The 57,247-nt window shown below is 60.2% G+C and carries 50 protein-coding genes (1 of these 50 only partly in view); 27 read left to right on the forward strand and 23 right to left on the reverse strand.

The window, feature by feature from the left end; translation table 11 throughout:
- Positions 1-7 precede the first annotated feature (7 nt).
- Positions 8-442: an acyl-CoA thioesterase gene (locus tag DES53_RS22950; RefSeq protein ID WP_211325649.1), complete on the reverse strand. Its 435-nt coding sequence runs from the start codon at positions 440-442 to the stop codon at positions 8-10.
- A gap of 85 nt (positions 443-527) precedes the next feature.
- On the opposite strand from DES53_RS22950, the gene DES53_RS22955 reads away from it, so the two are divergent.
- The 3 genes from DES53_RS22955 to DES53_RS22965 all read left to right on the forward strand — a co-directional run bounded on the left by DES53_RS22955 (position 528) and on the right by DES53_RS22965 (position 4,273).
- Positions 528-2,429 carry a glycosyltransferase family 4 protein gene (locus DES53_RS22955; protein WP_113960660.1) on the forward strand — a complete coding sequence of 634 codons (1,902 nt, stop codon included), beginning with the start codon at positions 528-530 and terminating at the stop codon, positions 2,427-2,429.
- Positions 2,422-3,702, forward strand: coding sequence for a glycosyltransferase family 2 protein (locus DES53_RS22960; protein ID WP_113960661.1), 1,281 nt, complete (start codon positions 2,422-2,424; stop codon positions 3,700-3,702). Before DES53_RS22955 ends, DES53_RS22960 begins: the two co-directional genes overlap by 8 nt.
- Before the next feature lie 85 nt (positions 3,703-3,787).
- Positions 3,788-4,273, forward strand: a complete 486-nt coding sequence (locus DES53_RS22965) for a TM2 domain-containing protein (RefSeq protein WP_211325650.1) — start codon at positions 3,788-3,790, stop codon at positions 4,271-4,273.
- A gap of 21 nt (positions 4,274-4,294) precedes the next feature.
- Here DES53_RS22965 and DES53_RS22970 read toward each other — a convergent pair whose 3' ends face one another.
- On the reverse strand, positions 4,295-4,915 hold the full coding sequence (locus DES53_RS22970; protein ID WP_113960662.1) for a hypothetical protein: 621 nt from the start codon (positions 4,913-4,915) through the stop codon (positions 4,295-4,297).
- Positions 4,916-5,121: 206 nt separating this feature from the next.
- Positions 5,122-6,498 (reverse strand): hypothetical protein, encoded by a 1,377-nt coding sequence (locus DES53_RS22975; protein ID WP_113960663.1) that lies wholly within the window; start codon positions 6,496-6,498, stop codon positions 5,122-5,124.
- Between the two features lie 115 nt (positions 6,499-6,613).
- On the opposite strand from DES53_RS22975, the gene DES53_RS22980 reads away from it, so the two are divergent.
- The 5 genes from DES53_RS22980 (at position 6,614) to DES53_RS23000 (ending at position 11,753) form a co-directional block, all read left to right on the forward strand.
- Positions 6,614-7,393, forward strand: coding sequence for an RluA family pseudouridine synthase (locus DES53_RS22980; RefSeq protein WP_113960664.1), 780 nt, complete (start codon positions 6,614-6,616; stop codon positions 7,391-7,393).
- Positions 7,394-7,508: 115 nt separating this feature from the next.
- Positions 7,509-7,892: a response regulator transcription factor gene (locus tag DES53_RS22985; RefSeq protein WP_113960665.1), complete on the forward strand. Its 384-nt coding sequence runs from the start codon at positions 7,509-7,511 to the stop codon at positions 7,890-7,892.
- The gene (locus DES53_RS22990) at positions 7,889-9,217 is read left to right on the forward strand and encodes a tetratricopeptide repeat protein (protein WP_113960666.1); all 1,329 of its coding nucleotides are present in this window, start codon (positions 7,889-7,891) and stop codon (positions 9,215-9,217) included. Before DES53_RS22985 ends, DES53_RS22990 begins: the two co-directional genes overlap by 4 nt.
- A gap of 8 nt (positions 9,218-9,225) precedes the next feature.
- On the forward strand, positions 9,226-10,320 hold the full coding sequence (locus DES53_RS22995; RefSeq protein ID WP_113960667.1) for a HEAT repeat domain-containing protein: 1,095 nt from the start codon (positions 9,226-9,228) through the stop codon (positions 10,318-10,320).
- Positions 10,320-11,753: a glycosyltransferase family 2 protein gene (locus DES53_RS23000; protein ID WP_113960668.1), complete on the forward strand. Its 1,434-nt coding sequence runs from the start codon at positions 10,320-10,322 to the stop codon at positions 11,751-11,753. Before DES53_RS22995 ends, DES53_RS23000 begins: the two co-directional genes overlap by 1 nt.
- 35 nt (positions 11,754-11,788) lie before the next feature.
- Here DES53_RS23000 and DES53_RS23005 read toward each other — a convergent pair whose 3' ends face one another.
- The 5 genes from DES53_RS23005 to dinB all read right to left on the reverse strand — a co-directional run bounded on the left by DES53_RS23005 (position 11,789) and on the right by dinB (position 19,906).
- Positions 11,789-13,480 carry a hypothetical protein gene (locus DES53_RS23005; protein WP_170157324.1) on the reverse strand — a complete coding sequence of 564 codons (1,692 nt, stop codon included), beginning with the start codon at positions 13,478-13,480 and terminating at the stop codon, positions 11,789-11,791.
- A 111-nt stretch (positions 13,481-13,591) separates the two neighbouring features.
- A complete protein-coding gene (locus DES53_RS23010; RefSeq protein ID WP_113960670.1) occupies positions 13,592-13,966 on the reverse strand; it encodes an Hpt domain-containing protein in 375 nt (124 codons plus the stop codon).
- 40 nt (positions 13,967-14,006) lie between these two features.
- Positions 14,007-18,014, reverse strand: coding sequence for a response regulator (locus DES53_RS23015; RefSeq protein WP_113960671.1), 4,008 nt, complete (start codon positions 18,012-18,014; stop codon positions 14,007-14,009).
- A gap of 147 nt (positions 18,015-18,161) precedes the next feature.
- Positions 18,162-18,740: a peptidoglycan-binding protein gene (locus DES53_RS23020; RefSeq protein ID WP_113960672.1), complete on the reverse strand. Its 579-nt coding sequence runs from the start codon at positions 18,738-18,740 to the stop codon at positions 18,162-18,164.
- Between the two features lie 89 nt (positions 18,741-18,829).
- Entirely contained in the window at positions 18,830-19,906 is a 1,077-nt protein-coding gene (dinB, locus tag DES53_RS23025) for a DNA polymerase IV (protein ID WP_113960673.1), read from the reverse strand.
- Positions 19,907-20,190: 284 nt separating this feature from the next.
- Here dinB and DES53_RS23030 point away from each other — a divergent pair, with 284 nt between their 5' ends.
- Together DES53_RS23030 and DES53_RS23035 are read left to right on the forward strand one after the other, a co-directional pair.
- On the forward strand, positions 20,191-21,057 hold the full coding sequence (locus DES53_RS23030; RefSeq protein ID WP_113960674.1) for a sulfurtransferase: 867 nt from the start codon (positions 20,191-20,193) through the stop codon (positions 21,055-21,057).
- Between the two features lie 100 nt (positions 21,058-21,157).
- A complete protein-coding gene (locus tag DES53_RS23035) occupies positions 21,158-21,619 on the forward strand; it encodes a SufE family protein (protein ID WP_113960675.1) in 462 nt (153 codons plus the stop codon).
- Between the two features lie 345 nt (positions 21,620-21,964).
- Here DES53_RS23035 and DES53_RS23040 read toward each other — a convergent pair whose 3' ends face one another.
- The 3 genes from DES53_RS23040 to DES53_RS23050 all read right to left on the reverse strand — a co-directional run bounded on the left by DES53_RS23040 (position 21,965) and on the right by DES53_RS23050 (position 25,755).
- Positions 21,965-22,471 (reverse strand): class I SAM-dependent methyltransferase, encoded by a 507-nt coding sequence (locus DES53_RS23040; RefSeq protein WP_113960676.1) that lies wholly within the window; start codon positions 22,469-22,471, stop codon positions 21,965-21,967.
- A gap of 113 nt (positions 22,472-22,584) precedes the next feature.
- The gene (locus DES53_RS23045; protein WP_113960677.1) at positions 22,585-24,159 is read right to left on the reverse strand and encodes a S1C family serine protease; all 1,575 of its coding nucleotides are present in this window, start codon (positions 24,157-24,159) and stop codon (positions 22,585-22,587) included.
- Positions 24,160-24,216: 57 nt separating this feature from the next.
- The gene (locus DES53_RS23050) at positions 24,217-25,755 is read right to left on the reverse strand and encodes a S1C family serine protease (RefSeq protein ID WP_113960678.1); all 1,539 of its coding nucleotides are present in this window, start codon (positions 25,753-25,755) and stop codon (positions 24,217-24,219) included.
- A gap of 311 nt (positions 25,756-26,066) precedes the next feature.
- Between DES53_RS23050 and DES53_RS23055 the strand changes: the two genes are divergently transcribed.
- The 3 genes from DES53_RS23055 to DES53_RS23065 all read left to right on the forward strand — a co-directional run bounded on the left by DES53_RS23055 (position 26,067) and on the right by DES53_RS23065 (position 30,870).
- On the forward strand, positions 26,067-28,673 hold the full coding sequence (locus DES53_RS23055; protein ID WP_113960679.1) for a M1 family aminopeptidase: 2,607 nt from the start codon (positions 26,067-26,069) through the stop codon (positions 28,671-28,673).
- Positions 28,674-28,682: 9 nt separating this feature from the next.
- Positions 28,683-30,122 carry a two-component system sensor histidine kinase CreC gene (creC, locus tag DES53_RS23060; protein ID WP_113960680.1) on the forward strand — a complete coding sequence of 480 codons (1,440 nt, stop codon included), beginning with the start codon at positions 28,683-28,685 and terminating at the stop codon, positions 30,120-30,122.
- A gap of 139 nt (positions 30,123-30,261) precedes the next feature.
- Positions 30,262-30,870: a L,D-transpeptidase family protein gene (locus tag DES53_RS23065; RefSeq protein WP_170157325.1), complete on the forward strand. Its 609-nt coding sequence runs from the start codon at positions 30,262-30,264 to the stop codon at positions 30,868-30,870.
- Between the two features lie 226 nt (positions 30,871-31,096).
- Here the strand turns inward: DES53_RS23065 and DES53_RS23070 are convergent, their stop codons facing one another.
- Positions 31,097-31,423, reverse strand: a complete 327-nt coding sequence (locus DES53_RS23070) for a hypothetical protein (RefSeq protein ID WP_113960682.1) — start codon at positions 31,421-31,423, stop codon at positions 31,097-31,099.
- Positions 31,424-31,776: 353 nt separating this feature from the next.
- Positions 31,777-32,700, reverse strand: coding sequence for a transglutaminase domain-containing protein (locus DES53_RS23075; RefSeq protein ID WP_147263566.1), 924 nt, complete (start codon positions 32,698-32,700; stop codon positions 31,777-31,779).
- Between the two features lie 234 nt (positions 32,701-32,934).
- Between DES53_RS23075 and pdhA the strand changes: the two genes are divergently transcribed.
- Positions 32,935-34,011 carry a pyruvate dehydrogenase (acetyl-transferring) E1 component subunit alpha gene (pdhA, locus tag DES53_RS23080; RefSeq protein ID WP_113960684.1) on the forward strand — a complete coding sequence of 359 codons (1,077 nt, stop codon included), beginning with the start codon at positions 32,935-32,937 and terminating at the stop codon, positions 34,009-34,011.
- Positions 34,012-34,069: 58 nt separating this feature from the next.
- On the forward strand, positions 34,070-35,062 hold the full coding sequence (locus DES53_RS23085) for an alpha-ketoacid dehydrogenase subunit beta (protein ID WP_113960685.1): 993 nt from the start codon (positions 34,070-34,072) through the stop codon (positions 35,060-35,062).
- A 95-nt stretch (positions 35,063-35,157) separates the two neighbouring features.
- On the opposite strand, the gene DES53_RS23090 is transcribed toward DES53_RS23085, so the two are convergent.
- Both DES53_RS23090 and DES53_RS23095 read right to left on the reverse strand, forming a co-directional pair.
- Entirely contained in the window at positions 35,158-36,513 is a 1,356-nt protein-coding gene (locus tag DES53_RS23090; RefSeq protein WP_113960686.1) for a hypothetical protein, read from the reverse strand.
- A gap of 330 nt (positions 36,514-36,843) precedes the next feature.
- Positions 36,844-37,467: an acyl carrier protein phosphodiesterase gene (locus tag DES53_RS23095; RefSeq protein WP_113960687.1), complete on the reverse strand. Its 624-nt coding sequence runs from the start codon at positions 37,465-37,467 to the stop codon at positions 36,844-36,846.
- 67 nt (positions 37,468-37,534) lie between these two features.
- Here DES53_RS23095 and DES53_RS23100 point away from each other — a divergent pair, with 67 nt between their 5' ends.
- From DES53_RS23100 to creB, 8 genes are all read left to right on the forward strand, one after another.
- The gene (locus DES53_RS23100) at positions 37,535-38,725 is read left to right on the forward strand and encodes a hypothetical protein (protein ID WP_113960688.1); all 1,191 of its coding nucleotides are present in this window, start codon (positions 37,535-37,537) and stop codon (positions 38,723-38,725) included.
- 83 nt (positions 38,726-38,808) lie between these two features.
- Positions 38,809-40,398: a GmrSD restriction endonuclease domain-containing protein gene (locus DES53_RS23105; protein ID WP_113960689.1), complete on the forward strand. Its 1,590-nt coding sequence runs from the start codon at positions 38,809-38,811 to the stop codon at positions 40,396-40,398.
- Between the two features lie 126 nt (positions 40,399-40,524).
- Positions 40,525-42,231 carry a hypothetical protein gene (locus tag DES53_RS23110; protein ID WP_113960690.1) on the forward strand — a complete coding sequence of 569 codons (1,707 nt, stop codon included), beginning with the start codon at positions 40,525-40,527 and terminating at the stop codon, positions 42,229-42,231.
- 57 nt (positions 42,232-42,288) lie between these two features.
- The gene (locus tag DES53_RS23115; protein ID WP_113960691.1) at positions 42,289-43,521 is read left to right on the forward strand and encodes an inner membrane CreD family protein; all 1,233 of its coding nucleotides are present in this window, start codon (positions 42,289-42,291) and stop codon (positions 43,519-43,521) included.
- Positions 43,522-43,563: 42 nt separating this feature from the next.
- The gene (locus DES53_RS23120) at positions 43,564-44,802 is read left to right on the forward strand and encodes an inner membrane CreD family protein (protein WP_113960692.1); all 1,239 of its coding nucleotides are present in this window, start codon (positions 43,564-43,566) and stop codon (positions 44,800-44,802) included.
- Positions 44,803-44,839: 37 nt separating this feature from the next.
- Complete coding sequence (locus DES53_RS23125) at positions 44,840-45,247, forward strand: hypothetical protein (RefSeq protein WP_113960693.1); 408 nt, start codon at positions 44,840-44,842, stop codon at positions 45,245-45,247.
- A gap of 12 nt (positions 45,248-45,259) precedes the next feature.
- Positions 45,260-45,670 (forward strand): hypothetical protein, encoded by a 411-nt coding sequence (locus tag DES53_RS23130; protein ID WP_113960694.1) that lies wholly within the window; start codon positions 45,260-45,262, stop codon positions 45,668-45,670.
- A 56-nt stretch (positions 45,671-45,726) separates the two neighbouring features.
- Positions 45,727-46,488, forward strand: coding sequence for a two-component system response regulator CreB (creB, locus tag DES53_RS23135; RefSeq protein WP_113960752.1), 762 nt, complete (start codon positions 45,727-45,729; stop codon positions 46,486-46,488).
- Here creB and DES53_RS23140 read toward each other — a convergent pair whose 3' ends face one another.
- From DES53_RS23140 to rseP, 7 genes are all read right to left on the reverse strand, one after another.
- Positions 46,489-47,226, reverse strand: a complete 738-nt coding sequence (locus tag DES53_RS23140; protein ID WP_113960695.1) for a hypothetical protein — start codon at positions 47,224-47,226, stop codon at positions 46,489-46,491.
- Positions 47,223-47,804, reverse strand: coding sequence for a hypothetical protein (locus tag DES53_RS23145; protein ID WP_113960696.1), 582 nt, complete (start codon positions 47,802-47,804; stop codon positions 47,223-47,225). The genes DES53_RS23140 and DES53_RS23145 overlap by 4 nt, the downstream gene beginning before the upstream one ends.
- Before the next feature lie 158 nt (positions 47,805-47,962).
- Positions 47,963-48,781 (reverse strand): MBL fold metallo-hydrolase, encoded by an 819-nt coding sequence (locus DES53_RS23150; RefSeq protein ID WP_113960697.1) that lies wholly within the window; start codon positions 48,779-48,781, stop codon positions 47,963-47,965.
- 32 nt (positions 48,782-48,813) lie between these two features.
- On the reverse strand, positions 48,814-49,428 hold the full coding sequence (locus DES53_RS23155) for a hypothetical protein (RefSeq protein WP_113960698.1): 615 nt from the start codon (positions 49,426-49,428) through the stop codon (positions 48,814-48,816).
- A 128-nt stretch (positions 49,429-49,556) separates the two neighbouring features.
- A complete protein-coding gene (locus DES53_RS23160; RefSeq protein WP_113960699.1) occupies positions 49,557-50,135 on the reverse strand; it encodes a DUF6990 domain-containing protein in 579 nt (192 codons plus the stop codon).
- Between the two features lie 14 nt (positions 50,136-50,149).
- A complete protein-coding gene (ispG, locus tag DES53_RS23165) occupies positions 50,150-51,958 on the reverse strand; it encodes a (E)-4-hydroxy-3-methylbut-2-enyl-diphosphate synthase (protein ID WP_113960700.1) in 1,809 nt (602 codons plus the stop codon).
- Between the two features lie 58 nt (positions 51,959-52,016).
- The gene (rseP, locus tag DES53_RS23170; protein ID WP_170157326.1) at positions 52,017-53,516 is read right to left on the reverse strand and encodes an RIP metalloprotease RseP; all 1,500 of its coding nucleotides are present in this window, start codon (positions 53,514-53,516) and stop codon (positions 52,017-52,019) included.
- 125 nt (positions 53,517-53,641) lie between these two features.
- On the opposite strand from rseP, the gene DES53_RS23175 reads away from it, so the two are divergent.
- The 3 genes from DES53_RS23175 to DES53_RS23185 all read left to right on the forward strand — a co-directional run bounded on the left by DES53_RS23175 (position 53,642) and on the right by DES53_RS23185 (position 54,558).
- Positions 53,642-53,845, forward strand: coding sequence for a DUF4177 domain-containing protein (locus DES53_RS23175; protein ID WP_113960702.1), 204 nt, complete (start codon positions 53,642-53,644; stop codon positions 53,843-53,845).
- Between the two features lie 78 nt (positions 53,846-53,923).
- Entirely contained in the window at positions 53,924-54,244 is a 321-nt protein-coding gene (locus DES53_RS23180) for a hypothetical protein (RefSeq protein WP_147263567.1), read from the forward strand.
- Between the two features lie 89 nt (positions 54,245-54,333).
- Positions 54,334-54,558: a hypothetical protein gene (locus DES53_RS23185; RefSeq protein WP_170157327.1), complete on the forward strand. Its 225-nt coding sequence runs from the start codon at positions 54,334-54,336 to the stop codon at positions 54,556-54,558.
- A gap of 115 nt (positions 54,559-54,673) precedes the next feature.
- Here DES53_RS23185 and DES53_RS23190 read toward each other — a convergent pair whose 3' ends face one another.
- Positions 54,674-56,182, reverse strand: a complete 1,509-nt coding sequence (locus DES53_RS23190) for an SLC13 family permease (RefSeq protein ID WP_113960705.1) — start codon at positions 56,180-56,182, stop codon at positions 54,674-54,676.
- 131 nt (positions 56,183-56,313) lie between these two features.
- Between DES53_RS23190 and DES53_RS23195 the strand changes: the two genes are divergently transcribed.
- Positions 56,314-57,247, forward strand: the 5' portion of a protein-coding gene (locus DES53_RS23195; protein WP_113960706.1) for a right-handed parallel beta-helix repeat-containing protein. 251 nt of this gene lie beyond the right edge of the window; the window shows 934 of its 1,185 coding nt (coding positions 1-934); the start codon lies at positions 56,314-56,316; its stop codon lies beyond the right edge, outside the window.

The raw sequence follows: 57,247 nt of genomic DNA on the forward strand, positions 1-57,247 counted from the left end.
GAGGAGTTCACCCCTTCGCCTTCACCGCGGCGAGGTGCGCAAAGCGCTCTGCCCAGTCCTCCGGCAGGCGCATGGGTTTGCCCTGAGGCATTTGCACCAGAGCAAGGGCTTGGCGGCAGGTGATGAGCACAGTGCTGTCCACGACCCGCTTCATCACGAAGCTGCACCAGAAGCGCACACGCTCGACGCTCTCCAGCTTGCCTTCAATCACCAGTTCATCCCCGAGAACGGCGGGCTTCTTGTAGTCGATTTCCGTGCGGATCACCACGGGGAAGAGCTGGGTCTGCGCCATGTCCCGCAGCTTCATGCCCAGCAGGGCCGCCAGGCGGGTGCGGTTGGTCTCGATCATGCGCAGGTAGGCCAGGTTGTGCACGACACCGCCGCAGTCGGTGTCGAAGAACATGACCTCTTCGCGGGTTTCCAGGTAGGGGGTCTCGGGCATGGGTGGCTAGCAAAGAGCATGGAAGGAGGCCCTTGTGCAAATTCATTCGCCGCTGCCCCTCCCCTGTGCTCTATGCTTCCTGTCCATGCCCCGCCCTCGCCTGGCCTACCTTTACAGCCGCTACCCCGTGGTCTCGCAGACTTTTTGCGACTCGGAAATGCTCGCGCTCGAAGGCATGGGCTTTGATCTGGAGGTATTCTCTTTGAACCCTCCCCCGGACTCCTTCCGGCATGAGCGCCTCGATCGACTGCGTGCCGAGATCCACTATCCCGCCCCGGAAGAAGCGCGGAACGCACAGGTGAAGCAGCCAGAGTTCGAGACCCAGCTCGGGGCTCTCATCAAGGACCACGACCAGCGCTACGGGAAGTCCTTCAAATCCCGCACCCGCGCCCGCAATGCGTGGCACTTCGCTCCGAGGCTCCGTGCCTTGGGGGTGAAACACGTGCATGTGCACTTCGCCAACCGTGCCACGCACTCCGCGCTCTTCCTGAAGAAGCTCGGCTTCACCTTCAGCTTCACCGCACATGCCCAGGACTTCATGGTCGATCTGGGCAGCGATGATCTCCTGCGCGAAATGGTGCGTGAAGCGGAGTTCGTGGTGGCCGTGAGTGATTTCTCACGCAGCTTGCTCTGCCAGACCTGCCCGGGAAATGAGGCCAAGATCCTGCGCATCTACAATGGCATTGAGTTGGATGACTTCCCGGTGGCGCAGCCCGCAGCGAGCGGTTCGTCACTGCGTCTGGTGAGCGTGGGTCGCCTGATTGAGTTCAAGGGTTTCCAGCATCTCATTCCTTCCATGACGCTGCTGAAGCAAAGAGGTGTGAATGCAGAGCTGCACATCATCGGTGAAGGCCCCGCACGCACGGAGCTTGAAGGTCTGATCACAGATGCAGGCCTGCAGCAGGAGGTGAAGCTTCTGGGAGTACGCAGCCAGGAGCAGATCAAACGCGAACTGGCGGAAGCCCATGCCTTCGTGTTGCCCAGCATCGTCGACTCCAAGGGCGCGTCCGATATTCTTCCCACCGTGATCACCGAGGCCATGGCATGTCACCTGCCCGTGGTGAGCACCACGGTGGCAGGCATTCCGGAGATGGTGCGCCATGGTGAAACGGGCTTGCTCGTGGAGCCCAAGGATGAAGCGGGCATGGCCGAGGCGCTGATGCAGCTCGCTGCACAACCGGAACTTCGTGTCCGGATGGGTGCAGCGGGGCGCAAGCATGCAGACATGCTCTTCGCCCTTTCTGTTACTGCCGGCGCCTTGGGAGAGAACTTCAACAAGGTGGCGCAATCATCATCGCAACGCGTGGAAGCGCCGATCGTCTATGTGATGGATGACGCCGATGCCGAAGCGTCCGCACTGCACTCCATTGCGAACGAAGAGCGGCTGCGCATCATCGCCGGCGGCATTGCAGGAGCTGCCGCTGAGCTTTCCCCAGCGTTGCTCAACAAGCTCGAATGGATTCCTGATGCCGTGGTGCTGGAGAGCCTGTGGCTGCGTCGCACCGCCTGGCGTCATCAGATTGAAAAGCTGCGCACAGCACTGGGAGACGCCCTCGATGGAGAAGAGTTTTACCGCCAGGCCCGCCGTGCTGTGTGGTATGCTGAGTCGTTGCCCAAGCGCGGCGCCAAGGTTGTGCATGCCTACCGTTCAGATGCCGTGGTGTGTGTGTGGCTGGTGAAGAAACTCACCGGCCTGCGCACGACCGCCGCCATTGAGGATGCACCCAGCCTCAGCCGCGCAGCGCTTGCAAAGCTCATTCTAGATTTTGATCTCGTGAGCGTCTCAGATGAGAAGCTGTGCGCCGCTCTTCCCCGGGGTGTGGAAGACACCCTGAAACTGCAGAAGCCCCCGACCCATCGCAAGCTCAACCTGGGACCGCTGAAGTTGAAGGTGCGTAACACGGCTCCGGTGGAAGATCGGAGCGTCATGGAGCGCGCCTGGTTGGAGAAGTTGATCTCGCTATCGCAAAAACCATTGCATGCCTGAACGCGTTGCCATCGTCATTCCCTGCTACAACCACGCCCGCTATGTGGGCGAGGCTCTGGAGTCCGTCCTGGCGCAGACACGGAAGCCGGATCGCATTCTTGTGATTGATGATGGTTCGAAGGACAACTCCGTTGAAGTGCTGCGCTCCTTCGAGAAGCGTGGTGTGGAAGTGGGCGCTCGGGAGAATCGCGGCGCCCATAACACCATCAACGAGCTGGTGGCGAAGGCCGCGACGGATTGTGATTTCATCGGCATCCTCAACTCGGATGATCGCTACCTTCCGGATCGCGTGGCGAAGTGCCTGCTAAGCGCACAGGAGCATCCAGGCAAGGCAGTGTTCTCCACGAAGTTGCGTGTGATCGATGGTGACGGCGCCCTGATGCCAGAGGATGCGCCGCGCTCACGGTGGTTCCATGGTGCCTGGACACTTGGCGCGCAGGAGGGCGTCGACATTTCCGAATGGCTGGGTCAGGCGAACTTCATTGCGACCACGACCAATGTCTTCGCGCGCGCGTCCTACCTGCATGCAAATCCCATGCGGGATTATCGCTTCATCCATGATTACTTTTTCCTCTCCACCGCTGCGCTGGAGAACCAGATCCAGATCGTGCCGGAAGTGCTGCTGGAGTATCGCGTGCATGGCAGCAACACGATTGCGACCAAGCCCGAGCCCCTCATCAAGGAGATGATCCGGCTGCAGTTGGACTTCTACAAGCATCACGCCGCCAGGTTGCAGAGCAATGCGCAGTTCCGTGAGCGCTTCTACCGCTACGTGCGCAGCACGTGGGATAGCATCAGCAGCCTGCATGCAGGGCTGGTGCAGGTCGCGCTGGCCCAGTTGGCCGCAAAGACAAATGATGCAGAACTGGAAGAGATCGCGGCCCTCCTGACGGGACCGGAAATGGAGGTCTTCCCAAACAAGGAACTGACCACCTCCTTGGGAGCTTCTTCCGCTTCAGGTGGCATTGCCGCAGGCGCAGGTGCGCTGGCCCAGCGCGTGACGGAACTGAAGCAGACCGTGACCCGGGAGAAGGCAGAGCGTGAAACGCTCGCTGCGCTCGCGAGGCTGAGACAATCATTGCTCTCCAGCAAATGGATCCAACTCGGGCTTGCTCTAGGATTCGCAAAATCGCTGCGGACCAGCAAGGGCAAGACGCCTCAGGAAAAACTGAACTCACTGCGAAAGGCATGCCGTCAGAGTGGCTGGCTTGGCTTCGGTGCGAAGGTGGGTTCGAAGGTGTGCCGCGAATTGCGACAGCTGGATGAGAAATAGCGAACGTGCCATGGTGGGTGGTCACGCGATTGCGCGGAGATTCTTGAGGTTGCCATCGTGAAGCGCGTGCGCTAAAAGACGGTCCATGAAAGGCACCTTGCAGGACTTTTCCGTGGCAGAAAATCGTGGATGGATTGCAGCGGACGATGGCAATCGTTACTCATTCCAGGGACCGGAGTGGAAGGGCAGTGGACTTCCCATGGCGGGCAATCGCGTGAACTTCGAGCTTTTTGGCGATGCTGCGATCTCGGTGGTGCCTGAACTGGCACCGGCGTTGGCATCACCACAGCAAGTCGGAGTGCCCACAGCCACGGGCAACAAAGTGGACAAGACCACCGTGGGCATCTGTGGCATCCTGCTCGGCTCCTTGGGTATTCACAAGTTCCTGCTCGGCTTCCAGACGGAGGGCATCATCATGCTCGCCATCAGCCTCGGCGCCGGCGCAATCACTTGCGGCGGCGCCAGCGTGGTCATGGGTATCATCGGGATCATCGAAGGCATCATCTACCTCACGATGACCCAGGAGGAGTTCGACCGCGTCTACGTCCAGGGAAAGAAGAAGTGGTTCTAGCCTGACCGGCTGGCAGCCTGCTCAGGATGCCAGCACCGCCACATTGGAGATGCGGTTGCGAATCACGTCCGCGCACTTTTGCAGCGCGAGCGTGATGGCCTTGCGATCCGTCTTGCGGTTCTTGTTATCTCCTCCCCTGCCCGTAGACTGCAGCAGCGCGACTTTTTGATTCAGGATGAGTTCTTCCAGCAACTTGTAGCTCTCATACACGCGCGGCTCGAAGAACGGCTCGCCTTTTGCGAGGCATTCCGTGAGCTTGAGCTGCGCGCCGATGAAGCGCTTCTGTGTTTCGTCGGCCGGAGGCATCATGAAAGCCTCGTCAGGGAACACCTTCGCGTGCGCTGCCACCACTTCGTGGGCGATTCCATGGATCTCCTGGTAGATGCGGAACTCCGCCTCAAACTGAACGCGGGAAACAGAAGGCCCCTTGTCCGCTGCCGGCTGCTTCGGTTTTTCTGATTCCTTCGAGATTTGTTCCTGCTGGCCTTTCAAGGACTCCACCACTGCGAGGAGCTTGTCGATTTCCTGCTTTTGAGTGAGCAGGGCTTCGTCCATCTTTTTCCATGGACCGTAGTTTTCAATGAGCCACCAGATGAACGCCGATGTGACGATGCCGGTGACGAGCGAGCTGATCCAGAACATAGAGCGTGAGAGTCCTCTGGGTGTGTGTTGATGGAGGAGCTATAAATTTCATACATACAGGGAGAAAGTCTGACTAAATATTTACTCAAGTTCGCGGGCATCGTCAGTCCATGCTGACTATCAGGGACCTGGCTGGCCCGCCGTGACATGGGGATTTTGCCTCGGTTCCACGGCATATGCCGACGCAGCCCCAATGGACGTGCCACCTACTGCAGTCTTGGCAGAGGCTGCCCCGGAGCGTTTGCACTGACGTTTCCGCGTTCCACCACCAGCGTCCGGCTGGCCATGGCCACATCGGTGAACCAGACCTTCACGGCGGCCACGCCACGGCGCATGGGGCTCTCGGAAAAGTTCTGGATGCCGAGATGGTCGCCCACTTCGTCCACACAGTGGCGGTAGCGGGGTGACAGCAGGAAGGCGGCACGCGGACGGCCCTGCAGGTCACTGCGGGTAATCGTTGGGTGCAGCAGACCACGCGTGACTCCATCCAGTGGCTGGTCCAGAGCCACTTCGCGAGCGGGGAGAATCAACCAGGAGCGATGGTGGAAGACGTGCATGCCCAGCGCATTCACCTTGAGCTTGCCGTAGGTGCGCACCGGCAGGCCATGGCTCTTGCGGGCGGTGAAGCAGCGCACGCCTTCTTTGAGATCCCCCGACTCTGCCTTGCGGAAGAACAGGAGGTCCCAGCCGAAGATCGTGCCGAACACCGTGAAGCGGAATGCCCAGCCCGACAGGTACGCGGCGAGCCCGATGATGGGCAGGCAGACCACCAGGCCAAGCAGCGGATGAATGAGTGACGCGCCCGTGACCAGCAGCAGCAGACAGAGCTTGGAAAACTTCAGCGCCGCATCCACCAGCCTGAAGGGTGAAAGGGCGATGAGCACATTGATGGCGTGTGACGACAGCCACACCACCAGAAAGCTGACAATCATCACCGGCGTGTAGATGGCGACACGGACCCAGGGAATCTCCAGGAAAGCCAGCTGTGGCGTCGCGGTGGCAAGGCCCAGTTCCGCAGGAGTCACCATGCTGGTCGCGGGGTCTTGCACCGGGATGGCGTTTACCTGCGCCATGGCGAGCGCCACCAGCGGCACGAAGGCAGTGCTGGCCACGAGCGCACTCAGCTTGTCCTCGAAGAGTTCGGCGAAATCCAGCGGCTTCTTCACCAGGGTCGGTGTGGCAGCGCCGAACACATCCTTCAGCAGCACGAGCGCCACGAGGCCGAGACCCATTCCCCATGCCCAGGGGTTGCAGTACCATGGGAGCAGATGGCGCTGATGCGCCGGTGTCTGGATGTACTTCCACGCACCCACGGCGCTCACTCCGAGCAACGGGCTGATGGCGGTACCTGTCACCTGACTGATGCCTTCAGAAAGGGCGATTCCCGGCAGGCGTGGATCCGCTTTGATTTTCTGCATGTCCGCATCCGTGATCACGGCGGAGGCAGGCGGTGCCGGTGCTGGCGTGGCAGCTTTGGCCACCTCAGAAGGAGGAGTGGCCTTGGGATCTTTCGACGTCGCTTCCGCAGCGTGCGAGAGGCCGCATGCCAGTGACAGGAACAGGATGACCCGAAGCAGCATCATGGCAAAAACAGGGGTTGGTACAGGGAAAGCGTGACACACCCCGGCGGGATTTCGAGGAAAATCGGACTGCAGGCTCCGGATGCACCGCGCGCAGGCTCCGCTACAGTGGGCACAAATGCCTCAGCCGCTGGCCGCCGCCTACCATTTCACCGTTCTGGAGGAAACGGATGACTGGCTCGTGGTGAACAAGCCGGCACCGCTGCAGATCCACCCGAGCAAACCTGCGGACGCTGGCCTGACTTTGTGGGATGGACTGAGGGAGTTGCTGCGGTATGAGCTGGTGAATGGTGGGCAGGTATCCATCATCAATCGCCTTGATCGGGAGACCAGCGGCGTGGTGCTGGTGGCCAAGACGAGCCGCGCCGCACGGGAGATGGGCAAGGCGATGATGCGCCGCCAGATGCACAAGACGTACCTCGCGATTGTCCACGGCTGGCCGGAGTGGGAGCAGGTGGAAGTGGATGAGCCCATCCTACGCCAGGGTGAAGTGATGGAATCCCGTGTCTGGGTGAAACAGCGCGTGCATCCCCAGGGGGCACCCTGTCGCACGGGTTTTCAGGTGATGAGACGGTTCGAGAAACGATTGGCGGACCGGGGTGTGGAGAGATTTGCCCTCGTACAGGCAGAGCCCCACACCGGGCGCATGCACCAGATCCGTGTGCACCTTCAGTTTACAGGGCATCCCATTGTCGGGGACAAGCTCTACGGGGTGGACGAAGGCTGCTACCTCGAGTTCATGGAGACGAACTGGACGCCCTCACTGGAGAGCCGGCTGCTGCTCCCCCGGCAGGCACTGCATTCCCAGGTGTTGAGTGTCAGAACCCCCGAATTGGAACAGACGTGGACCGCCCCGCTGACGGAGGATTTGGAGCGCTTCATGGCGGAGGGACGCTGAAGACCCGCTCAGAGAGCCCGAATTCGCGTGCCAAAGGGCCTTGGACCCTCATTCTGAATACAATTTCAGTCCCCTTTTTGGTTCAGAATTATGAAAATTATGGTAAAGTGCGCACGTGAAACTCCCCCTCGTATTACTTGCTGACGATGATGTGCTTCTGCACCGCGTTCTGGCTTTTAAGGCGATCCAGCAAAACTGGAGGCTCGTGTCGGCGTTTGATGGCGCAGAGTGTTTGCGCCTGGCGCTTGTGGAGCGACCCTCCCTGATCATCCTCGATGGAATGATGCCTGTGCTGGATGGCTTTGCGACCTTGCGTGAATTGCGCCGTAATCCAGAGACCTCCGCCGTCCCTGTTCTCATGCTCTCCGCCCGCAATCGCGAGACGGATGTGGTGGGTGCCCTGGACGAAGGAGCCAATGACTATCTGACCAAGCCCTTCAGCCCTGCGGAACTGTTGGCGAGGGTGAGCCGCATCCTGGCGGGAGGAGTCGCTGCATGACGCGGCAGGGGCTGGCAGTTACCTCGCTGGCATCATGGCTGGCCGTGGCCTGCTGCGCGTCGGCCGTGGCCGGAGTGTATGAAAATGGTCTGGCGGCGAAGCAGGCCGGCAGGGTTGAAGAAGCCACTTCGCTTCTGGGGAAAGCCGTTGCCGCCCAGCCGCGCAACGCGGAGGCGTGGTTCAACTATGGCACCGTGCTTGGCTGGCAGGGGAAAAATGACGAAGCATTGGCGGCCATTCGCAAGGGTCTGGCAATCGCGCCGAAGGACTATGACCTTCGCGTGGCAGAGGCCCGTGTGATGGCATGGAAGTCAGACTATGCCGCTGCGGATCAGCGCCTCGACGAACTGGATGCTGAGTTCCCCAAGAATGAAGAAGTGCTGGTCATGCGTGGCCGCGTCGCGACCTGGCGTGGCGATCCCAAGGAAGCCCGCCGTTACTATGAAGAGGTGCTGTCCGTGAACCCGAGGCAGGTGGACGCGCTCACCGGCCTGGGCGATCTGGAGTATGATCGTTCCAAGTTCAAGCAGGCACGTGAACTCTACGCGCGTGCTCTGGAGGTGGATCCTTCGCCCGATATTCAGAAGCGCATTGATCGCATCGACAACCAGACAAAGTGGCGTGCGGATTTCGGAGTGACAGGCAGCACGTTCGAGCGTGGCGAGCGCGATAACTGGTGGAGCACGTTCTTTGCGATCTCCACCAAGATTGAGTCCTGGGGCATCTGGGCGCGCTGGGAATACGGCGAGCGCTTCGAGGTGCGGGACAATCTTTTCGAGTTTGGCGCCGCGGGGCCTCTGGTGTCCGGTGTGCAGGCTTCCGTCTTCGGCGGGTTCTCACCTGAAGGAAACTACAGCGCGAACGCCTATGTCGAAGGCGCACTGCGCTGGCGTCTCTACAAGCAGTTGGGTGCGGTTGGCAGCGGCACACTCCTGACGGAGTCACGTTGGGCCGACTATGAAGCGGCGCAGGTGGATACCTATCGCCTGGGCTGGGAGCAGGCGATCAAGAATGGATGGACCGTGAGCGCCTCATGGATCCGCCTGCACTATGACACGGGCGAAGACACGGATGGATGGCTCGCCTTCATCATGTGGGAACCGAAGGAACGCTGGATGATTCGCCTTGGCGGCGGGCAGTCGGTGGAGTCTCTTACCAATCAAACCATCCAGCAGGATCAGAGCCTGGAATCCTGGACGGTCTTTCTGGGCATGGTCATGCCGGTGTCTGAGAACTGGCACGTGCGCATCGATGCCGAGCGCGAAGACGTGAAGGACTCCGTCGTGCGCTATGGCATGGCGCTCAGCATGGGCTGTCTCTTTTGAAGAATGACATGATGCAACACTTGATGGAACCAGCACTGCTTATCCTCATCGTCATTTCCCTGGCGCTGGCCGCCGCGGCAGTGCTGCTGTGGCTGGGCCTGCTGCTCTATCGCGTGATGGACAATCGCCAGCGCCGCAAGCGGGAACAGACTGCGGATCGCTGGCTCTCCCTGCTGCTGCCGGCACTGGAGGGCGGGCAAAGTCTCAACGCTCTGCCACGTTTGCGTGGACGTCTGGAGACAGAGGCTGTGCTGGGCCTGCTGCGCGATCTGGCGGAGCGCTTCCGTGGCCAGTATCGCGACAACCTTCATGCCGTGCTCAAGCACATCGGCGCGGAAGAGTATGGATTCCGCCTGCTCAAGAAATCCTCGGAAAACTTCCGCATGCGGGGTTGTGCACTGCTGGCATGGATGGCCCCAAGCGCACGGGTGGATGAGAAGCTGGCGGTGCTCTTGCGTGATCCACGTCCCGGTGTGCGGCTGGAGGCGGCGCATGCCCTGGCTGCGCGGAGCACACCGGGCATCTCCCTGCAGACCATCATGACGTCCCTGCGCGGTACTGAGGCCATGCGTTCGGATCGTACGCGGGACATCATTCGCCTCATGGCGCCGGGTCAGAGCCCCGCGCTGGGCTGGCTGCTTCAGAGTGCGGTGGATGCCCGGGAAAAGGCCTTGCTGCTGGACGGCCTCGCGGTGGCTGGTGACTTCATGTATGCCACGCAGGCGGCGACTTATCTTTCAGACGCCTCCGCAAAGGTGCGTGCCGCTGCGGTGGATGCCCTCGAGCGACTTGCGGATCCCCTGCACATCGATGCGGTGGGCGTGCTGGCGAGGGATCCAGACCCCCGCGTGCGCCTGTCTGTGGCGCATTACGCGCGGACCATGCATGGCGACAATACCGCGACCACGGTGCTGGAGTTTCTTGCAATGGATCGGCATTTCGAAGTGCGCCGTACCGCGGTGCACGCCCTCGCTGTGTGGCGTGGTCGCTCGTGGGATCATCTCACGGCGCTCGCACGTCAGGATCCGCTGCTGGAATCCATCATGCGCGAGGCCACGCAATCCAACCCGCCGATGACCGCGGCAACCCTGGTGCCTGCCTGATGAATGCGGAATGGCTGGATGATGTCTGGTTTCACCGCGCCGTATGGATCACGGCGACGGTGATCCTGTGTCTCCAGCTCGCGCAGAACATCGTGTATCTTGTGCAGTTGGCGAAGGCTTTGCCGGAATTCCTCCGCGCCCGAAGCCGTGCCTCGCGCCTGCGCGAATGGTGGCTGCTCACTTCAGAGGCCACGCCGCCGATGACGCTGCTGGTGCCCGCGTACAATGAGGAGGCCACCATCGTGGAAAGCCTGCGCTCCACGCTCACGCTGCGGTATCCGGAGTATGAGATCATCGTGGTGAACGATGGATCCAAGGACAAGACGCTCGACCGTCTGATCGAAGCATTTGCCTTGCAGCCGGTGCATCGCGCACTGGCAGGCCGTACCGCGTATCAGCCGGTGCGTGGCATCTATGCCTGCGCCGCGCTGCCCAACCTGCTCGTGGTCGACAAACAAAACGGCGGCAAGGCCGATGCGCTCAATGCAGCTATCGATCTCGCCACCCATCCGTACGTGTGTGCCGTGGATGCCGATTCACTCCTGGACTCGGATGCGCTGCTGCGCGCGGTGCGGCCCTTCGTCGATGCGCCGGACACCACGCTGGCCGTTGGCGGCACCATCCGTGTGGTGAATGGCTGCCAGGTGCGCGCAGGCCAGGTGCTGGAAGTGCGGCCGCCGAAACACTGGCTCGAGCTCTTCCAGGCCGTGGAGTATCTTCGAGCCTTTCTGCTCGCGCGCATGGCATGGACGCGCAACCAATCCGTGACGATCATCTCCGGAGCGTTTGGCATTTTCCGCCGTGATGTCCTCCTGGAACTCGGCGGCTATGCCCATGGCACGGTCGGTGAAGACATGGAGCTCGTGGTCCGCCTGCATCGGTGGGCAGGCGATACAGACTCACCAGCCGAAGTATGGCATGTGCCGGATCCCGTGTGCTGGACGGAAGTGCCCGACTCGATCAAGGTCCTTTCCCGTCAACGCACGCGCTGGCAGCGCGGTCTTTGTGAGACACTCTGGAAGCATCGAGGCATGCTGGGGCGGAAACGCTACGGCTCAGCGGGCATGTATGCGCTGCCGTCCTTCCTGTTGTTTGATGTTGTCAGTCCTCTGCTCGAACTCCTGGGACTGGTGATGGTGCCGCTTTGTGCTTTGGCGGGCATCCTCAGTGTGGAGTTCTTCATCGCTTACTGCGCCGTGGTGTTTGGATTCGGGTTGTGTCTCAGTCTTGGTGCGATGATCCTGGCAGAGTTCTCGTTGCAGCATCATCGCAGGGTGCGGGATCTCCTTTGGATGGGTGTGGGCGCCATCATGGAAAACTTCGGTTACCGCCAGCTCAACAGTTGGTGGCGGGTGCAGGGCATCTGGCAGTTCCTCCGCAAGAAGCAGGGTTGGGGCGCAATGACGCGGAAGGGATTCACGAAGGCGGCGTAGAGCTGCCTGATCGTTGCGATCGCGGGACGGTAAACTCACTGCGCACGTTCGCCGAGATACCGGAGCAATTCCTCCTTCGGCTCATGCAGCAACAAACGTGGTATCAACTTTGCCGGCAGGTTGAGACGTTGGGAAATGTCGCGCATCGTTTGCAGCCACTCCGCGACGTGGGTCGGATCTTGTCCCTGCAAACTGGTGGCAGCGCCAGAGACGGTTCCCTGTCTTGCGAGGGCGAAGGTCGTGGCATCGGCGCCAGGATCCACCTCACCATCGAAGATCACGGCAACGGTGCCGTGGCCGGGCCATGATTTCAGCCAGAGCGGACCGCGCGGCGCTTTGCGGTAGGTGGCGCTCTCGAGATCCGGCACGGGTCCGCACTCGACGGCGAGCGCCACGGGGCACTGGTGTTGCACACTCCACTCGAGCCAGGAGGTGGCCCAGGCGGCAGCGTCACCAGCGTCACTGCGGTAGTTCATCACCACCACGCGAGTGGAACGAGGCGCGAGACCCTTGAGCAGCTTTTGTGCAGCGGGCTGAGCGATCAACCAGAAGGGCACCACAGGCTCCACCCTGAGAGGAGCCTTGCCCGGGGTGAGTGCTTCATACATCTGCAACCAGTGTTGATGCCACAGTTCCGGCTCCAGGCGGAAGCCCGGCAGCAGATATGGTTCCACGTCATACTGGATGCCATCGAGGTATTTCCCATGCAGCGCCGTGAGTTGTTGATGCCGTGCCACCACGCTCGACTTCTCCTGTGGCAGGATCATATGGGGATCTCCTTCCACCGCCACGATCTGGAAATCCTCTTTGCGCAAGTCAGAGAGTGCGGGCAGCGGCCCCTCTGCTCCATGCTGCAACTCCCTCGGCAGCGCGAGTTGCAGCACCTTCACCCCTGCCTGCTTCCATACTGGCTTCAGTCTCCGCCATTCCTCCGGCTTGGTGGACCAGTTCCACACGCCAAGCTCGGTGTTCACAGGTTTGGAGGCCCCACCACCGGGGCCTTGCTGAAACGAAATCGACGACACGTGCAGGTCCGCAGCGTGATCATCAGGCGCCAGCAGTACCACGCGCAATTGTTTCGCTTCCGCGAGGGTCTTGGGAAGCTTCAAGGAAAAGGCGGTGTCCGCGCCCTTGAGTTCCAGCGTCTCAAGAATGGTGGCATCGCCAAAGCCAGCGCCGTTGTCGAAGGCGAGTCCGGTCCTGATCTTCCCTTCGCCGCGGGCAACTACCTGAAGTATCCACGGCTCCTTGCCGGCCAGCACTGGAAGTCTCCACGAGCGTGCCGCATACAGGCCGGCCGGCCTGGTTCCCGGCTTCATGGTCCATGATGGTGTATCAGAACCGGTGGCTTTCTCCTGCACCCGTTCCTCCACGCCAAAGGTGGTGAACTCAAGATTGCGTACCAGATTGACTCCCGGCGGTGCTGGCAACAGAGGCGCTTGCTGGCGCAGCGGAGAGCATTCTTCCACAGCGGGAGGATCGGACTGCAGATTGCCGATGAGCTGTACACCGCCCTCTGCCTGCTCCGCCAGTCCGGGAGGAAGAATCGCAGCCCAGCGCACATGGCCCTTGGGGATCGCGAGCTTCGCTTTCGCCTCCTTGCTGATCGGATCGGCGCCTTCCAGTTTCAGCACACTCCAGGTGCCATCCGGATTCAGCATCTGTTGCCAGCGCGGCGTGTCCGCCGCGGGCGTTTCCCCCGGGGGAAGTCTGTGGATGGAAAGCATGGGGGCCTCCTCGCCCTGTGCAGCAGAAGTCAACATGCCCACGAATCCCGCCACGATGGGGAGGAGTGGCCGGGGAAGCGGAAGACAGGGACACCACGATTCCATGAGCGGTCAGCCGGCGGAAATTGGCGCATTTGGAATCTCGTAACCGCGCATGCGCAACTCCGCACGCACTTCTTCGACAGCCTGGCGGAGTGAGGCCACCGCGGCGGCGCGGGCCTCGGTCGTGGTGGCTTCAAATTCGGCCACATTCCAGAGGAACGCGGCTTTCGTGAAGCCCATGGTGCCGGCGGAGCCGCGCGCACGGTGCGAAATCTGGCGCCAGTCGGAATCGCTTCCCGTACGCAGAGCATGCTTCAATCCGGCAAGCGCCTCTTCACTCTGGGTCATGGCCAGCTGGACAAGCTCCAGATCAAGTTCCGGCTCGCCGGTCAGGCACGACTCAAACAATTCATCATCGATAGTGGCGTGGTCAGCAGTGGACATTGGTCTACCAGTCGGGGTTGAGGAAATGGGAGGACCTGCTTCAGGAAACTGGGGTGGCAGATCCGGTCATCTTCTTTCGTTCGTCGAACGCCTCCCGCAGGGCAGCCGCGAGATCGTTGCCGCGGATCGGCTTGCTGAGATAGGCATCCATGCCGGCGGCGAGGCAGTTCTCGCGGTCACCAGCGACAGCGTTGGCCGTCAGCGCCACCATGCGGGGCCGCTGATCGCGTTCGTAGAGGCGGCAGATTTCACGGGCTGCCTGCAGACCGTCCATCTCCGGCATCTGCACATCCATGAGGATCAAATCAAATTGCGTGCGCTCCAGCGCCGCGAGCACCTCTAGACCGTTGGCGGCGATCTCGATGCGATAGCCGAGCCTTTCAAGAAGCAGAGAAATCACGCGCTGGTTCACTGGGTTGTCCTCGGCCACGAGGATCTTCAGAGGATGATCGAGTGCGAACTGCGGATCGGCTGTGGTCGAGGGTGCTTTGCGCCGCACCGGGCCGCTGCTGCCCAGGAGCAGGCGGGAGAGGCTCTCATAGAGGGCGTGTGTCTTCACCGGCTTCGCGAGGATGGCGCTGACGCCGGGCTTCTCCGCGAGTGAGCTGGCATCACCCATGGAGGTGAGCATCAGCACTGGCATCTGCTGCAGCGAGACCTTGGCACTGATTTTCTCCGCGAGCTCAAATCCCGACATGCTGGGCATGTGACCATCCAGGATCGCCACATCGAAGGGATCTCCTTGTTCGATCCAGGACAGGGCTTCCGCAGGAAGGGCGGTTGTGCGCGGCACCATGCCCCACGCCTTGCTTTGGGACTCGAGGATCCAGCGGTTGGTTTCGTTGTCATCCACCACCAGCACTCGCATGCCTTCGAGTTCGTGGCCTTGTCCACGCTGATACACCTGGGGCGGTGATACCTCGGCGGGGCGCAGCGGGATCTCGAACTGGAAATCGGCGCCGTTGCCGGGCTGTGATTCCACCCACACATTGCCCTCCATGAGCGTAATGAGGCGATGACAAATCGCGAGGCCCAAACCGGTGCCCCCGTACTTGCGGCTCGTGGAGGAGTCGACCTGACTGAAGGATTGAAAGAGGCGATGCTGGTGCTCGGGAGAGATGCCGATGCCCGTGTCTCGCACGGAGATGTGAAGCTTCTCCGCAGAGTCCTGCCCGCCGGTGCGCTTGATGCGCACGAAGACCTCGCCGTGCTCGGTGAACTTCACCGCGTTCGAGATGAAGTTCACCAGGATCTGGCGGAGCCGCGAGGGATCGCCGAGCACATACCCTGGCACCGAGGGCTCGATCCAGTAGAGCAGATCCAGCTTCTTCCTCGAGGCCTGGCTCGATACGAGATCGAAGGAGGACTCCACGCACTCGCGGAGATTGAAGGGAATGCGTTCCATCCGGAGCTGGCCCGCCTCGATCTTCGAGAAGTCGAGGATGTCGTTGATGATGCCCAGCAGCGTGTCACCGCTCATGCGGATGGTATTCACGTAGTCGCGCTGGCGCTCATTCATGCTCGTGTCATGGAGCAGCTCTGACATGCCGATGACCGCATTCAATGGCGTGCGGATCTCATGGCTCATGTTTGCCAGGAATTCGGCCTTGGCCTTCGCATGCGCCTGCGCCTGCGCGGTGGCGACCTCGAGTTCCCAGTTTCGTCGCGTCAACAGATCCGCGGCCTGGTGGGGCTCATCCACATCCTGCACCACGCCTCGCAGGGAAATGATGTTCCCGAGCTGATCCCGCACGGGTTCGCCGCGCATGTGGATCCAGCGCTGGCGGCCTTGTCCAGTGGTGATGCGTGCTTCGAAGTCGAAGACCTCGCCTTCACACATCGCCCTCTGCACGGCCCGTTCTACAATGGGACGCTCGGCGGGTGCGAAGAAATTGAGGGCCTCCTCTGCCTTGATGGGAGTGCCCGGCTCCACCTCATAGATGGCATAGGCGGTGTCTGACCATTTCAAACCGCCGCCATCCAGCAGGAATTCCCAATGTCCGAGTTTTGCAATGCGACCCGCCGCATCCAGGAGAGCGCGCGCGTTTTGCTCGGCACGCACGGTCTTGCGCAGGCGTTCTTCCATGCGCTTGCGCTCGGTGATGTCCACCGCGGTCCCGAGGAATCCTGTCGGCTGGCGCGAGGCGTCGTAGGCTACCGTCACCGTGAGCTCCACCGTCTTGTGTGTGCCATCCTTGCAGACATAGGTCCATTCCCGGCGCTCCGTCCCGTCTTTCCTTGGAATGGCCACGAAGGTTTCGAATCCCTGCACCTCACGGCTGAGCTGCAGGCTGAGTTCCTTGCCTCGTGTCTTCACCTCGTCAGCCACGTGGAAGAGGGCCGGGGTTTGTCCCATCATCTCCTCGGCCTGGTAGCCGAGCAATTCCTCAGCACCCCGGCTGAAGAGCGTGATGGCACCTGTGGCATCCGCGCCGACGATGGACACACCCGTGGCGCAATCCAGCACTGCCTGCAGGCGCGCCTCGCTTTCGCGCAACTGCTTCTGTGCCGCCCGCCGTTCCTGCATTTCCGTGCGCAGGTTTTCATTCGCGAGGAAGGTGGCCCTGGCCTGGCTGCGCATGATGCGCAGCGCCAGGGCTGAGATGGCCAGCAGCGCGGTGAAACCGAGCCCGAAAACCAGAATCAGATTGGGCAGCTTGCTTTGAGTGCCGGCCATCTCAGCCTTTGGACTGAGGGCAAAGTCCCAGCGCCGCCCAAGCAGTTCAAAGGTGCCGCTCGCTTCTGGGCTCTCCACGACCGCCCCATTGGTATCCACGCTGTAGATGACTTTCCCATTCTCTGTAACGGATACCTGGTAGTTTTCGGCATGCGATTGCACCAGCACCTCCTTCAGCAGCCTTTCGATATCAACCGCGGCGAGGATGTAGCCATCGAATGCGCCGTTGGGAAACAGCGGCCTGCATACCAGCAGGCAGGGACGGCCGTCTGAAATCGGCACCACTGGAGAGAGTGCACGTACGGTGGATTCACGCGCTTGGGAGGTGACTTCTTCAATGACGCGCTGGGTTTGCTCGGGCACCCCCTGCGTGATGGAGTGCTCCCGGTCAGGCGTGATCCATCGCTGCTGACCATCGGCGCTCACGCGCTCGATGGAGTCAAAGATCTTCTCATCACGCAGGTAGGCCATGGCGTCCTGCTCCCATTCCGATTGCGGTGTTCCCTGGCGTGACTCCCAGCGAAGCGCCATGCGATCCACGGCGCGCAGGCGCGAGCCCAGTTGCTCCGTGACCGAGCTCACCAGGTTCTTGGCGGTCATGCCAGCATCGGCCTTCTGAGTGTTGGCCTGGTCCACAAGCAGCGCCTGCCAGAGCAAGAATGTCGCTGCTGCTCCCGCGATGCCGAAGGGCACCGGAAACCAAGGGTGATCCTGCGGTGTCTTGGTCTTGAAGTTACGCAGTGTGGCCGCCAGAACGCCCACGGAAAGGATGACGACCCCTGCAGCACTGTGCAGGGCCATGCCGGTGAATTGCCCCCAGGCATACGTACCGGTGAGCCCGATCGCGTAACCCACCAGAGCCACGGCGCTCAGGGACAGGGTGAACGCGCCGACCACCCAGCCCACGGGACTGTGGAGAGTGCGCAGCTTGGCCGTGGCCAGCACCGCGAGGGCCGTACCGCACAGCGCAAAGCAAAGCGAGGAGGGCGGCGACGGCTTTAGATTCGGCTGATCCTCAATCGATGGCAGGTGTTCCGTCAGCCGATCAAATCCAAACTGAAGCCCAAAGGCATACTCCAGGCACAGCAGCCACCCCACCAGCCCGGTGAGAAGGCTGAGCACCATTGTAATTTGCTTGCGCCGAAGACCATGCGCGGTGAGCGCGATCCCGATCAAAAGAAAACACACCGCCGTCAGGAACTGCATCACCGCGTAGTTCTCGCGAATCTGGATGATGAACGGCTGGTGCAGGTACCAACCTGCCATCACGGTCAGCCCCAGTAATGCCACCAGCGCGCCGCAGGCAACAACGAGCACGCGCGCCCGATTTTGTTGCTCCACGGACGTGAACAGGTGGTCGACCTCGGCCATGATTTGATAATTACCATAATCGTGTATGCCCCAGAAATCGAGCGCTCTTTCGCCTTTTTAAATATTTCGCACCCTTTCAATAAAAAGGGCCTCCCTCGAAAGGGAAGCCCCTCGGATTTCGCTGCTCTACCAGGCAGGAAGGTTCTTTCAGATGCCCAGGGAGCGCAGCAGGCTGGAGGTCACCGTACCAGTGACGGGCAGTCCGCGATCCCGTTGATAACGGGCAATCGCATTGCGGCTGCCAGGTCCAAGGCTGCCATCAATGGGGCCATTGTAGTAGCCGCGGCGGGCCAGGGCGCGCTGCACCTTGGCGTCCGTGGAGTCCATCTGCCATTCACGGGGGTAGTACTGGCGCGGCACGGATTCACGGTTGCGGTAGTATGAGACTCCGGGAGTCTGGTAATAGTAGGGCGCATTCGGCGGACCGTAGTAGTAGCCCTGGCCAGCATAGCCGGTGCCGAAGGTGATCACAAAGGTGGAGCGAGGAGACGCTACATAGCGACGGTAGCGGTCGTCCCGATCGCGGTTTCCATGATGGTGATGATCATGATTGTGGTCGTGGTCATCGTGACGGTCGCGGTCGAACTTCTCCTCGATCTTCTTTTGCTTCTTTTTCAGAAAGTCGAAGGGATCAGCCTTCGAAGTCGCCGGCAGTGCCAGGCAGGCAACGCCTACCATGGTGGCAGTGGTCAAAACGCGGCTGAGATTTGATGAGGTGATTTTCATGACGGGGATTTGATTTGATTTGCCTAACGAATCGCTTTGACGGGGCAAACCGGCTGCGCCTTCAACTCTCCCTCACATTTTTAGATCGATTAGATCGAAAGCAGCAGCTGCTCCCGAACGGGTGGTACCAATGTGGATACACCAATGCCAATCAGTCTCAGTGGCTGAGTCACCAACTGGTGCCGCGCCAGCAAGTGACAGGCCAGGCGGTAGACGTCCGCCGTATTCGAGACTGGATCCGTCAGACGCACCTGCCGGGTGAGTGTGGAGAAGTCGCTGTAGCGCACTTTCACCTGAACGGTGAGCGCGGCGAGTGCATGCTTTTCGAGCGTCTGTGCCACGTCTGCCGCGAGCTCTTTCAGTGCCGCCCGCAAGGTGGGACGGTCGTCCGTGTCATTGAGGAACGTGTTCTCCGCGCTGATGCTCTTGCGATCCTCGCTGAGATCCACGGGTCGCTCATCGATGCCCATGGCGCGGCGCTTCAATGTCTCCGCCCAGGATCCCACCATCGGGGTGAGATCCATCTCGGTGTCCTGGATATCGGCGATGGTATGAAGGCCGCGATCCGTGAGGCTTTGCGCCGTGACCGGGCCCACACCATGAATCGAACGCACGGACAATGGCCGCAGGAAAGCGACCTTGTCTTTCTCCAGAATCAGTGTGAGACCGTTAGGTTTGTTGAAATCGCTGCCGAGTTTGGCGAGAAATTTATTCGATGCAATGCCAACGCTGGCGGTGAGGTGGCGCTCCTCCCGGATGCGGCGCTTGATCTCGCGGGCCACGGGCAGCGCAGCCTGGAGAGCCGTATCGGTGTCAGCGGTGTCAGGGAGATCCGCGACTTCGAGGTAGGCCTCGTCCACGGAGACGCGTTCGACTTTCGGTGTCACTGCCCGCAGGATCTTCATGATCTCCTGCGACTCGGCGCGGTAGACTTCCATGCGGGGTCTCACGAAGATGCCATGGGGGCAGAGACGCCCTGCCGTACGGGAAGGCATGGCGGAGCGCACCTTGAACTCGCGCGCCTCGTAGCTCGCGGCGCACACCACTCCGCGGCGATCCGGTGGCGAACCCACGATCACCGGTTTGCCCAAGTATTCCGGATGATCCCGCTGCTCGATCGACGCGAAAAAGGCGTCCATATCGACATGGAAGATGACACGCGGCATGGGGTGCTAGGGTGGCGGTGGCACTTCGAGTGTTCTTTGGAACAGTAAAAAGAGCAGGCACCCACGCGCAAGCGGGAAACCACAGAAACAGAGGGCGGAAGAGTGGGTCACGGCTCCTGGATGGAATCGCGGCGCGTACCCTAGAGGCATGCGTTTCAGGTCCTTGAGCGCGTGTGTGCGCATGAGCTTCATAAAGATCTGTGCTGCTTCCTCGCCTTGCTTTCGCGAGTGCGTGGCGCATGTTGACCTCCCAACCTGGCTCTCCCAACCCAACTGAACACGCCATGAATCCGAAATTTTCCGCCTATGCCAATCCCGACGTGCTCGTGGATACGGAATGGCTTGCCGCCCATCTGAATGACCCGAACATCCGCATCGTGGAGAGCAATGAAGACGTGCTGCTCTATGATACCGGCCATATTCCGGGAGCCGTGCATATCGACTGGCGCCGCGACCTCAATGATCAGGTGGTGCGCGACTATGTGGGCACCGAAGAGTTCGCCCAGCTCTGCCGCCGCAACGGCATCACCCCGGACACCACGGTCATCTTCTACGGTGACAAGTCGAACTGGTGGTCCTGCTATGCGCTTTGGGTCTTCACCCTCTTCGGCCACAAGAACATGAAGCTCGTCGATGGTGGTCGTGCCAAGTGGGAGGCGGAAGGCCGTCCCCTCACGCGCGAAGTGCCGAAGTATCCGGAGACGCAATACCCCGTGCCGGCAGAGCGCAATGACGCGGCCCACAGAGCCTACTTCCAGCAGACGCTGGAGCACATGCAGGCGAAGAAGCCTCTCGTGGACGTGCGCAGCCCGAAGGAATTCAGCGGTGAAGTCACTCACATGCCTGAGTACCCGCAGGAAGGTGTGCTCCGTGGTGGCCACATCCCCACCGCCAAGAGCTGCCCCTGGGCTCGCGCCGCTGCTCCGGATGCGACCTTCAAGACCCGCGAGGAACTGGAAGGCATCTACGGCGGCGAGCTCGGCCTCAAGCACGGGGACGACATCATTGCCTACTGCCGCATCGGCGAGCGCAGCAGCCACACGTGGTTTGTGCTGAAGTACCTCCTCGGCTTCCCCAACGTGCGCAACTATGACGGCTCCTGGACCGAATGGGGCAACATGGTGCGCAGCCCGATTGAGAAGGGGGCGTAAAGAATGATGAGTTGGGGGTTATTGGTCGGGGGTTGGTTGCTTGCTTCAAGCTCCCGACGTATTCACTGATGACCCTCACGTTTAACGCCTGACTTTTTCCATGTATCCCGAGCCACTCAACGACCTCATCGATCTCTTCGAACACCTTCCCGAGCAGGAAAGGCGGGAGAATCTGATCGTGATGTCCGACGGCGCGGCCAAGTGCGGACCCAAGGAAGGCGAGCCATTTGATCTCGAGGACGTGCGCAAGGATGAGGAATGCACGGACACCGTGGGCATCTTCCTGCGTGTGGATGAAGGCGACCGTGCCCACTTCGCCGTGAGCCTCGGGCCGAAGGTACAGACTCTGACCAAAGCGATGACCAGCATCCTGTGTCGCGGCTTGAATGGCGCGAAGCTGCAGGAGGTGCTCGAAGTGCCGGCGGATTTTGTGCCCCGCATCATCGGCGCTGAGCTGGTGCGCTTGCGCAGCCAGACGGTGTATTATGTGCTGAGCCGTATGAAGACGGCGGTGAAGATGTTTATGGATCGCCGGCGCGCGGCTGCGGCTGCGGCGGCGTAGGAAACACGGCTCATCAAGAGAATGCAGTAGCTGGCCCCGCTTCTCTGCGCATGAACGTCAGGTGAAGGATCCCGAAGCGGTGCCGAAGGCCTTGGACTGCGCGCAGCCTGCTGCCGCTTTCCTAAGGTGCAGCCTGCTGCACGCTTCACTGCGACGAAGTCGCCTAACTTCAAGGGCGCATCATGTTGCAAGTGAGCGGCACTATCGCCACAGCAGGCTGCGTGCACTCCAAGGATGCTTCGCATCACAGCGTCTGGATCTGTCGCGTGTATCCCGTCTTCTTCCTCCATTGCACGGGACTCTTGAGCTAACGCATGATGGTCCTTGTAGGACGCGACATCTCCTTCAAGGAGGTAACTTCTCAATCGCTTCCATGGTAAAGGGGCCGCTGGCTCCCACGCGCAGTGGCACGGGAGAGTGCGGCATCTGCTTGCGATAGGGAGGGTAAATTTTTCGCAACAGGTGAGTGGGCATCGGATCCCACACGTACAGGAAGTGATATGGGTCGCTTTTGCCCCCTTCTACATAAGGCTCCTGCCAGTCGAAGGTTTGCTTCTCACCCCGCTTGAATGCTTTTCCATCCCATTGGTCACCGATGACGTAGTGATAGCCATCATAGCCGGCCGGATCCGGAGAATGTAAGCCCAAATAGGCGACACCAATCACTGGAAATGCCGAGGTGTTTTCCACCTCGTACGTAATGGAAATCTTGTCTTGGGTGAGGCGCTTGTATCCCACCACTCGTACGGTGAGCGGGTCTTTGAGGGTTAACTGGACACCGACATAGCTGCCTCCTCCCAGGAGAATCACGATGATGGTAATCAGAATGATGACCCTCGTCCGGCGTGGCATGGACCTATGCTACACAGCGTACAACGTCGTCCCAAATAAAAAAACGGGAGCATCACTGCTCCCGTTTTCATGAAGATGATATCTGATGTCTCTCAAAGCTGGCGTTCGAGCCACTACTCAATCCGCTTCAGCATCCCCACACGATATGGCACATCCATGAGCTTCAGGTTGTCTGACTCAGCAGTGATGGCATCGAGGTAGATAAGCTTGGGGAAGTCTTCGAGCTCGACGGTGTGCAGCAGGTTCTGGGGCTCTTGGAAGGCCTTGTCGAGATCGCTGAGATCGTTGATCACCTTGCCATTCACCTTGTTCACGATGCTGCCACCGATGCGGCCATATCCCTGGGTGCTCCGCGTGGGCAGGGCACCGGAGAGGAAGATGATCTTCTTCTTGCCCATCTTTTCATACTCATCCGCGTGGCTCGCGATATGCACGAGGCGAAGCGGGCCATTCGTCTCCCAGTTCTCACCGAAAGACTGCAGATAAGGAATGGACAGCTCCTGGAACACGAGGCCACCCATCACGAGGAAGTTCGCGCCGCGGTCAAAGAGATACGGCCAGACTACAAAGTCCTTCGGATCCTTGCGGGTGAGCTTGCCGGAGAGAGCCTGCTCCTTGCCCTCGCGAAGCACCTTCAAGCTGACCTTGTCTCCCACGTAGCTGTTGCCACGTACGATGTGACTCATGTTCAGCGGACCGAAGACAGGATCCTTGTAGTCGCCACGCGCATCGATTTTGAAGCCATTCAGCTCGGTGAGGATGTCACCCTTCTTCAGGCCGAGGCTTTCCGCGCTGCCGCCCTTGGCGACCTCGCTGATGTACACACCCTGTTGTTCCTTGCCCATGCCGAGGTATTCACGGAATTGCTCATCCAGCGTCTGCTGGAACTCGACGCCGAGGCTGGGGAAACCCTTGTAGTCTCCAGAGGCGATGTCCTTCAGGAAGTGGGCGATGATGGGTCCGGGGAGCACCGTGGCGGTTTGATCGCGCGAGTTGTAGCGCAGCAGCAGGCCCGCGAGCTTGCCATTCTTCACCACAGGCAGGGTGAAGCTGTTCGCTTCGCTGCGGATGATCCCGATGGTCTCGTACACGAGGAAATGGCTCGTATCGAGAACGTAGCGCGAGGTGAGCACCTTGTTGATCTCCAGATCCGTGGCGATGAGATCACCCACGCGGCCGAGCTGCCAGACCTGCAGCTTGTCTCCGATGCGCGCGCTCGGTTCGATGGAGATGGCCTTGAGCGCGGAGAAGAACTCCTTCGCCGCCGTCGCCGGCTCCAGCACCGCGAGGTTCGCGTCATAGTCCACGGCCTTCACCTTGGCGCTGAGTTTCTGGCCGGTGTCGGCCTGCTCGAGCTCAATGTAGGTCGCATCCGCCACGATTTGCGCCGTGACGAGGATCTGGTTCTTCTCCATCAGCACACCGAGACCACGGCGCGTGCCGGGAGAGGTCTTCTGCCACGGCACCCGGAAATTCCAGGCCTGGTACGTGACATTCACCCGCAGGAGCGAGGTGTTCTTGCCCGCCGCCTCGACGATGGGGACTGGCACCACGGCCACAGGTTCATCACTGACGGCGCTCTTCTCACCGCCACGTCCTTGTTGCGGGCGGTTCTGTGTTTGCGCGAACACCGGCGCAGCCAGCATCAGCAGCGCGGCGATGGATAGACGAAAGGGATTCATAAGCATGGAAAGCAAAGGAGAATCTTGGAAAATAGCGGACTCAGAAGAACAGGGCGGGACCGGTTAGTCCCCGAGGTAGCTGTCCTTATCCACGCCGTACTTCTGCATGATGAGCGGCTGGGCGGTCTCCGCGAGGTCACGGCGCAGCACGAGCGGGCGGTTCTTCTCCAGCAGCTTCACCACGGTGAATTTGCCGTCGCCTTCCTTGTGCTTCAGCGCTTCAGCCACGTCCTTGAGCGTCTTGATCTTCACCCCGTTGATCTCGTCCACAATGCTGTGCTGGTACCCCTGCAGGTAGCTGTTCACTTCATCGGGAAGGATGGCGGTGAGGACAATGACCTCGGGGCGTTCCTTGAAGAGTTCCTTCGTCACATAGTTGTCGAACCAGTAATTGACGAGCGGGTCACGGATGCCGTGGGCTTCCATCAGGTTGCGCGTCATGGGCTGGAAGAGCAGGCCTGCGTAGAGCACATACTTGGGACGTTGATCATATTGCTCGCCCAGCATGAGGTAGGGCAGGTAGCGCTTCAGGGCGATCTCTATCTGCTGGGGCTTGCCCTTGCGCAGGATGTCCATCTTGATCTTGTTGCCGGCGAACTTGCGCTCCACGACTTCGTTCATGTCCACCATCTCGCCATCCAGGCGGATGAGGCCGTTGTTGTAGACCGGGCTGCCATCGATGGCCATGATGACATCGCCCACTTCCAGGAGGCCGCCGGCGCAGCTTGCGCTGTCCACATTCGCCACCATCACGCCGATGCCGTTGTCTTCCAGACCCAGCGCCTTGAGCTGCGCAGCGTTTTCAATGGGGAAATCCGTGACTGCCAGATCCATGTAGTGATCGTAGCTGCCGTCTTCAATGTCCTTGAGGAAGCGGCTGATGACCGGCACCGGGATCATGTAACCCACGTTTTGTGCTACTGCGCCGCTGTAGCCCTGGAAGGCCACGCCTACCACCTTGCCGCCCTGTAGGACAGGACCGCCGCTGTTGCCGGGGTTGATGGCCGCATCCACCTGGATGGCCAGGTGCTGGTCGATGCCGCTGTGCGAATAGCTCTGGAAGTCGATGCGCGAGACCACACCACGAGTCACACTCACACGATCACCGCCGATGGGATAGCCCACGGCGATGACTTCGGTGTCGAGCTTCGGCACGCCATCCAGCACGAGCGGCTTCAGGTCGGCAAAGCGCTTGGGATCTTCCGGCTCCAGCATGGCCAGGTCGCAGTCATGGGCGATGTGGGTGATCTTCGCCTCGTAGGGCTTCGGGTCATCGGTGGTGCGGATGAAGATCTTGGTGCTGTTGCTCACCACGTGCGCGTTGGTGATGAACTTGTTCTTCCCCACCAGCCAGCCGGTGCCGTTGCCACTGGTGGGCCGGCCGGCCTGCCACGGCGTGCGGTAGTCGGGGAGCAGGAATTCCGCCTCAATGCGCACGATGCCCTCGAAGGGATCCTTGCCAATGGGGGCGTTCTTGGGAACGGCCTGGGCCTCTTCGGCTGCCGCAGCTGCAGGCGCCTCTTCTTGTTTGGTTCCTTCGCCCAGAGCGGGCAGGTGGAGCGCCGTCAACAGCAATGCCGGCAGGAGCAGGGACTTGGACATAGGCATTTATGAGGAAAGGAAAACGCAGAAAACGGTCGTCTTGGTCAGGGAAGACGCAAGATTTTCCCGGCTGGAGCATGAATAGCGACCATGAGACGCTCTTCCGTCCAGTTGGGCAATCTCAATCTTGGCTGGCATCCCCAGCCCGGCTGGGACCGAGTCTGATCTTGGTGTCTTCTGGCAGCGATCTGTTGCCGGGAATTTGATGTTTTTCATCGCTTTATGACGCCCGGAGCACGCTCGCCAAGGGGCGGAGGCCTGCCCCAGACTGTCTCTTGCTCCGTCCAGTTCCCGCCGCTAGCATCCGGTCCATGTCGCGCATCCTCGCCCTGGCCGTCTTGCTGAGTTGTGGTTTGGAACTCACCGCCGTGGGGAAGGAGGAGATGATCTGTCGGTGTGGGCGGGGCCATGCCCATCTCCTGCCCGCCCCTGTCAGCGAAAAGCCGGGGCGCAAATATGCCCGCGACCGTCATGTGGACGTGCAGCATCTGCAGCTCGATGTGACCCCGGATTTCGCAAAGCGCACCGTCCGGGGCACGGCCACCTTGATTTTCCACCCCATCGCCAAGCCGGTGTCGGAGCTTGAACTCGATGCCGTGGGCCTTGTGGTGGAAAAGGTCTCCGTGCAGGGCGCGACGCTCGCCAGCCATGAGGTCACGGATGAGAAGCTGGTGATCCATTTCAAGGATCCCGTGGCGCCGGATGTGCAGGCCTCTGTCAATGTGACGTATAGAGCGCAGCCCGAGCGCGGCCTGTACTTCCGCACGCCAGAGATGGGTTACAAACCCGGTGATACCCAACTGTGGACCCAGGGTGAGGCGGAGCTGCACCGCTTCTGGTTTCCCTGTTACGACTATCCGAATGAACGCTTCACCAGCGAGGTCATCTGCCACGTGCCGGAAGGCATGAGCGTGATCTCCAATGGCGTGCTGGTCTCGCAAACAAAGGACGCGGGTGGATTGCAGGCCTGGCACTGGAGGCAGGACAAGCCGCATGTGAACTACCTCGTGGCGCTCGCGGCGGGGTACTTCCACAAACTCGAGGACAAGGTGGGCGAGCTGCCGCTCACGCTCTATGTGCCTCCTTCGGAGAAGGAGCAGGCTGCAGGGGCTTTCCGGGACACCAAGAAGATCATCGAGTTCTACCAGGACGAAATCGGCGTGGCCTTTCCCTGGGACAAGTATGCGCAGGTGTACTGCCTGGATTTCGTGGCGGGCGGCATGGAGAACACGAGCTGCACCTTCAATACGGCGTCCATGCTCTTCCGTGATGAAACGGAGCAGCTCACCACCCTGCACCGTCTGGATGCGCATGAGACCGCGCACCAGTGGTTCGGAGATCTGGTGACCTGCCGTGACTGGTCACACCTCTGGCTGAATGAGGGATTCGCCTCCTACTATACCGTCCTTTATGAGGAAGCGAAGTCAGGTCGCGACGCCATGCTCTACTCCATGTGGCGCGAAGCCCAGCGCGTGCTGGAGAAGAATGACACGCGCCCCACGGTGTGGCGGGACTACAAGGACCCCATGGAGCAGTTTGACCAGCGTGTGTATCCGAAGGGCGCCTGGATTCTGCACATGATCCGGGCACGCCTGGGTCCGGACCTGTATCGCAAGGCCATCCGCAGGTATCTGGAAAAGCAGCGGGGCACGGTGGCGACCACGGATGATCTGATGGACATCCTGGAAGAGGCCTCGGGATTGTCCTTCGATCAGTTTGCTGATCAATGGCTCTATCACGGAGGCTTGCCGGAACTGAATGTGAGCTACTCCTGGGATGCCGGCACCAAGCAGGCGAAGCTGAATGTGAAGCAGACGCAGAAGGTTTCCCCGGAGGTGTTGCTCTTCAATCTGGATCTACCCGTGCGGTTCTGGGTGAAAGGCGAAGCGAAGCCCCGTGACTTCAGCGTGACCGTGAGCAAGGTGGAAGAGGACTTCCATTTCCCGCTGCCCTCCGCTCCAGAACTCGTGCGTGTGGATCCCGACTACACCCTGCTGGCGAAAATGAGTTTCACGCCACCGCCGGACATGCTGAAGCGGCAGCTCCAGGGAGATGTCATCGGCCGCATGCTGGCAGCGCAAGCGCTGGGAGGGAGGAAAGATGCCGAGAGCGCCGCACAGCTGGCCGACGTGCTGAACAAGGACGCCTTCCACGGAGTGCGCAGCGAAGCTGCGAAGGCACTGAAGAAGATGAATACACCGGAGGCGCGTGCGCATCTCGCGCGTAGTCTCTCCCAGCCGGATGCCCGGGTGCGCAGTGACGTGGTGGAGGCCCTCACAGCCTTCCCCCACCCTGAAGCGTGGGATGCCCTGATGAAACAGGCTGCGATGGAGAAGAATCCCGAAGTGCTCGCGGAGATCATCAAGACCTGGAGCCAGCGTCCAGGCGATGCCGCCATCACATCAGCGCTCATGAAGCATCTGGAATCCAACACGTACTGGAACACGGTGGCCGCGGCGGCGATTGCCACCTTCCGCGCGCAGGATGATGCGAGCGCGGTGCCAGCCATTCTCGCGCGCTTGCAGAAAACGCCCCAGGAGTTTGCCACCTGGGATCGGTCGGCGGCGTTGGAGGCACTCGGGTTCCTTGCGCGTGATGAGAAGAATCCCCAGCGTACTGCGGTGTTGCATTATCTGACGGAGCACCTCAATAATCCCCGTGAATCCCTGCGCGTGGCCGCGGCGAAGTCGCTTGGTCTGCTGCGGGATCCCCGCGCGCTTGCCTGGCTTGCGCCACTGGCGGCCACCAGCAAGCCCTTCAAGGATCCCGTGCGTGATGCCGCGGAGAAATCCATCACGGCACTCGAAGCGGCCCAGGCCGGTCCTCAGGAGCTGAAGGACGTGTGGAACAAGCTCCAGGAGCTGCAGAAGAAGTCCGAGGACATGCAGCGCCAGCTGGAGAAAATGCCGGCGAAGTGAGCCCGTATCATGTCCCTCACCTCACGGCTTCTTCTCGGCTTTGCCCTCATCGCGGGCATTGGATTCTGGCTGATGATGGATCAGGTGCTGGAACGTGTGGAGCGCCAGTACCTGGAGGCGGCGGAGGAACCGATGGTGGACATGGCCAATGTGATGGCCGAGGTGCTGGCACGCGACGTGAAACGTGACGGTCGGATCGACACGCAATCCATTCAGGTCGCCATGGAGGCGGCGAAGATTCGAATCTTCGAGGCGAAGATCTACTCGCACACGAAAACGCAGATCAACATGGACGTGTATGTCACCGATGTGCAAGGCAAGGTGCTGTACGATTCATTGCATCCGGAACTCATCGGAACCGTGCTCTCGAAAAGGGATGTGAACCTGGCAAAGGTAGGGCTCTATGGAGCGCGCTCCACCCGTGATGACGAGAGGGATCCGAACTCCTCCATCATGTACGTGGCGGCGCCGATCCGCTCCGACGGCGACATTGTCGGCGTGGTGGCCGTGGCGAAGCCGCAGAAGAGCACCTTCAAGTTCCGCGATGAAACCAAGGCATGGTTGATTCGCACCATCGGCTCATTGGTGCTCTGCATGGTGTTGGGGTCTTTCCTGCTGGCGCGGTGGACCACGCGGCCCATTCGACGTCTCACAGATTATGCCGAGGCCATCACGCGTGGTGAGCGGCCTCCTGTGCCAAAGCTGCACGGCAAGGAAATGAAAACGCTCGGAACCGCTTTCGAAAAAATGCGTGATACGCTGGAGAACCGTGAAAGCGTGGAACATTATGTGCAGACGCTCACGCACGAACTCAAGAGCCCGGTGGCGGCAATCCGTGGCGCGGCCGAGCTCATGCAGGAGGAAGCCATGCCGGAAGCGCAGCGCGCCCGCTTCCTGCGAAACATTCAGGTGGAGTCCCTCCGGCTGCAGGATCTGCTGGAGCGTCTCCTTTCACTCGCTGCCTTGGAGAACAAGAAGGCCCTTGATGAACCGGCCAAGGTCGATCTCAGCGCGATCGCCCGTGAAGTGTGCGACCACTTCACCGCGCCTCTCGCCCAGCGTGGACTCAAGCTCGACTGCTGGGTGCAGGACGGCGTGCACGTGCGGGGGGATGGTTTCCTGCTACAGCTGGCCTTCACCAACCTCGCGCAGAACGCGGTGGATTTTTCCCCCGATGGCGGCGCCGTTTCCATTGGATTGAAGACGGTGGATGATCGCGCCTGCCTGGTCGTGGAAGATGAAGGGCCCGGGCTGCCGGATTACGCGAAGGGACGCGTCTTTGAGCGATTCTACTCCCTTCCCCGTCCGCACAACGGAAAGAAAAGCAGCGGCCTTGGCTTGTGCTTTGTGAAGGAAGCCGCCGCGTTGCACTCGGGCACAGTGGAGTTGGAGAATCGCGATGGTGGCAAGGGCGCGCGAGCGGTGTTCAGTATTCCGGTGCGCAGTTGAGTGGGCTCGGGTGCGCAATATGGGATCACCCATCGAGTGCAGGCCTGCCTCTGAGGGTGTTTTTCAAGGCGTACCATTCACGCCACAAATCCGCGCTTGCAGTCTCCCTTCACGCACGCCACTGATTTTCACGCCTGACATGATCCGCAAATCTTCCCTACTCCTCGGTGCGCTTGGCGCATTCCTTCTGGCATCCTGCGCCTCCAGGCCCCAGGAAAACACTGGTGCGGACTACCTCGCAGGTCTCGGGAATGCTGCACCGCAGGCACCACAGTCGCTGGGTGTGGCAGAGCACACCTCGTATTGGGATGACGATGGCACCAGTGGCGCCGCCTACATCGTGGTGGACCTGCGTCGTCAGGTGGCGGAGTTCTATCGTGGCGGCCACATCATTGGGGTGGCGGCCATCTCATCTGGCGTGGAAAATCGCGCCACTCCTGCGGGCGACTACAAGATTCTGGAAAAGGACATCGACCACGAGTCCTCCTCGTATGGCATCATTGAGGACAGCTCAGGCAAGACTGTGAACGCAGACGCGACTCCCCGTACCCCGCGTCCTCCCGGCACCCGCTATGTGCCTGCACCCATGCACTACTTCATGCGCATCACCTGGGATGGCGTGGGCATGCACGAAGGTTTCCTTCCCGGATATCCCGCCAGCCACGGCTGCATCCGCATGGACCGCCGCGTGGTGCCCAAGTTCTATGAAAACGCCTACGTGGGCATGCCGGTGAAGGTGGTCCGGTAGCCGGTGCGACGGTGAGCGGTGGGACAGTACGACGGCAGGATCAGCCGATTGATCGTCAATGCGCCATGGCAGTGGCGCGTCTTTTCTTTTATTGCATAGCCTCGTGGTGTGACGAAACGGCGGGATTACCTCCCTGAACCGAAGCGTCGAGACTGCGGAAAAACCGGGACAAGCGGTACTCGACGGTGTGTTCACCCACCGTCCTACCGCTTACCGGTTCACCGGGCTACTCCCGTTCGCTTTCGTCAGCTTCTTCGGCTTCTTCTTCTTTCAGTTCTTCCAGGTTCCACTCTTCATCACAGAAGAGGAAGAACTTGTTGTGGAAGTCCTCGTTGATGCTTTCCCAGCCCATATCGGCGGACTGGTTGGGGTACTTTTTCCGCATCATCGCTTCATTGAAGTACTCCAGCCATCCGATGTTCGGTCGGATGATGTGTCCTTTGAACTTGATGTGGTCACTCTCCAAGCCTCCTTCGTCGCGAAAGCTGATGACTTCCGCCGCGTCAGGCAACTCAAGGGTGCCTTCAATCACAATCCTGATGGTCTTGGCCATGGCATTAGAGTTCTTAAAAACATCTCTCCAGGCGGGGGCGGCGGACGTGTTTTTATCAGTTGGATAATCTCCTCTGCCAGCACGGGCAAAGGCAAGTCACATCTTTTTTAAAAATCTGACAACGGCGACACTTTAGCGCAGATCCATAAGGGACGCCATCATTTTGAATAAGGATTTTGTGGGTGCATATGTGGATATCTAAAAACAGCGGTATCAGGGTTTTTGTCAAAGTTCGACTTCGACACGGGACAACGCACAATCCGTGCCCGGCAGTGCCGAAGTCTTTTCCGCGGGTTGAAACGGCAGAACCAGCGCGCTGCTATCGGGCGTGATGCAGGAATGGAAGGGCATCTTTAGCCCCGCTTTGCCACTGGCAGTGGGAGAGGGGCCTCCAGGGCTTGCTGCCGCACCCATTCGGGCATTTTAGGCTTCTCGCGGGGTTCGGGGGAAGGTGCTGCGGATTTCTGAGCAGCCGGCGTTTTCCTGGTGCCGCGCCACCGGACGAGCAGCAGCAGGCCTGCCCCACCGAGCCCGAGGCCGATCAGCCAGGCGTGCACATTCAGGAACCAGAACCGGATGGAAATCCCATGGGCGTGCAGCCAGGTGCGCGCCTCCGGGAACCAGCCGAGCACCATCGCGGCTCCGGGAATGCGATTCCAGTTCGTGTAGTAGTACCCGCTGTAATCGTACTCGGGGTAGTAGCCGGGCATGATTTGGGTGCGGTAGTAGAGCCAGTCCCCGTGTACGTCCGCCGCGCTGGCGAGCTTGCCATCGGGACGCCGGAAGGACTGGTCAAAGGCGGCGTCCAGCACCACCCAGCGACCGTTGACCTTCGCCTCCAGCACGTGGTGGTAGGCCATGATGCCATTCTTGACGAGCCCCACCTTCCGGACTGGAAAGTCCGCCGTCTGCATGGCCTTGGCCAGCACGGTCACATAGCTGGCACAGGCACCAGCAGGGCGGTTCATATGGTCTCCGGCCGACCAGAGAAGGTGGGGCGTGGTCCATTCCGTGTCTCCAAAGAAGACCGCCCGCTCCCGCACCTCGGCGTAGACGGCGTGCAGGATTTCCAGCGCCCGAGTCTCATCGGGGGCCACGCCCCCGGCGACCTTGGCCGCCTTGAGCTCCGCCACTTGCACGAGCTGGCGGAAGAGGGCGTCATCATCCCGCATGCGCTGCCAGGAAAGCAGCGCCAGCATCAGGAGGGCGCCGATGGTGGCATCCACCACAGATCGCGAGAAGACAGCGAGCTTGGGATGCCGGGAGAGCAAGCGCATGAGGCGCATTTTTACTGGCTCTAGCTATTTTACAATCGTTAAATGATTGTTCACCATGAATTGAAGGGCCATTCATGGAGTAACTTCGATGCTCCAATCTTGCCCGCGCAATTTCACTCCGCCCGGATGAGCTGGCAGACTTTGTGCGGCCTGGAAACTACCTGCCGCCCGAGGGCAAAGCACACCTTGCCAAGGCCTCCATAGTCGGTACACTCCGCCCTCTTATACTCGCCCATGTCCGCAAAGAATGCCGCCCCTGTAAAATACGCTGATGCGCCGGTAAACAAGGCGCTCTCCCCGGAGCAAAAGATCAAGCTCTACCGGGACATGTGCCGCATCCGCCGGTTCGAGCTGGTGGCGCTGAAGCACTATAATAGCGGCAAGATGGGTGGCTTCCTCCACCTCTACAATGGCCAGGAATCCGTGGCCGTGGGCTGCGTCTCCCTCATGGGGGAAAATGACCACATCATCACCGCCTACCGCGACCATGGTCACGCCCTCGCCGTGGGCATGGGCATGAATGAATGCATGGCCGAGCTCTTCGGGAAGAAGACCGGCTGCTCCAAGGGCAAGGGTGGCTCCATGCACTTCTTCGCTCCGGACAAGAATTACTGGGGTGGTCACGGCATTGTCGCCGGCCAGACCCCGCTGGGCGCCGGCCTGGCGTTTGGCGTGAAGTACAAGGGCCTCAAGGGCTGCAGTCTCTGCTTCCTCGGCGATGGTGCGGTGAACCAGGGCGCGTTCCACGAGAGCCTGAACCTCGCGGCCCTGTTCGATCTGCCGGTCGTCTACATCATTGAGAACAACGGCTACTCCATGGGCACCAGCCAGAAGCGCTCCAGCGCCTACCCCGGCTGCCTCGCTGAGCGTGCCGAGGGTTACGGCATGAAGTGGGAGCTCCTCAACGGTGAGGACATCTACGAAGTCCGCGCCCGGGTGAATGAAGCCATGGTCCGCGCCCGGGAAGAGAGCAAGCCGATGCTGCTCGAAGTGCTCACCTACCGCTACTACGGACACTCCGTCGCGGACGCGATGCACAAGAAGTACCGCACCAAGGAAGAAATCGAAAAGCGCGAGCGCGAGCACGATCCGGTCATCATTTTCCGCAATCACCTGATCAACGAGAAGGTGCTCACTGAGAAAGAGGCCACGGAAATCGACCAGGCCGCCTCCAAGGAAGCCGAGGACTCCGGTGAATTCGCCGAGCAGAGCCCGCTGCCGGATCCCTCCGAGATCTTCGATGACATCTACTGGGAGGTCGACAACGGAACCGAAGCCGGCCAGACCGGCCGCCATTTCTTCAACGACTGATCGCCCCGCCGTTTCCCCCTTCCCCCTTCCCATCCCCTTTCTGCCCGCCTGACGAGACATGCGTAAACTCTCCTACCGCCACGCCCTCCGCGAAGCCTTTGATGAAGAACTCGCCCGCGACCCCATGGTCGTGCTCATGGGTGAAGAGGTCGCGCAGTACAACGGTGCCTACAAGGTGACCGAAGGTCTGTGGAAAAAGTGGGGCGACAAGCGCGTGATCGACACCCCCATCAGCGAAGCCGGCTTCATCGGCATGGGCGTGGGTGCTTCCATGCTCGGCGTGCGCCCGGTGATGGAACTCATGTTCTGGAGCTTCTACACCGTAGCGTGGGACCAGATCATCAACAACGCCGGCATGGTGCGTTACATGAGCGGTGGCCAGATCAACTGCCCCATCGTCGTCCGCGGCCCGGCCAATGGCGGCACGAACGTGGGTGCCACCCACTCCCACACCCCGGAAAACATCATGGCCCAGTTCCCGGGCATGAAGTGCGTGTGCCCCTCCAACGCGTATGACGCGAAGGGCCTGATGAAAGCCGCCATCCGCGACAACGACCCGGTGATGTTCATGGAGAGCACCAAGCTCTACGGCGAAGAATGGGAAGTGCCGGAAAACTCCGAGCTGCCCGAGGGCGAACTCTTCATCCCGCTCGGCGTGGCCGATGTGAAGCGCGAAGGCACGGACGTCTCCCTCATTGCCCATGGCCGCGCGGTGCTCACCTGCTTGAAGGCAGCCAAGATTCTTGAAGAAGAACACGGCATTTCCGCGGAGGTCGTTGACCTGCGTACCATCCGTCCGCTGGATGAAGACACGATCTTCGAATCCGTGCGCAAGACCCACCGCGCCGTGTGTGTGGATGAGAACAAGCCCTTCTGCGCGGTGAGCTCCCAGATTGCCGCCAGCATTGGTCTGCATTGCTTTGATGACCTCGACGCTCCCGTGCAGCGCGTGAGCTCACTGGATGCCCCGGCATTCTACAGCCCGAAGCTTGAAGAACTGCAGCTCCCCTATCCCGACGTCATCGTCGCGAAGGTGCTGGGCATTTGCTAGGCACCTCTCTCCTTAGGGACACCAAGAAAAGGCTGGCAGCTCCTGGAGCATGCCGGCCTTTCTTTTGGCTAGGATGATGTGATACATCACAGTACTCACGGTATGCGGAAGACCTTTCCGTTTGAGGGATCCTTCGCGAGCGCGCCCGGCTTCATGCCGGTGACATCCAGTTTGTTGTGCGGTGGGAAGGGGCTGCGCACAAAGTCCGGTGAATCCGTCTTGGTGCCCGTGGGCACAGTGCCGGCGTCGGTCCCATGTTCGTTCGTAGGAGCGGACGCGCCTGACTCCTTCGCAGCACTCGTTCCAATCGTCACCGCATCGGCACCCGGAGGCGTCTTCGGTGGTGCCAGGCCGCCAGGGGGCTCGGACGGTTTCACCATAGTCTTGTCCGTGGGTGCTTCTGAACCCGCGACGGAAGCAGCCCGGCTGGGAGGTGTGGCCGCGGCGTCGGGAGGCTCGGGCGGCGTGATGGGCGCGGCTTCATTGGGCGCCGCGATGGTGACCTTGTCTATGTCCACAGTGGGCGAGGAGCGTTTGGTCGTCTTCAGCTCCTCCTTCACCGTCGCTACTTCGCCCTTTAGACGGGCGAGTTCCTTTTTGGTTTCAGCCAGCGCGCGCTGTTGCTCCACGGCCGCAGTGGTGCTGGTGGGTGGAGTCGTGTCCACGGTGGTGGTTTGCGTTTGCACCGGAGCCGATGGCTTCACGTTGGTACGTTCCTGCGTGACTTCGACTTTTGTCTCCTCCGGCGTGAGCGCCTTGTTCATCTCGGTCTTCGCGCGTGCCTGCTCGAGAACGGCTTGATCGGACGGCACTGTGGCTGTGGCAGTCACACTCGTGGTCGTCGCATTCCCCGCCGGCAGCTCGCGGATGGTCGGTGGCTTCTGCACTGTCGTGCTGCGATCGGTGACAGCGCTTCCGGGAGGCGGAAGTTCCACCCTGGTCCTGGGCGGATCTACAGGCGGCGTCTCGACAACGGTGGTGCTGCGTCGTGTCGTGCTGGACTTCTTGCGAGCCGGTTCCTTGCGGATCTCTGGCGTCACCGCTGGCTGGCCTTGGATCTCTTGCGGTTGTTGCGGGACGACAGGAACTGCCGTGGCACCAGGTGGCGCTTCCTCGACCACGACGGTGGTGCCGGGTGCTGGGGGCAGTCGTTTCGTATCACCATCGTCATCGTTGTCGGGCTTGTCCTTTTCCCGATCCTTCTTGTCTCCTCCGAAGAGGCGTCCGAAAAATCCCCGCTTCTTGGGTTCGGGAGCTGGCGGGGGCACTTCTTGCACCTGCACGGGTGGAGGTGCGCCCGGAGGCACGACGATCACGGTGTTTCCATTCGGTGGCGGCGCAGGAACGATCTCTTGCGCACCGGCTTGATGGATGAACACACCGGCGGAAAATGAAATCATCGCAGCAGCGCCGAGGGTGGCACCGTGCAGCGTGGGTGAGAGGGTTTTCATGGCAAAGGTGGTTCGGATGAAAACATATTCCTGCGTGCCCCGCGTTGCGTCCCATGATCGTATGGAGACAGGCTCGGGCGATTCGCACGAGAATGCTGCTGCGCCATCCCCATGGGCTTGTTAGTCGCAAAGCAGCGAAAGCGAGCAAAGGAAGTCAGGTCTCCTGACCGGACAGCGGCCGGCGGGTTTTCTTACCCGCCTTCATCGTTGATAATCTACAACCGCAAACGCAGCCAACTCACAGATCGCCCATGTCTCTCTGGCTGCACTGCTGCTTTCGCTGCTTTCGCTGCTTTGCGACCAACCTCACGCACGTCTCCTCGCCCATCGTCAATATGTGTCGTCCCGCGAACTCCGTGCACTCCACCATTCACCGGATGCGACGTGCGCCATCAGCTGTGGGAAGAACTCGAGAAAATCTTTCTCCATCTCTTCACCATGCTCGCGGATCGGTGCCACCGCATCCTGCAGCCGCACGGTCTTCTTCCAGCGCAGGGAGAGACGGAGGGACATGCGTTGAAGGGCTGCCTCGATGCCTTCCAGCCTGCGGTAGGAATACAATCGATCCTCACGCACAAGGTACTCGATCAACTCCGCACCATCCTCCGGAAGCTGGTGCCTGCGCGTGGTGGCCTCCGCTTGAAACTGCCGCGTGAAGTCGCGCAAGGTGGACTCGTGGAATTGTTCCCAGTTCTTCGCCAGGAAGTGATCATAAAGCATGTCCACCAGGATGCCCGCGTAGCGTCGATGACTGGCGATGATGCGCATCTTGCTGCGTTGCACGATTGGATGTGTGTCCGTGAACCGATCAATCGCGGCGTGGCAACACCGACCTGCCTCAAAGGAGGGACCCATCACCCCGCGTGGCTCACGACGCAGCACGTCCGCCAGCAGGTTGCCGAGCTGGAACTCGACATCCGGCGGGGAGAGGTGCACATGGGCCAGCCAGTTCATTTTGGTGGATAGGAATTGCGGTCTGAAAAATTCCTGCGACTGCGTTCAGCGTCCAGAGAATACCTTCATGAAAGTCTTACGGGCCTCCCTTGCCGCCAGCTTCTTTTTCCTCATGGCCAGCCTTCAGGCTGCCAAACCCGTGAAATGGGAACCATGGATGGAAACCGACAGGGATGTCTTCCCCAGTCTGCTCATTGCCACCGCCACGGTTGACTGGAATGCGGAAGCAGAAGTGGATGAGGATGGTGAAGAGTACGCTCCAACCTATGGAGATACCAATGGATGGTTCGGTGTGTGGGTGTCCCAGGTACCCGCTGGCGCGAAGCTGACCGTGGAGGTGGAATCGCCCGGCTGGCTCAAGCCATCCAAGGTGGAGGTGAACGTGAAGAAAGCGCAGGAGGACATCTACATCACTCCCAAGGCAGTGCTGGATTACGACGCCCTGCATCTGATCCGCGAGCAGAAGCCTGTGAACGTCTCCTTCAAGGTGAGCCTGAATGGAACCTTGCTGGGCGAGCGGCACGAGACCCTCACCATGCATGGCTTGAACGATTGTCCTTTCTTTGTCGACCACGGTGAAGAGGCTGAGTCGCTGGATCTCTCGTGGATGTTTGCCGCATATGTGAATGAGAACCACCCCTGGATCGACAGGATCCTGCAGGAAGCCCTGCAGACAGGATTGGTGGACTCCTTCACCGGATACCAGACAGAGGACCCGGAACAGGTGCTGACCCAGGTCTTTGCCATCTGGCATGTCCTCCAGCGCAAGGGCATCAAGTACTCGGACATTTCCACCACGCCCGGTGCGAAGATGGTCTACTGCCAGACTGTGCGTTTCCTGGATGAAAGCCTCGATGCCACCCAGGCGAATTGTGTGGACGGCTCCGTGCTGATGGCGTCCCTGCTGCGGAAGATCGGGATCACGGCTTACCTCGTCATGGTGCCCGGGCATTGCTACCTTGCTTTTGATACGGATGCCGAGGGTGAAGAGACAGTGGGTCTCGAGACCACGATGCTGGGAAACAACAAACTCAAACCCCTCAAGGAGTTGCCCAGCATGGAGGCGAAGCTGAAGAAGAAGGAATTCGCTGCCTCGCTGAAAACCTTCAAGAGCGCCATCTCCACTGCGAATGAGGACCTCGAAGAGAATGCCGAGAAATTCGGGGATGAAGAGGAGACAGAATATCAGCTGATCAGCATCCAGGAGGCGCGGGACTTCGGTATCCTGCCCATCGCTTCCGGCCGGAAGCGGAGCTAGGCAATTGGTGTTGGAAAACAGCGCCCTCCGCTCGGCGGGGTTTTTTCATTGACTAACAATCGGCTGGGAAGGAAAAAAGTCCCATGGCCAGAGGCACCCTAGTAAATCTTGATGCGATGCTCCCACGCGAGGACTTTGCGTTGGTCGATGACGACAACCCGCCGAGTTACGAAAAATTCGAGAGGATATCTGTCAAAGATCTAAAAGAGGATGGAATAATTCCACTCCTTCGCAAGCCAGATTTTCAAAGAGAGACCAATCACTGGACTCCAGAGCAAGTTGCCTCATTGCTCGAATGTTTTGTTAACGGCGACCTGATACCTTCAGTTATTGTCTGGAAGTCACCAACCTATCTCTTCGTGATTGATGGAGGTCATAGACTAAGTGCACTTCGAGCATGGCTTCTCGACGACTACGGGGACGCGCCAACCTCTCTCGCTTTTTTTGGTCGCTCAGTATCGAACGAGCAGGAAAGGGCTGCGCAGCGAACACGAGAACTAGTGTCTCAAAAGATTGGGAACTTTAAACACTTTCAGGCACGGCTGAGCGATCCAAATCTTGATGATCGCGAGAGACGACGTATCAACACGGTCCTGACACGAGGAATTCCTGTGCAATGGGTAGAAGGCAACGCCGAAAAGGCTGAGGCTTCCTTCTTTAAAATCAATACCAAAGGAACTCCGCTTGATGACATAGAGGAACTTTTGCTTTCGAATCGGCGCAAGCCAATCGCTGTTGCGTCACGGGCGGTGATCCGGGCGGGAATGGGACACCGGTACTGGAGTCGATTCCCTTCGCCGACATGTGACGAAGTTGAGCAGCTGGCCAAAACGATCCATAGCACTCTCTTTGAACCTGAATACAATACTCCAGTTAAGACATTGGATCTTCCGTTAGGAGGTTCTTCTGGAGTTCGTGCCGCCCTCCAAGTGCTTATCGAGTTCATGTTGTTTGCCATCCGCAACCAAGCAAATGAGCCGAAACATCTAAAAGACCAAGCGGACGATCCCGACGGCTCTTCAACCAAAGAGGCACTGCGGGAAGCACTCAATTTGGCATTGAGGATGACCGGAAACGACAAGGGCAGCTTGGGGTTGCACCCGGCGATTTATTTCTATGGACCCACTGGACGCCACCTGAGTCCAATGTTCTTGGGTATGGCCCTTCTGCTTAGTCGAAAGATGATCAACAACGACAAGGGGTTTTTTGAAAAATTTACAAAGGTACGCTCTAAACTCGAAGACGCGTTGATTGCTCACAAGGATCTCGTCGCCACAATCTTGCAGAAGACTATTAGCAGAAACAGAGTGCAAAAGTACGCTAGTTTGATCGATTCGCTTGTTGGCTACATCGTATCTGATCCGAATAGCAGTCTCGATGATGCTCAAATCGTATCGCTCTCTGGGCTATCTGGTAAAATCATTACAGGTAGCGCGGACAATGCTGGAAAGGACTTTTCAGATGAAACCAAGAGCGCTGTCTTTATTAACGCAGCCCTTAAAGGAGCTCTCCGTTGTCCTATCTGCAATGGATTTCTAGACTCTGCAAAATCGATCTCATACGATCACATAAGGGAGCGGGCTCGCGGTGGGTTGGGAAGTGAGGCGAACTGCCAACTAACCCATCCATACTGCAATCAGGCAGTGAAAAACAAGCTCCCGCTGACGCCGTGAGTAGCTGGTTTAAACCCAACAGTTGTCGTTCACGCGCTTCTGTTATTCACCGCATTTTCATGTGGTGTTCATCGAAGCTTCATGCGGCCCGGGCAGAGTGGGAGTGTCATTCACCCTGCCTCTGCCATGACTTCCACACGCCTCTCCCTCGTCTGCTACATCGCCATGCAGGCAGCAGTCTCAGGAACCTCTACAGCGCAGACCCCGGCATCACCCCTGCCCACCCTGGAGAATGCCGAAGTGCGCATCCCGTACGCGGAGTTGCGAAAGCTGTGGGAGATCGCTCATGGCATGGACCCACAAGAACTGCCCAAGGGCGCGCTCCTGTCGGCCGAGTACCGCGCGGACGTCTCCGGTGGCAAGCTGAAGCTGGAGGCCGACTTCAGGGTGGAGTCCTTTGGCAAGCGTTGGGAACGCATCCGCCTCATGGGTGCGGGTCCCGCCGTGGCCAGTGTCGAGCCTGCCGATGCGCGACTGTTGGTAGAGGGAGAGGATCTCTTCCTGCTGACCCACACGGAAGGCGCCACCTCGGTGAAGGTCCGTTTTGTGGAGACTGTATTGCCTGTGCTGGGAAGCGGTCCTTTCTTGGAGCTGCAATCCGCGCCGTGTGCGGTGGCCGCATTGAAGGTCAGCGGTGTGGCGGCGAAGCAACTTCTCAAGCTGGGTGAGCAGCGGGTGGACGCAGCGGCAGATGGCGCCCTGCAGATCCCACTCTCACCCAAAGGTGGGAAGAATCTCCTGAGCCTGGTCGATGCCGCTTCCGAGCCACAGCCGGATCCTCCACCGCCGCCGCTGCAGGCCAGCGAATGGACGGTGCAGAATGAAGTGCTCGCCATCGAGGGTGATGGTGAAATCAAACACCACGCGCGCGTCCGCCTGCTGGCGGTGAACGGTTCGGCGCTGGAGGCCACGCTGATGATGCCGGCCAATGCGCGTGGGGTTGCGCTTGCCAAGGCAGATGACATTCGCGACTGGAAACTCGTCCGCAATTCGGATGGGAGTGCGGAACTGCGCTTGCGCTGGCAGACACGCGACATCATGGAGCGCGAGTTCCGCCTTTCCTATGCCCTGCCCCAACTGCCGCTGGCGACGGCCTGGGAGCTTCGCGCTCCTGCCGTCGCGGGTGAGAACAAGACGAAGACACTGTACATGTTCGCGCTGCAGGCCGGCGTGGAGCTCAGTGTGCCCGACATGCAGTCTCCCGTGCCGCCCATCCGGCTTTCCAAGTGGATTGCCGAGGAGTCCAAGGCGACGGAGTTCGGCACGGTGTCGGGTGCGGCCTCAGTGACGGTGGCTGCGAAGCTGCTGCCGCGTGTGGACACCGCTTCTGCCGCCATCACCAAAAGCACCTGCACCACGAAGCTGGTGGCGGATGGTTCGGTGCTGACAGAGTCGAAGATGGAAATCGAACATCAGCAGCCGGAGCGCTGGGTGGTCGTTCTCCCTGAGAACAGCACCTTGCTGAAGTGCGCGGTAAACAACGCGCCGGTGAATCCCATCGTGCGCGCCGCTGGAGAACTGGAGGTGCCTCTCACCGGCAGCGGCAAGAGCGAAGTTCAGCTCTCGTACACCGAGGCAAAGGGCAAGCTCGATGCCGTGGAAGGTCAGACAGCCTTGGAACTCGCGCAGACACCTCTCTTCATTCATGAAGTGCTCTGGAATGTGGAAATCCCGGAGGGGTATGAAGCTGTCGGCGCCGAGGGGAATGTGGAATTCGCCACCCAGGGCACGAACACGAGTGGAAATGCCGCCGCTCTCAGTCTGATCAAAAAGCTCTGCCGCAATGAGCGCCCGCAGATTGCACTCTTCTACCGCAAGCGCGGTCTCGAATAGCACGAGCGCCACGCTCTCTCCTTCCGCATGTCCCGTCACCTCTGACCCCTCTTCGCCATGACCGTTCTCCGCATCTTTACCATCGCCCTCATCACGCTTTGCACCGCGGTGGCATGGGCCATTCTTGGCAGTACGCTGCAAATTCGCACCCACGAATCCAGCAGCCAGATGGGCAGCGAGGTGGCGGATGTGTGGGGCTTTCCCCTGAAGCAGCTTCATCCCTCCGCCTTCTATCACGCGCCCACGGGGAACAATCGCAAGGTGACGCTCCAGCCGGACTCGAGCCACGTCGAGGTGACGCTGCAGTCTGAACCAAAGAAGCGCGGGCTCCTCTGGCACCGCACCTACTCGGTACAATTCAGTGCGGCCTATCAGTTCACGAATCCCACGCCGATTCCACAGACCATCTATGTGCAGTACCAGCTCCCCTCGAAAGAGGCGAGCTACACCAATTTCGCTTTCACACTGGGAGATGAATCGCTGCGCCGCGCGGTCCCGAAGGCCGGAGTCATCACCGAGGCGCTCACGGTACCGGCGAAGGGAACGGCCCCCTTGAAGGTTTCCTACGAGTCCCGCGGCATGGATTCCTGGCAATACACCTTCCCCGACGCGAGCCGCGTGCAGGGATTCGAGCTGGTCATGCAGACGGACTTCGCTGAGATCAACTTCCCCAGCGGCACCGGCTCTCCAACGGCGCGTGATCGTCTGAAGGGCCGTTACTGGTGGACTTATCCGGATGTGCTTTCCGCGCCTGCCATTGGCATGGACATGCCCAAGGTGCTGAAGGCCGGCCCCGTGGCTGCGCGCATTTCTTTCTTCGCACCAGTATCGCTGGTGTTCTTCTTCACGGTGCTGATGCTCATGGGCGTGGTGATGGGCATCAATCTCCATCCCATGAACTACTTCTTCCTCGCGGCCGGATGTTTTGCTTTCCAGCTCCTGTTTGCCTACCTTGTGGATCTGGTGCCCTTGCATCTCAGCTTCGTGATCGCGGCCGTGGTCTCGCTGCTGCTCGTTTGTGGTTATATCCGTGCGGTGGGCGGGAAGAGGATGCTGAGGGTCGCCCTGCCGGCGCAGTTCGCGTACATGGTGCTCTTCAGCTACAGCTTCTTCTTTGATGGCATGACAGGGCTGATGATCACCATCGGTGCCATCGTCACCCTCGCCCTGCTCATGACCTTCACCGCGCGGGTGAACTGGGCCGAGCAACTGGCTGGCAAGAAGCGCGTCCTGCCTACGCCACCCACCATTCCGCCCGCGCCTCCAGGCAAGCTCCCTGCCGCAGTGTGAGTGATCTTGCTCCTCCCCGTTTCATTCAACCCACCCATCGCCATGACACCGTCACGCCTCGTCAGTATTGTCGTCATCACGGGCGCCGCCACCCTTGCCTGGTTTGTCCTGGGCGCCACGCTGCACCAGCGTTCGCGTGCTTCCGCTTCACGCATGGGGAATGAGGTGCGGCAGGTCTGGGGTCCCGGCCTTGCCCAGCCGCACCTGACGCTGCTGGCGGACAGCACCTCCGGGTCCGGAGATCCCGAAGTCATGCTGCCCACCTCTTCGAAGGTGGAGGCGCGCATTGCGTATTCGCCCAAGAAGCGCGGCCTGCTCTGGCATCGCACCTACGACGTGGAGTTCTCCGCGCGCTATGAAATCACCAACACGGCGGCCAGCGCGCGCAACGTGCGCGTGCAGATGTCCCTGCCCACCAGGAACACCAGCTATGACAACTTCGCCTTCCAGCTCGGTGAAGGCGCTGCCACCGATATCGCACCGCACAATGGCATGGTGGAGACCGTGAAGCTCATTCCTGCCGGCGCTACCTTGCCCCTGACGGTGCGCTACAATGCACGCGGTCTGGATCGCTGGTCCTATACCTTCCCGCAGGGCAGCCGGGTGAAAAACTTCACGCTCACCATGGGAACGAACTTCGATGACGTGAGTTTCCCCGTGGGAGCCACCTCACCCACCAAGCTGGAACCTGTGGCCAAAGGTGAAGGTGTGGATCTCGTGTGGAACTACACCGACACCATCGACGCGCGTGACATCGCGGTGGACATGCCCCGTTTGTTGAATGCAGGGCCGGTGATTGCGCGCATCACCTTCTTTGCACCGGTGTCACTTGTGCTTTTCTTCGGCGTGCTGGTGGTGGTGAGCATGCTGCGGGGGATCCATCTTCATCCCATGACGTATGCCTTTCTCGCGGCCGGGTTCTTCACCTTCCATCTGCTGCTGGCGTATCTGGGGGATCAGATGTCCCTGCATGCGGCATTCCTGATCGCCTCGGTGATTTCACTCGTGATGGTGAGCGGCTACCTGCATGCGGTGGCCGGCAAGTCGATCAGCATGGTCGCCGTGCCGGCGCAGCTCGCGTACATGGTGCTCTTCAGCTACAGCTTCTTCTTCGACGGCATGACAGGTCTCACGCTCACCATCACTGCCGTGGCCACGCTCGCGCTCCTGATGGTTGCGACCGCGAAGGTGAACTGGGAAGAAGTGTTCCGCAGGGGTCGTGAGGCATTGCTGGAAAGAAAGAGCAAGAGCGGCCCCCTGCCGTCTCCAGCAACCACCTGATCGCCCCTCGCGCGCATCCTGCACCCACCCTGCTCCCATGGAACCTGAACAGCTATATCTCATCTTTGGCGCAGTGGCTGCGCTCTGCGCCGCGGTCGTCATCGCAATGGCCGTCTGTGTGGCATTCGTCATGGTGATGATCGGTGTGGTGACCATTTCCATCATCGTGGGATTCTCCACAGGAAAGGTGTTGTCCGGACTGCGCGCCTTGTTGGTGCAGCTGGGTGTACTCGCAGGGGCGCCGGTGGGTGCCGTGGCGGCACTGGTGCTTGCCCAGACCTGGCCTGACCTCTCCCATCATGGTGTGATACTGGCCATGGGCGGCGCTACGGGTGCCTTCGGTGGACTCGTGATGGCGCTGCTGGCGAATCGTGTGGTGCAGATGGCGGCGGATCGCTTTCCGAAGCTGCGCCTGCCTCGCACGACCTTGATTCCTTCATCTTAAGCCCATGGGTATATGAAATGGATTGTAGTGTTGCTGGTCCTCACGGCGGGGATGTTTGGGATCGCCCACATGTACTTGAAACGCGACGTCGCCCATGTGTCGCAGGCACGAAGCTTCGAGTACCCGGTGCTGGGCCTGGTGCTACCGGAGGGCGGTTCCCCAATGTTCGAGCCTGTGGCCCAGAACCTCGAGGTGCTCCAGCAGGCGGCGCATCTCCAGATCCTTCGCAAGCATGGCTGCAAACGCGTCACCCACCTCGTGTTGCACCTGGACTGCCACTACTACTTCGCAGACAATGCCATGGTCTACGTGACCACCTGGGCCAGTCCCGGCAGACCACCCCGGCTTGTCGAGACCCGTTCGTGGGCCGGTCCCCCCGCCGAGTTTGACGGTTATCACACGGAACTCTTGCCCGAAGCGTGACTTCGATCATCAATGCAATGACACTGCTTCCCCTCATACCCACGCCTTCCGCCGCCATGCTGCCCCCGGTCCGCCCACGCATTTTGATCGTTGAGGACGAGCCGTCCATCGCGGACAACATCGTGTACTCATTGGAGTCAGAGGGTTTCGCTCCTTGCGCCTGCAGCACCGGAGCCGAGGCGATCGCACGTCTGGAGGCCGAGGACTTCGCCCTGGCTGTCCTGGATGTTGGCCTGCCGGATACGACGGGCTTCGAGCTCTGTCGTGAGCTTCGGCTCATCAAGGATGTGCCGGTGATCTTTCTCACGGCACGCTCTTCAGAGCTGGACCGCGTAGTGGGTTTGGAAATTGGAGGCGATGATTACATCTGCAAACCTTTCAGCCCTCGCGAACTCACCGCACGTGTGCGTGCCGTGCTGCGTCGGGCGGACCACCGGCCCAAAGGCGCGCCTGTTGCTGCCGCCGCTTCCTCTTCGACGGAATCTTCGCCCGCCGTCGCTGCAGCACCTCCTGAGGAAAGTGCCACCCCGGTATCGGTGGACGAAACCCGCTGCCAGATCCGCTACTTTGGCGAGGTGCTGCCTCTTTCCCGCTACGAGTACCGGCTGCTGCAAACCTTTGCCAAACATCCCGGCCGCGTCTTCAGCCGGGCTCAGCTCATGGAGCATGCCAGCGACGAACCCGAAGCCGCCATGGAACGCACCGTAGACGCCCACGTGAAATCCCTGCGCGCCAAGATGAAGACCGTGCGCAACGAGGTAGAGCCCATCGTCACGCACCGCGGACTGGGGTACTCCCTGGCGGAGAAGTGGGTGTAGTCAGGGAGAGGTGGATGCGCTTACGGGCGCGGGAGCAAAAGGGTCTGAGCCAGCTGGAGCCGGGGCCATACCGCCCACGGCCGGGTCGAAAGGATCTGCTGGTGCCGGAGCGAACGGATCTCCCACTGGCGGGCCTGCAGCAAGCAGGTCTTCTTCGAATAGATTTTCCAGGTCCATGACCACTCCATCGTCGAGGGCCTCCAATACCAACTGTTCGGCAGCAGTGTAAGGAACAGGGTCCAAAGGCGGGGTCCACGTGACCGTCTCTAGCCACCGCTTGTGCAGCCACTCTTTCTGCCGATCCTGAGCCCATTTCTCCAGTCGATCCGGCAGCCACTCCAGTTCATGAACCTTACCGTACGCGTAGCTTGAATCGCGCAAATTTACTCCAATACGGGAGGGTGTGCTCAAGGGACGGTTGGTCACGAAACGTATACTCGTGCCTGGAGCCAGCGTCTGTGGCCCGAGACCAAATCCACAGCGGTATCCTGAAAGCTCCTTCCATTCGCCGCCTTCCCAGTACAGATCCACAAAACGAGGGTCAGTGGGCTCATATCCCATGTAGTGCAGCTCGTGGGTGGTGTGATTGGTAAGCTCAAGTTCATACCAGTCCACGCCGTCCCTGATCACAGTTCCGACTACACGCAGCTCTGCTTTGGGAGACACATCCGGCATCACGAGGGACAAAGCCGTAGCCAGGCTGCAGAGCAGAACACCACCGACGATCCACTTCTTCACGGCATGCCTCCCATGCCTGATTTCTCCGTGACCTGCGTCGTGAGCATGGTCGTCACCGGCGGCAGCGGTTCCAGCTTCTCGCTCCACACCATGCGCTTTTTGGTCCGCTCATCCAGGCGTCCATTCTGCCATGCCACCACACTCTCACGAATGGAAAAGGGCAGCCAATCGAATTGAAACACGCGTCCGCGCTGGTAGCTCGGCGGCAGCAGCAGGAGGCCCACGCGCGAAGGCGCGTCCCTGACGCTGACCTCAAACCGCTGACTGCTGTGCGCGGCGAGCCGTTGCGGAGCCGCACCCATGCCGCACCAGCCCATCATGGCGTCCTTCCATTCGCCCGAGGCAGCCTCATAGCTCTCCATCTGGTACATGGGATTCTCCGCACCGTAGCCCCAGTACTCCAGATCCCGGGAGCCGGGGTTCACCACTTCCAGCAGGTAGTTCTGCTCGGCATCGTGGGAGACAATCTGCACCACACGGATTTCCGGACGAGGGCCGGTGTCGATGTCCGCCATGCCAATGGCGATCACTGCAGCGACCAAACCACAGGACATCAGGAGCCAGAGGAAGCGCTTCATGGCATTGGCGATGCATAATCCTCCCCAGAAACGCCTTCGACTGTCAAGCCTTGAATGCTCGCAGCGGTCTGCTATCTTCAGCTTGCCGCATTCACTCTGGTCACGAAACGATAGTTCGGTTGGCCGATTTTAACGAGATTGGGCCGGCGCGCTGTTATTCAACGCGCGCTAAACTGCTCTTCATCCTGCCAGCGCAGCTTCAGCCCATCATAGGCGATGCGCACACCGTCGGGCAGCTTGGCCTCTTCGCGCGCGTGCATGATTTCGCACTGGATGTGGGTAAACCATGTTTCACGGGGCTGGAGAATATCCCGCAGCGCCAGCGCCTCGGCGAAGTTCATGTGCGTGGGGTGGGGCGTGTGGCGCAGGGCGTCGCAGACGAGGGTCTCCACACCACGGATGAGCTCCATCGTGGCGGGGGGTACCACCTTGCAGTCGCTCATGTACGCGCACAGTTTCTTTCCACCGCGCACGAACATGAAGCCGATGGTCTCGTGCTTCCCATGCTCCACAGGCAGCGGAACGATCTCGGTCTCACCCAATGCAAAGTTTCCCTCGATGGGCTTTGCTTCCGCTTTCAGGTAGCCGCGCCAGCGGTTCTCGCGCAGGAAGCTGAAGTAGAAGATGCGGTTCAGTGCATCGAGGCATGAGGGCATGGCATACACCGGCATCACGGCATCTTCACCAATGGTGAAGCGCCGCAGATCATCGAAGCCCGTGAGGTGATCCATGTGCGGGTGTGAGATGAGCACGGCATCCACGCGCCGGATGTTCTCCCGCAGGCACTGCGTGCGGAAGTCCGGGCCGGTATCCACAATCCACGAGCACTCGGGCGTCTCCAGGTAGATGGAAGAACGCAGCCGCTTGTCCTTCGGGTCACCGCTGCGGCAGGTGTCGCAATCGCAGCCAATCATCGGCACGCCCACGGAGGTCGCCGTGCCGAGGAAGGTCAGTTGCAGTCCCGTGTGTCCGCTCATGAAAAGTGCTACGAGCGCAAGCTAGCGCGGGCTCACGTTTTGTCGCCTGCTTGTTGGCTGGATTGTTTCAGGGCTGCGCTGACAGGCGGGCCGTCCGGCACCGCCGGTGGTGTGGTGTTCTTGTCGGGATTGTGCACCACGATCTTAAAGCTGGTCACCATGAGAATCAGAAAGAGACCGGACCAGATCACCCACATGGGAAGCGTGCCCGCGATCATGAGACCAGCTTGGGAAAAGATGCCGACCAGCTCCCAAAGCCGAAGCAGCAAAAAGGAGCCACTGGAGAGCATCAGGAAAAGAGCCATGAATTTCACCGCATGGCGCAGGTACAACTGAGCTCCTGCGAGGAACATCGCCACGCCGACGACTGCAATGAAAGGAGACTCTGCTCCGAGACCGCTCAAGGTCACTGCGACCCCCGCGATCAAGGCCAGAACGCAGACGGTTTTCAACCTGCCTTCTTGATTGATGGCCTCCTGATCGTGAGCCGTGCGCATGCTGGCCACCTTTCGCGCGTCTCCAAGCCGGGCATTCATCTCCTCGGCCGCCATCAGCTCCCCGGTGACACGATGCTTCCGGCAGTGGGAGCAATAGTCCCCTGCGAACAGGACCCTGTTCTTGCAATGCGGACAGCGTTCGACCTTCATCGACTCTCTCTCATGCTCCGCTATGTGAGGCTGTCAACCAAGGGAAGATTGCAGCAGCGTGGCTGGTACGAGCTTCCGGAGTTCACGCCCACCCGAGCGCTCGTCAAGGTAGGCCGGGTGGGCGGGACTCAGCGCAGGGCGGCAATGTCCACGGCTCGTTCCATCACCTCCGATGAGATCATGGTGGCAAAATTGAGCCGCTTCCCCTTCGCGAAGGCGTCCTGATAATCCAGGAGCTTGCTGAGGTCTCCCTTGTAAGCCAGCGCTGCAAGATGTGCCAGTTGCCGGGTACCAGGCGAATCCGGCCGGTGATGGATGAAGTGCTCGAGCTTCGAGTTCCAATCAAAACTCTCCACGCGCTTTTCCGACTCAGACAGTTGTTTGCTTAGTATGTCCTCGAACTGAATCAACGCGCGATCCGCCAATGCCTCAAGGACCCAGACCTCCAACGGGAATTCATGCCCCTGCGGTTCATTCATCAAGGCGTTGATGAGGGCACTGAAATCCGGTCTGCTGAGGGTTGCATGGGCAGTAATGGCAATGCCTTCCGGCAAGTCGAGGAATTGCACGCGCATGCCGAGGCGCAAAGGCGGCATGTCTTTGATGAGCCTGTCCTCGTCATGAGGACCCGTCGCATACTCCAGCTGCCAGCCCTTGGAAAAACCCGCCAGACGCAAACGTTCGACGGATACACCAGCGAAAGACATGGCATCCCAGGGTGTTACACCGCTTCCGCCACCTGCGCGGGTGCATCCACCCAACGGCCGTGTTCCTTGATGAGATCCTTGAGTCGCTCCACGGCTTCGGCTTGTGGGATGTTGAACTTCACCGCGGTCTTGCCCACGTAGAGGTTGATCTTGCCCGGAGCACCGCCCACGTAGCCAAAGTCGGCATCGGCCATTTCACCGGGGCCATTCACAATGCAGCCCATCACGGCGATGCGCACACCTTTGAGATGGCCGGTGGCCGCGCGGATTTCTTGCGTGGTGGTCTGCAGGTTGAAGAGCGTGCGGCCGCAGCTCGGGCAGGCCACATAGTCTGTCTTGAAGATACGTGTGCCCGCCGCCTGGAGAATGTTGTAGCTCAGGCGCAGGGACTGGCCCGGAGCTTCTTCGCCCTGCACGATCACCGCATCGCCAATGCCATCGCACAGCAGCGAGCCAATGTTTGTCGCGGCCTTGAGCATCGTCGGGAGGAAATCCGCACCGGGTTGCGTCGCGGGTTCCAACGTGTCCTTCAGCAGGATCGGTGAAGTGCGACCGAGTTGCTTCAGACGTGCGGCAAGCAGACGGTAGGAAGGGATCACGGGAAGGTCGAGACCATCCTGCACCGTCACGATTTCAGAATCCTTGAGGCCGTCGAATTGGCTTTCATCACGGGGATCCACCGCCACCACGGCGCTGTCTTCCAGCACCACTTCGGGCTTGTAGTCGCCGAGCTTGTCCATCTTGTGTGCCACGGCATCCCATTTGGTGCGGCTGGTGAAAACGGCGACGGTTTCATGCCCGCCGATCTTCACTTCGTTCTCCTTCACCACGGTCGCTTCACGACGCTCATAGTCGAAGGGATCATAACTCACCGCCGGCGCTTTCTCCACGCGCGGGAAGCGTGCAGGCACGCCATCGTTGTACGGCTTCACCAAAGCTTGCGCCACGGGGATCTCATACACGGCATCTTCCGTGAGGCTCACGCGCACGGTATCGCCGATGCCATCTGCCAGCAGCGAGCCGATGCCGATGGCGCTCTTGATACGACCATCTTCACCATCACCAGCCTCGGTCACGCCGAGGTGGATGGGGTAGTTCCAATCACCACCCAGGGCATTGAGATGCGCCACCAGCAGACGGTAGGCCTCGATCATCACCTTGGGATTGCTTGCCTTCATCGAGAAGACGAAGTTGTGAAAACCCTCGCGGCGCGCGATGCGGGCAAACTCCAGCGCGCTCTCCACCATACCCAGCGGCGAGTCGCCGTAGCGGTTCATGATGCGGTCGCTCAGTGAGCCGTGGTTCGTGCCGATGCGCATGGCACGCTGCTTCTCAATGCAGAGGCGCACGAGCGGTACGAACTCCTCCTCGATGCTCGCGACCTCGGCGGCATACTCTTCATCCGTGTACTCGCGGACCGCGAACTTCTTCTTGTCCACGTAGTTACCGGGGTTCACGCGTACCTTTTCCACCCACTTCGCCGCTTCCATGGCGGCATCCGGCTTGAAGTGGATGTCCGCCACCAGGGGAATGTCGCAGCCTGCCGCGCGCACGCCGGCGGCAATGTGCTCCAGGTTCTCCGCGATCTGCCGTGTCTGCGCGGTGATGCGTGCGATCTCGCAACCAGCCGCCGCGAGATCCAGCACCTGCTTCACGCTTGCTTCCGTGTCGCGCGTGTCGCTGGTGATCATCGACTGCACGCGGATCGGGTTCTTGCCGCCAATGCCCACCTTGCCCACCATCACCTCACGCGTTTCACGGCGCTGGTAGTGATACAGGTCGGGGCAGTAGCTGAGCAGGGGCTGCGCGGAGCGGTCGGACATGAGCAGGGAAAGCGAACTTCGGGCGGGAGGGTGAAACGAAAGGGAGGGGCGGGCGGTGTTATTGAGCGGCGCGCTTCTCCGGAGCGAGGAACTTGGAAGGCACGCGCTGAACCTCAGCACCCTTGCGGCCCACGCCAATCACATCACCGGTATCCTTGAAGCTGATGAAGATCATGAAGCCGAAGAGCAGGATGACGCACGCGGTCTGCACCACTTCCAGGATGCGGAGATTGATCGACTTGCGACGGACCCATTCATAGATGGCCATCACGATGTGGCCACCGTCCAGCACGGGGAAGGGGAGCATGTTCAGCAGCGCGAGGTTCACATTCAGCACCACGCTGAACCACAGCACGCGCTCCCAGCCATTCGGGTCCTGGAGCAGGTTGTAGTACACATTGGCGATGCCGATGAAGCCGCTCAGGTGACTGGCGCCGATGTCGGAGTTGGAGGTGGGGGAGAGCTTGCGAAGGGTGTCGTAGATGGTGCGGCCGGCATCCTTGAGCTGGCCGATCGGGCCCGGGTAACGCTTCTTCTCCGAGCCGCCGATGTCCCAACCCGCGCCGAGAGTGGCGATGGCCTCGTCTTTGATATCAAACGCCTTGTCCCGCTGGTCGGGCAACCGTGTGGTGATGGTGAGGGGGACCGTCTTGCCGTCGCGCTCCACTTCCACGTTCATGGGCTTGCCCACGTTCTCTTCCAGAATGTCCGAGAGGACGCCTGTGCTCAGCACAGGCTGGCCGTTGATCTTGCGGAGGATGTCATCCTTCTGCATGCCGCCCTCTTGGGCCGGGGTATGAGCGCCATCCGCGGCGAAGTCCATCACCTTCAGGGTCATCACCGGACCAATGCCCACCTGACGGAAAGCAGGGCGGGTGAAGAGACCCGTCCACCAGGAGGTCTTGCCTTCCTGCTTCGGCTTCTCGGACTTCACGGGAACGACCACTTCACCCACGCCGGGGCGGTTCACCTTGAACTCAATCACATCCTTCTCGCTGGAGACCACATACCAGGTCACGCTCTCCACCAGGCCGCGGAAACCGCGCACCTTGTTGCCGTCCACGGTGATGATCTCATCGCCAACCTTCAGGCCATCGCGTTCCGCCGGGGAGCCTTTGGCCACGTAGCCGATGCGCTTCTCTGTGTCGATCTCGCGCTCGGTGAGGCCGACCTGCCAGACCACCACGGCGAAAAATACTGCCAGCAGGAAGCTGAAAAGGGGGCCGGCGAAGGCCACGATGATCTTGTCCAGCGGGGTGATGGGCGGCAGCGACTCGCGACCTTCCTCGTTCTTGCCCTCGATGGCATCCATGGGCGCCATCTGGGGGAGCGCTACGAAGCCTCCCATGGGGATGCTGCCGAGGCCGTACTCCACGCCATTGATCTTCTTCTTCCAGATGGCCTTGCCAAACCAGACGTAGAACTTCTCCACCTTCAGCCCGCGCCAGCGCGCGGCGAGGAAGTGACCCCACTCGTGCACGACGATCATGAGGTTGAAGACAAGCAGGACCAGGAAAATCAGACCGGCGACCCGGAGCACGTTGAGGAGGAGATCCATAAGGGGGTTAAATTCTAGCATTACGCGCCTTGCAGCGCAAACGGGCGGGGTTTGACCAGTCAGACCCCGATTTTGCTCAACACAAGACGCCTTGTCTTTCGTGCCATTTCCCTCACATTCTGGCCATGACACGCTGGGAGTACAAGACCATCAAGCTCGCCGCCACTGGGTTTCTGGGGGGCGTACTCGATACCGCCTCGTTTGAGAATGTGCTCAACGGCCTCGGACGCGATGGCTGGGAGCTGGTTTCCGCCTTCGACACCAACCAGTCTGGCGGCGTGACCCGGGATGTGGTGGCAGTGTTCAAACGACCGGTGGCGGAGCGCTGAAAGTGGATCGGTTGGTTCACTTGGGGGAGTGACCTCCGCATTCCAATGCTCGTCCGGTTCCTTCTCCTCCCATTGCCCGTGGCTCTCCTGCTGCTCTGGTTGCAGTGGGAGCGCTATTTTAACTTCGATCTTGTGGGACTGCTGGTGGCAGCGCCCGCCTATGTGATTGTTGAGGACGTGTTCCCGTTCACGCTTTTCCAGCAGGACGGTTTGGATGTCCTTGGCCTGGCTTTGCTGGGATGGTCGTCACTGGTGCTGGCACCGTGGTGGTATCCGGGGAACGGACAGAAAGCTCTGCGGAACAAGCTCATGCTCATCCTCCTGCCGTTGTCTTTTGTTCTCCAGATGGGGACGTTGGCCTGGAAAATTTGGAAGTGTCTGACCGACTTCTGCTGCTAAACGCGGCCCCTTTAGCGCTCCCTAGGTGATCGCCCCTAGATTTTGGCCCCCGCGTTGCGTGGTCGGCGCGCGAAATGCAAATTGCCATCTTGGAGCTCAACAATAAGAACTGGGACGACTTCGTTCATGTACGCTGGCGCGTGCAGTTCCTGCGCCATATGCTGCAGATGCACCAAACGTCTCCCAAACGGGGCACAGCGGCGTGGGCCCACGAGGAGGAGGACTATGTCCAGCGTCTGGAGGAGGCCGAGATGAAGCTCATTCTCTTCCCAGCAGAGTGGCATGCCCTGCCGGATTCAAACATACCCAGCTAGGTGCGGGAGGCGTGGCATGCCCGTCTAGGGCGGTTTAGACAAAGTCGTGGCCTTGGATCAGGGGTGACTTGCCGCACCCCAAGACGAAATTGGCTACACTGTAACTTAAACCGCTCTAGACTTTGAATACCCAGCGTCCCACCGTCCACATCATGATGGGGATGAGGAGCACGAAGAGCAGGTCCACCCAGATGCCCGCCTTCACCATGCGGGGCAGGCTCACGAGTCCGGAACCGTAGGCGATGGCATTCGGTGGCGTGCCCACGGGCAGGGCGAAGTCCGCGCTGGCAGCGATGGCTACAGGCACACAGAGGAGGATGGCAGGCTGATTCACCGCGGCTGCCAGGCCGCTGATGACGGGGAGGAACGCGGCGGTGGTTGCTGTGTTGCTGGTCAGTGCCGTGGCCACGACCATGACTGCGGTCACCAGGAAAACGATGGCCACCGGAGGCCAGTCAGACAGGCCCTGCATGGCGGTTGCCATGGCGTCCACCAGTTTGGTCTTCTTGAAGGCGGCGGCTAGGCTCAAGCCACCACCGAAGAGGATCAGCACGTCCCAGGGCAACTTTTTCATGGAAGCCCAGTCCATGACAAAGATACCCTTTTTCATGTCGAGTGGCACAAAGAACAACAGGGTAGCCGCACCCATGGCAATCACCTCGTCCGTGACGATCTTGCCGATGGCTGTTCCCTTCCACAGTTCTCGCGAAATCCAGAGCACAATCGCCAGAGAAAAGGCTCCGGCCACCGCCCATTCGCCCTTGCTCATCCTGCCGAGTTTTGTGCGCTCCTGATGGAGAGCGTTACGCAGGCCGGGGACCTCATCATTGGGCACCTTGAAGCTGAGTCGGGTGAGAATGAGATACACCAGGGGCAGGGATACCAGAATCAGAGGAACTCCCAGCAGCATCCACTGGCCAAATCCCACCGTGATTTTGTGCTGATCATGCATGTGCCCCGCCAGCAACGCATTGGGCGGTGTGCCGATGAGAGTGCCAAGGCCACCGATGTTTGCGCCATACGCAATCGAAAGCACGAGCGCGGCGCCGAATTCCTTTGCTCCCAAGGTGGCGCCGCCACCTTCTTTGAGGAGGCCGTACACCGAGATGCCGATGGGCAGGAGCATCATGGCCGTGGCGGAGTTGCTGGCCCACATGCTGATGAACGTTCCCGCACAGAGGAAACCCATGATCAGCGCACGGGGCTTGGTGCCCACCGCATCGATGATGGTGAGCGCGATGCGCCGGTGCAGGCTCCATCGTTCCATGGCGAGCGCGAGGATGAAGCCACCCATGAAGAGGAAGATGATGCGGTCCGCATAAGGTGCCGCGGACTCGTCCACCGGGGAAACGCCTAGAATGGGTAGCAGCACCAGAGGCAGCAACGCAGTGGCGGGAATAGGCACGGCCTCCGTCACCCACAGCACCGCCATGGTGATGGCCAGCAACGCGACTTTGGACGCGGGAGCTGGAAGCCCGAACATCGGCGGAGCGACCAGCGTGAAGAGCAACAGTGCCAGCCCGAGGAACAGGCCAATCTTCTGCCGCAAACCATAGCCACCCTCGAGGAGGTTGCCCTCTTCATCCACCAGCTGATCTGGACGCGCATCGTCGTTCATGCTCATGGGGCACGACGCTATGGGGAAAATGCAAACGGACACAAGTGACAAATGCACAGAGAGGGAAAGTCGTGTGCCCGGAATCCAGCGTGAGATTTATCCTGAATTCCTGCTTTCCGCGCCGTTGTCTAAAGCTCATGCCCTGTCCTCTTTCCTTTCCCCTGCGTTCATTTTTCATCCTCGGAGCTTTGCTTCTGGTGGGAGCAGCACTTCCGGCACAGGAATCCAAGACGCCTGCACTCGACATTCAGAAGTTCGTGAATGAGGCCATCGCTGCTGGGAAAGGCGAAGTGATCATCCCCCCGGGTACGTGGGTGCTGGAGAAGGGACTCTTCCTCAAGGACGCGAAGAACGTCACCATCGCCGGACTGGACCGGGAAGCGTGCATCTTGAAGCTGCCTCCGGTGGCGTATGCGGAGTGCACACAGGACACGGCGGCAGGCGGCACGGAGATCCCAGTCACGCGATTGCAGAACATGAAGCCGGGTGTGCGACTCCGCATCGAAGCGCCCGGGGCAGTGGATTCCTTCACGAAGAAGCCCACGAACTATCACCTCGCGAAGGTGAAGGCCGTGGCGAAGGACACACTGCTGCTCGAAGAACCGCTGAAGTATGCCGTGCCGGCGAAGACCACCATTCGTGATGCGGATGCGGCGAATGTGTTCGAGATCCGCGGTGCGACTGAGAATGTCACCATTCGCAATCTCACCATCGATGGTGGACGTGCGGCGAATGATCCTGTCATCCACGGCCACGCGGAACTCACCGGGGTGCATGTGGCGGGACCGTACACCTATGAGAAGGGCCCCACCGGCCCGCGCATCAAGGGAGTCACCATCGACAATTGCATCATTCAAAACTGCTTCGGCCGTGGTGTATCATTCTATAGTGTGGAGAACAGCAGTATCACCCGCTGCACTTTCATGGACATCAGTGATGAGGCGATCAACTTCGATCACTTCTCTGAGAACTGCGTGGCGAAGCACAACCACATCGCCCGTGCGCGCATTGGCTTCGAGTTGAATGACGCCATCGCCTGCATCGTGGAAGCGAATGAAGTGCGTGATTGCG

Source organism: Roseimicrobium gellanilyticum, from assembly GCF_003315205.1.
GTDB lineage: Bacteria > Verrucomicrobiota > Verrucomicrobiia > Verrucomicrobiales > Verrucomicrobiaceae > Roseimicrobium > Roseimicrobium gellanilyticum.

Bases quoted from the DNA above. Each gene is read 5' to 3' on its own strand.
- DES53_RS23175 (WP_113960702.1), top strand. From the start codon at position 53,642: ATGACACGCTGGGAGTACAAGACCATCAAGCTCGCCGCCACTGGGTTT.
- DES53_RS23150 (WP_113960697.1), bottom strand. From the start codon at position 48,781: ATGAGCGGACACACGGGACTGCAACTGACCTTCCTCGGCACGGCGACC.
- DES53_RS23075 (WP_147263566.1), bottom strand. From the start codon at position 32,700: ATGCGCTTGCTCTCCCGGCATCCCAAGCTCGCTGTCTTCTCGCGATCT.
- DES53_RS23110 (WP_113960690.1), top strand. From the start codon at position 40,525: ATGACTTCCACACGCCTCTCCCTCGTCTGCTACATCGCCATGCAGGCA.
- ispG (WP_113960700.1), bottom strand. From the start codon at position 51,958: ATGTCCGACCGCTCCGCGCAGCCCCTGCTCAGCTACTGCCCCGACCTG.
- DES53_RS22975 (WP_113960663.1), bottom strand. From the start codon at position 6,498: ATGATGCTGCTTCGGGTCATCCTGTTCCTGTCACTGGCATGCGGCCTC.
- DES53_RS23120 (WP_113960692.1), top strand. From the start codon at position 43,564: ATGACACCGTCACGCCTCGTCAGTATTGTCGTCATCACGGGCGCCGCC.
- rseP (WP_170157326.1), bottom strand. From the start codon at position 53,516: ATGGATCTCCTCCTCAACGTGCTCCGGGTCGCCGGTCTGATTTTCCTG.
- DES53_RS23095 (WP_113960687.1), bottom strand. From the start codon at position 37,467: ATGAACTGGCTGGCCCATGTGCACCTCTCCCCGCCGGATGTCGAGTTC.
- dinB (WP_113960673.1), bottom strand. From the start codon at position 19,906: ATGCCGCGTGTCATCTTCCATGTCGATATGGACGCCTTTTTCGCGTCG.
- DES53_RS23000 (WP_113960668.1), top strand. From the start codon at position 10,320: ATGAATGCGGAATGGCTGGATGATGTCTGGTTTCACCGCGCCGTATGG.
- DES53_RS23035 (WP_113960675.1), top strand. From the start codon at position 21,158: ATGTATCCCGAGCCACTCAACGACCTCATCGATCTCTTCGAACACCTT.
- DES53_RS22995 (WP_113960667.1), top strand. From the start codon at position 9,226: ATGATGCAACACTTGATGGAACCAGCACTGCTTATCCTCATCGTCATT.
- creB (WP_113960752.1), top strand. From the start codon at position 45,727: ATGCTGCCCCCGGTCCGCCCACGCATTTTGATCGTTGAGGACGAGCCG.
- DES53_RS23070 (WP_113960682.1), bottom strand. From the start codon at position 31,423: ATGGCCAAGACCATCAGGATTGTGATTGAAGGCACCCTTGAGTTGCCT.
- DES53_RS23065 (WP_170157325.1), top strand. From the start codon at position 30,262: ATGATCCGCAAATCTTCCCTACTCCTCGGTGCGCTTGGCGCATTCCTT.
- DES53_RS23090 (WP_113960686.1), bottom strand. From the start codon at position 36,513: ATGAAAACCCTCTCACCCACGCTGCACGGTGCCACCCTCGGCGCTGCT.
- DES53_RS23030 (WP_113960674.1), top strand. From the start codon at position 20,191: ATGAATCCGAAATTTTCCGCCTATGCCAATCCCGACGTGCTCGTGGAT.
- DES53_RS23145 (WP_113960696.1), bottom strand. From the start codon at position 47,804: ATGAAGCGCTTCCTCTGGCTCCTGATGTCCTGTGGTTTGGTCGCTGCA.
- DES53_RS22950 (WP_211325649.1), bottom strand. From the start codon at position 442: ATGCCCGAGACCCCCTACCTGGAAACCCGCGAAGAGGTCATGTTCTTC.
- DES53_RS23050 (WP_113960678.1), bottom strand. From the start codon at position 25,755: ATGTCCAAGTCCCTGCTCCTGCCGGCATTGCTGTTGACGGCGCTCCAC.
- DES53_RS23115 (WP_113960691.1), top strand. From the start codon at position 42,289: ATGACCGTTCTCCGCATCTTTACCATCGCCCTCATCACGCTTTGCACC.
- pdhA (WP_113960684.1), top strand. From the start codon at position 32,935: ATGTCCGCAAAGAATGCCGCCCCTGTAAAATACGCTGATGCGCCGGTA.
- DES53_RS22965 (WP_211325650.1), top strand. From the start codon at position 3,788: ATGAAAGGCACCTTGCAGGACTTTTCCGTGGCAGAAAATCGTGGATGG.
- DES53_RS23005 (WP_170157324.1), bottom strand. From the start codon at position 13,480: ATGCTTTCCATCCACAGACTTCCCCCGGGGGAAACGCCCGCGGCGGAC.
- DES53_RS23015 (WP_113960671.1), bottom strand. From the start codon at position 18,014: ATGGCCGAGGTCGACCACCTGTTCACGTCCGTGGAGCAACAAAATCGG.
- DES53_RS23055 (WP_113960679.1), top strand. From the start codon at position 26,067: ATGTCGCGCATCCTCGCCCTGGCCGTCTTGCTGAGTTGTGGTTTGGAA.
- DES53_RS23085 (WP_113960685.1), top strand. From the start codon at position 34,070: ATGCGTAAACTCTCCTACCGCCACGCCCTCCGCGAAGCCTTTGATGAA.
- creC (WP_113960680.1), top strand. From the start codon at position 28,683: ATGTCCCTCACCTCACGGCTTCTTCTCGGCTTTGCCCTCATCGCGGGC.
- DES53_RS22955 (WP_113960660.1), top strand. From the start codon at position 528: ATGCCCCGCCCTCGCCTGGCCTACCTTTACAGCCGCTACCCCGTGGTC.
- DES53_RS23160 (WP_113960699.1), bottom strand. From the start codon at position 50,135: ATGTCTTTCGCTGGTGTATCCGTCGAACGTTTGCGTCTGGCGGGTTTT.
- DES53_RS23010 (WP_113960670.1), bottom strand. From the start codon at position 13,966: ATGTCCACTGCTGACCACGCCACTATCGATGATGAATTGTTTGAGTCG.
- DES53_RS23045 (WP_113960677.1), bottom strand. From the start codon at position 24,159: ATGCTTATGAATCCCTTTCGTCTATCCATCGCCGCGCTGCTGATGCTG.
- DES53_RS23040 (WP_113960676.1), bottom strand. From the start codon at position 22,471: ATGCCACGCCGGACGAGGGTCATCATTCTGATTACCATCATCGTGATT.
- DES53_RS23100 (WP_113960688.1), top strand. From the start codon at position 37,535: ATGAAAGTCTTACGGGCCTCCCTTGCCGCCAGCTTCTTTTTCCTCATG.
- DES53_RS23125 (WP_113960693.1), top strand. From the start codon at position 44,840: ATGGAACCTGAACAGCTATATCTCATCTTTGGCGCAGTGGCTGCGCTC.
- DES53_RS23130 (WP_113960694.1), top strand. From the start codon at position 45,260: ATGAAATGGATTGTAGTGTTGCTGGTCCTCACGGCGGGGATGTTTGGG.
- DES53_RS23190 (WP_113960705.1), bottom strand. From the start codon at position 56,182: ATGAGCATGAACGACGATGCGCGTCCAGATCAGCTGGTGGATGAAGAG.
- DES53_RS23020 (WP_113960672.1), bottom strand. From the start codon at position 18,740: ATGAAAATCACCTCATCAAATCTCAGCCGCGTTTTGACCACTGCCACC.
- DES53_RS23155 (WP_113960698.1), bottom strand. From the start codon at position 49,428: ATGAAGGTCGAACGCTGTCCGCATTGCAAGAACAGGGTCCTGTTCGCA.
- DES53_RS22990 (WP_113960666.1), top strand. From the start codon at position 7,889: ATGACGCGGCAGGGGCTGGCAGTTACCTCGCTGGCATCATGGCTGGCC.
- DES53_RS23105 (WP_113960689.1), top strand. From the start codon at position 38,809: ATGGCCAGAGGCACCCTAGTAAATCTTGATGCGATGCTCCCACGCGAG.
- DES53_RS22970 (WP_113960662.1), bottom strand. From the start codon at position 4,915: ATGTTCTGGATCAGCTCGCTCGTCACCGGCATCGTCACATCGGCGTTC.
- DES53_RS22960 (WP_113960661.1), top strand. From the start codon at position 2,422: ATGCCTGAACGCGTTGCCATCGTCATTCCCTGCTACAACCACGCCCGC.
- DES53_RS22980 (WP_113960664.1), top strand. From the start codon at position 6,614: ATGCCTCAGCCGCTGGCCGCCGCCTACCATTTCACCGTTCTGGAGGAA.